We start from the raw sequence: 57,671 nt of genomic DNA, 5'->3' as shown, positions 1-57,671 counted from the left end.
CGGCCGCCCCGAGGTGACCTACCGGCGCGACGGAGACGGCAACGTGCTCGTCGAGTACGGGCCGATGATGCTCGACATCGGGTTGCGCATGCGCGTTCACGCCCTCCAAGAGGCGCTCGCCTCGCACTCGCCGCACGGTGTCCTCGACGTGACGCCGGGGATCAGGTCCTTGCAGGTCCACACGGACGTGCGGATCCTGCGCGCGACCGATGCGGCGGCGCTGCTGCGCGAGTTGGAGGCGACGATCCCGCCGACCAGCGAGCTGACAGTGCCGTCGCGGACGGTGCGGCTGCCATTGTCCTGGGACGACCCGGCCACGCGCGTCGCGATCGACCGCTACATGGCCGGGGTGCGCGACGACGCGCCCTGGACGCCTTGGAACATCGAGTTCATCCGCAGGGTCAACGGCCTGGACTCGGTCGAGGACGTGCGGCGAATCGTCTACGACGCCTCCTACCTCGTGCTGGGCCTCGGTGACGTCTACCTGGGCGCGCCGGTCGCCACGCCGCTGGACCCGCGGCACCGGCTGGTGACGACGAAATACAACCCGGCGCGCACCTGGACCGCTGAGAACTCGGTCGGGATAGGCGGGGCGTACCTGTGCGTCTACGGGATGGAAGGGCCCGGCGGTTATCAATTCGTGGGGCGGACGGTGCAGGTCTGGAACCGATTCCGCCGCGGCGGACTGTTCCGCGAGCATCCCTGGGCCCTGCGGTTCTTCGATCGGATCGAGTGGTATCCGGTCTCGGCCGAGGAGCTGCTGGAGCTGCGTGCCCAGACCGATGCCGGACGCGGCGACTTCGAGACGGTCGAAGGGACCTTCTCCATCGCCGAGTACGAGCGTTTCCTGACGCGTGAGACGGACTCGATCGCCGAGTTCCGGGCGAGACAGAGCGCGGCGTTCGAGGAGGAGAAGGAGCGTTGGCGCGCCTCGGGGGAGTTCGACCGGCACACGGAGCCGGTTGTCGCGAACACGTCGGATGAAGCGGCGGTCGTGGTGCCCGACGGTGCGGTCGTCGTGGCCGCGCCGTTCCTGTCGACGGTGTGGCAGCTGCACGTCGAGCCGGGATCTATGGTCGCGGCGGGGGAGCGGATCGCGGCGGTGGAGGCGATGAAGATGGAGTCGGTGGTGACGGCGCCGTGCTCGGGGCGGGTGCTGGGCGTGTATGCGCAGCCCGGCGATCAGGTCGCCGCGGGGCAGGCGCTGATGGCGATCGGAGTGGCGGCGTGACCTCGAATGACGCCGTCCGGCGGGTCCGCGCCGCCTTCGCCCGGATCCGGCAGGCCGACCGGCCGGAGGTCTGGATCAGTCTGCGTCCGGAACCCGAGGCCCTGGCCGAGGCCGCGAGGATCGATGATCGGATCGTCGCGGGGGAACGGCTGCCGCTGGCAGGCCTGGTGTTCGCCGTCAAGGACAACATCGACGTTCTCGGACTTCCCACGACAGCGGGCTGCGCCGCGTATTCGTACCGGCCGACCCAGGACGCCGCATGCGTCGCGCGCCTGCGTGCCGCGGGCGCGATCGTCATCGGCAAGACCAACCTCGACCAGTTCGCGACAGGCCTGGTCGGAACGCGCAGCCCCTTCGGCGCGGTCCGCAACGCCTGGGACCCGGCCCGGATCTCCGGCGGCTCGTCCTCGGGGTCGGCGGTCGCCGTGGCGCTCGGCGAGGCCGACTTCGCCCTCGGCACCGACACCGCCGGCTCCGGGCGGGTGCCCGCCGCGCTGCAGGGTGTGGTCGGGATCAAGCCCACCGTGGGTGCGGTGCCCACGTCCGGCGTAGTCCCGGCCTGCCGTTCGCTGGACTGCGTGACGGTGTTCGCCCCCGATATCACCCTGGCGCGCGCCGTCGCTGAGGTGATGGGCGACCCGGCACCGTCGTCCCGGGCGTTGCCCGCGCGTCCGCGGATCGCCGTCCCGCTCGCGGCACAGTTGTCCGGCCTGGCCGAGGGCTGGCTGGAGGCGTTCGCGGCGGCGGTGGCCCGGCTGCGCACCTGCGGTGTGGAAATCTTCGAGGTCGACATCGCTCCGCTCCTGGAAGCCGCGAACCTGCTCTACGGCGGTGCGTTTGTGGCCGAACGCTATGCGGCTGTGGGCGAGTTCATCGAGAACCATCCCGACGCGGACCTCGATGCGACGGTCGCCGCGATCATCCTGGCCGGCGCGGCCCCGAGCGCCGCGGACCTGTTCGGCGACCGCGAACGTCTGGAGCAGCTCGGCGCCGAAGGGCTTGGGGTCTTCGACACCTGCGACGCTCTGCTGACCCCGACCACGACAGGCCACCCCGAGCTTGCCGATGTGCTCGACGATCCGGTCGGCGCGAACAGTGGCCTGGGCCGGTATACGAACTACGCGAACCTGTTCGGCCTCGCCGCGGTCGCCGTCCCGGCTGGGCTCGTCGACGGACTGCCGTTCGGTGTCATGTTCACCGGCGCGCCGCGCTCCGACGCGGCCCTGGCCGAGCTCGCCGCACGTTTCGCCGCGCCGCCGGTCCAGATCGCTGTCTTCGGGGCACACCTTCGCGGCCAGCCGCTCAACCGGCAGTTGGTCTCGCTCGGCGGTGCGTTCACCGGGGATGTCCGGACGGCCCCGGCGTATCAGATGTTCGCGCTCCGGACTGTCCCGGCCAAGCCGGGCCTGGTCCACAGCGGTGCCATTCGAGGTGCGTCGGTGGTCGGTGAGCTCTGGACCCTTCCCGCCGCCGGCTTCGCCGAACTCGTCGCGAGTCTTCCGCGACCGATGGCGATCGGCTCGGTGGAGCTCGCAGACGGTCAGTTCGTGCCCGGCTTCCTGTGTGAACCGTCAGCCCTCGACGGCGCCGAGGACATCACCGCGGCCGGCAGTTGGCGGGCTCACCGGGCGGCCACGCCAGAATGACCATCATGGAGAAGACGTCACGCGCGGGCCGCCCGCGTGCGGTTCCCGACGCCGCGCCGGAGCTGCCGCCGCGCGAACAGATCCTGCTCGCTGCCGCCGGGCTGTTCGTGGGTCAGGGCTTCGGCGGCACGTCGACGCGCGCCATCGCCGACGCCGTCGGTATTCGGCAGGCGTCGCTGTACTACCACTTCGCGGGAAAGGACGACATCCTCGCCGAGTTGTTGAACCGCTCGGTGCGCCCCAGCGCCGAGCTCGCGCGGCGCCTGGAGCAGCGGGCGGGCCCCGACCCGGCGGTCTCGGCGGCGGCGCTGTACGCGCTGGCCGCGAAGGACACGGAGCTGCTCGCACGCGCGCCGCACAACATTGGCAGCTTGTATTTGATACCGGAGGTACGAGACCCGCGGTTCGACGAGTTCCGAGCCCTGCGGGAGGAGCTGCAGGAGGTTTACGGGCGGCTCGGTGGTAGGGCCGGACAGCTGGCTCCCGGTTCGAACGCGGTACCGGCCTCGGTGCTCGGGCCACTACTGATCCAGGTGGTGGAGGTGGTCATCCCGTTGCGACGGCTGGGCGGGTCCGAGCTGCCGGTCGAGCCGGCGGTGGTGGCGGAGGCGACGCTTCGGATGGCCGGCCTCGGTCCGGCGGAGATCCGGGCCGCGGCTGCGCGGGCTGCGGGGCTGCCGTGAGCCGGTGAAGACCCGGGCTCGCGACCGGGCGGCTCACCCCGGCTGCCGGCTGCTTGGCGGGGCACGTTACTGCCGACGCGGATCCCGAGCATGGCGACGTCGTCCTCTCGACAGGTACGGGCCCACCTGCAGCCCTCCCACATCCTCCAGCCCCGGAAGCAGCTGAAGGATCGCAGAGTGCTGCGGGCTCTGGAAACAGCCGGCAAGCCGCGGTCCACGGCTGCCATCATGACGAGGTGAGTGTCGATCTTCTCGCCGTGGGCGCCGAGGACAAGTCCGTCATCGCCCAAGCCCGAGGCTCCCGTTGTGCGCGGTCTCCAGCGCCTGGCGGAGAGCGCCGGTGAAGCTCGGCGGCGCGCCGCGCCCGTAGTTGATCGAATTCTTCGGATCGGCGGTGCGGTGGAGGGCGTACTGTCAGCACAGCGGCGCGGTTCGACCAGTTCGGTCCGGAGTCGGTCGCGACAAAGGAGGCTCCAGACCATGGCACCTGGTAGCGCCTTTTCGGGCATCGAGATTTCGAAGAATTTCCTCCGATATGCCATCGGGCGTCACGGTGAGACCAGCGTCCCGAGACTGCACATCGGCGATCCGGCCGCAGCGCTTTGACGGCCGACCACGGCCCCGACGAACCAGCCGTGCTGCGCCGCACCCCGCTACTGCGCATCGAGGCGCTGTACCTCGTGAGCCAGACCGGCCTCGGCCTGGTCGTGTGCACCACGGCGGGGACGCAGAGCCGCACGCCCGGCTTCCACGCCGTCCTGCCGGGCGAGCTGGTCATCCTCACGCCCGTCACGACCGAGCTGGAGTGCACCCTGCGGGGCGACCGCCTGCTCACCTACCAGGCCGAGTCCATCGACGAGCTGACCCAGACCGGCTGGTACGCCACCTTCACCGGTCCGGCGCGGATCGTCACCGGGCCGCTGCCGCGGCGGCACCGGACGGGCTTGTCCCACTTCGAGGCCGGTCTGGGTACCCGGATGCTGCGGCTGCGACTGCGGGATATCGAGGGCTACCGCCTCCAGCGCCGGAACGCCGTCCCATAATCTCAACGGCCGCATCGCGACACGCTGGCAGAAGCGGCGCCCATCGTAGTCGTTGCCGTACAGTAGAAGGGGCGAATGCGACATTTCGCGGCGCCACTGAACCTGAAGACGGGCTCCACCCCGATGACCGACTCTGAAAGGCCCCCTGTCGACAAGCTGCTGCCGAGTGCGGTCTATACCGCCGTGAAGCCGGGGACCGCTCTGGTGCGGCTGGAGACAACCGAAGCCCGCACCGGCATCCTGGACGGAGCCTGGTGGCCTCGGTCGCGGCGCATCGCCGTTGAACTGCCTGCCCTGATCAGGGCTCTGACCCGGCACATCGGCCCGATCACCCGCATCGGGCTGGATGCGCAGGCATGGGAGGAGCTTCCGACCCGGCTGGTCGTCGAGGACCGGGTGGTGCACATCGACTCGTACCCGGTCGGCGACGACACGGTGCTGATCACCCGAGGCGAGCGCGACTACTTCTCACTGCTGGTGGTGCCGCCACGCGCGACCCCGGAGGCGGCGCGCGCCGCCATGGCCCAGTCCGTCCGGACGGACAATGTGGCGGGAGCCGAACAGATCCTCATCGACACCGGAGCCGGCCGGGACACCCGGGCCTGATTCGATGGCTTGACGGCCGGGCCGCGAGCAGGCCCGGTGGTACTGTCTGTAGCGACACCGTCGTCCAGTTACGGTGCAGCCCACCGGCACAGCGCAGCCACCTGCTCCGCGTCTTGGTCCCCGGTCAGGGTCGTGGTCGCCCGTTCACAACGCGATCGCCTCGAATGCTTTTGCCGCGAGCAACGGTGATGCCGCCGTGTTCGCCCTTCAGCCGATCGACGAAGTGAGGGCTCCGCCATGACCAGTTTTGGCTTTCTAAGTACCTATCCGCCTACTCAGTGCGGCCTGGCCACCTTCAGCGCGGCCTTGCTGCGCCACCTGACCGGTCAGGACTCCGGCGACCGGGCCGGGGTGGTCCGGGTCGTCGACGCCGTGCAGCCGGCCGTCTATCCGGACGTCGTCGCCCAGTTGGTCAACGGCTCGCCGACCGGTCCGGCCCTGGCCGCGGCGGTGCTGAACCGTTGCGACGTCGCCGTCGTGCACCACGAGTACGGCATCTACGGCGGTCGGGACGGCGAGGACGTGCTGCGTGTCCTGGACGAGACGAGCGTGCCGGCGATAGTCGTGCTGCACACCGTCCTGGCCGGCCCCAGCGCGCACCAACGCCAGGTGCTGGAACGGCTCGCCGACGCCGCCGCCGCGGTCGTGGTGATGTCGCAGACCGCCGCCGATCGGCTGCGCGAGGGCTATCTGGTCGACGCCGCCAAGATCTCGGTCATCCCGCACGGTGCGCTCACCGGCCGGCGCATGTCGCCGCCGGCGTCCGTGAACCCGTTCGCACCGGTGGCGCGGGTCGCCGCACCGCGGCGCCCGACCGTCCTCACCTGGGGTCTGCTCGGGCCGGGCAAGGGGATCGAGCGGGCGATCGAGGCCTTCGCCGGGCTCGGCGCCCTGGATCCGGCGCCTCGCTACGTGATCGCCGGCCGCACGCATCCCAAAGTCCTGGCACGTGAGGGCGAGGCCTACCGGGACTCCCTGCGCGCCCGAGCCGAGGAACTCGGCATCTCGGCCGACGTGGAGTTCGATCCCGAACACCGCAATCCCGATGCCCTGATGGATCTGGTGCGCGGCGCCGACGTGGTGCTCCTGCCCTACGACTCCACCGAGCAGGTGACATCCGGTGTGCTCATCGAGGCGGTCGCCGCCGGCCGGCCGATCGTCGCGACCGGCTTCCCGCACGCCGTGGAACTGCTCGCCGACGGCACCGGCCTGATCGTGCCGCACCAGGACATCCCGGCCATGACCGAGGCACTGCGGGCGGTCCTGACTCAGCCGGCCCTGGCCGAGTCGATGACCCGCGCCTGCGGCCGGATCGCCCCCGGCCTGGCCTGGTCCTCCGTCGCGAACTCCTACCGCGCTCTGGCCCAGTCATTGCTGGATGCCCCGGTCACGGCCGCGGCGTGAAGCCCGAGGTCTCCTTCGCCCACCTGCACCGGCTCAGCGACGACACCGGTCTGTTCGAGCACGCCCGCGGCGCCGTGCCGCGCCGGGAGCACGGATACTGCCTCGACGACGTCGCCCGCGGCCTGCTCGTCATCTGCCGCGAACCCGAGCCGGACGCCGGCCTGACCGCCCTGGCCGAGACCTACCTGGCCTTCATCGCCCACGCCCAGGACCCTGATGGGGCGTTCCACAACAGGCTTGGCCTGGACCGGCTCTGGCACGACGAACCCGGTGTGGGCGACTGGTGGGGACGCGCGTTGTGGGGTCTGGGCACCGCCGCGGTCCGTGGTCCGGCGCCGTGGATCCAAAGCGCGGCTCTGGCATTGTTCGACAGCAGCGCCACGCTGCGCTCGCCCTGGTCGCGCAGCAACACGTTCGCGGCGCTGGGCGCCGCGGAGATCCTGGCCGCCGATCCGGGGCACGACGCCGCGCGAGACCTGCTCGCCGACGCCGCCAAACTCATCGGAGCCCCGCGAGCGGACGCCGCGTGGCCGTGGCCCGAGCCGTGGCTCAGCTACGCGAACGCCGCCCCGGCCGAGGTCCTCATCGCCGCCGGCCATCTCCTGGACGACGAGCGCCTGCTCGCCGACGGCCTGCTGCTGCTGGGCTGGCTGCTGGACGAGCAGACCCGGGACGGACACCTGTCCCTGACTCCGGCCGGCGGCCACGGCCGGGGCTGGACGGGCCCCGGCTTCGACCAGCAGCCGATCGAGGCCGCGGCGCTCGCCGATGCCTGCGCCCGCGCTCTGGCCGTCACCGGCGCCGACCGCTGGGAGGCCGGCCTGGCCTGCGCGATGGCTTGGTTTCTGGGGATGAACGACTCAGGCGTCCCCCTCGCCGATCAGCGCACCGGCGGCTGCTGCGACGGCCTGGAGCGCGACGGGCGCAACGAGAACCAGGGCGCGGAATCGACGCTCGCGCTGATCTCCGCTCTTCAACACGGCCGTACATAACCGAAGGGGCATCTTGCACAACCTCGAGCTCGGCGTCATCGCGCATTCCCGCAAGGAGAACGAGCACCGACTGCCCATCCACCCCGCGCACTTCGAGCGCATCGACGCCGACCTGCGTGCGCACATCCACCTGGAGGAGGGCTACGGCGAACACTTCGGAGTCCCCGACAGCCACCTGGCCCCGTTGGTCGCCGGGATCCTGCCGCGGGCGGACCTCGTGGCCGCCTGCGACGTCATCCTGCTGGCCAAGCCGATGTTCGAAGACGTCTCAGAACTGCGCGAAGGCCAGACACTGTGGGGCTGGCCGCACTGCGTCCAGGACACGAAGCTGACCCAGACGGCCATCGACCGGCGGCTGACGCTGATCGCGTTCGAGGCGATGAACCACTGGACCGGCGACGGCTCGTTCAACCTGCATGTGTTCCACAAGAACAACGAGATGGCGGGGTACTCCTCGGTGCTGCACGCGATGCAGCTGCAAGGCTCCACCGGGGACTACGGCCGCCGAATGAACGCGGTGGTGATCGGCTTCGGCGCGACCGCGCGCGGCGCGGTGACGGCACTGAACGCCCTCGGTGTCCACGACGTCGACGTCCTCACCGGCCGCGGCGTCACCGCCGTCGCCTCGCCGATCCACTCCGCCCGGATCGTCCGGTTCGACCACGACGAGGCCGACGACACCAGCGACCCCCGCCGCAGTCACGCCCACACCGACGCCGGCCGTCAACCGCTCGCCGAGTTCCTGGCCGGCCACGACATCATCGTGAACTGCGTTCTGCAGGACACCAGCGCGCCGCTGACCTTTCTGATCGATGAAGACCTCACGATGCTGGCTCCCGGCACCCTGATCATCGACGTGTCCTGCGACGAAGGCATGGGCTTCAGCTGGGCGCGCCCGACGACGTTCACCGACCCGGTGTTCACCGTCGGCGACGGCGTGCACTACTACGGCGTCGACCACAGCCCCTCGTACCTGTGGAACTCCGCCACATGGGAGAACAGCGAAGCCCTGATTCCCTTCCTGCGCACGGTTCTCGACGGCCCCACCGCGTGGGACGCCGATCAGACCATTCAACGTGCGATCGAAATCTGGGACGGCGTGATCCAGAACCCGGCGATTCTGGCGTTCCAGCATCGATCGGCGGAGTATCCCCATCTGATCCAACGCGGGGGAGAGCAGGAAGACTCATGACGGAGGTCGCCGATGCGCTGCCCCTGCGGGTCGTCACGACCCGGCAGCCACCTGTGAGCGTTGCGGCACGTCCGTCGCCTTGGCGGGCGTGGCGTGGGTGAGGTACTGCGGAACGGGTGCCGCGTCGGTGCCGGTGTCGCGGACCAGGCCGTAGCGGACGATGCCGTGTCCGTCGGGGGCGGCGTCGATGTCCTTGGTGACCTGCGTCCAGGTGTACGGGGTCACGCTGAGGTTGTAGTCGGCGTAGCCCTCGTTCTCGTGCAGGGTGACGGTGCCGTCGAGGTAGAAGAACTCGTTGTTCCACATCTGCTGTGCCCCGGTGGGCAGGGTGATGTAGCCGGCCTTCGGGTTGCCCATCCAGGTGACGTCCGTCGGCTGGCCGGGGCCGTTGTCGTCCATGCGGCGGCCGCCGCCGGAGGCGACGTGGAAGAGCTTGCCCTGCAGGCCCGTCCAGGCCGGCATCACCATCGGGCCGACGCGGTTGAACCAGGCGATCTCGTAGCGGACGCAGAAGTAGCCGGTGCCGGTGATGGTGACGTTCTGGCCCGACCAGAACATCAGGTATTTGCCGCCGAGCGATCCCTTGAAGGGCTGGGAGTAGTTGCCGGTGGCGGTGATCGGGACGGTTTCCGGGCGCTGCGGCAGTGGCCCGGGCTTGGCGAGGCGGTCCGGTGCCGCGTCGACGGTGTCGACGGTCTGCCCGTAGACCGGTGATGCTGCGGACTGCGGTGGAGAGCCCGGCGTCGACTGAGCCGGCGCCGGCAAGCTGGTCGAGAACGGTGACGTCGCCGAGGCACGCAGCCGGGCCGACGTTCGCGACGTCGCCGGCACCGTCGGCGCTGTCGGTACCGTCGTCGACGGGACGGCCGAGGACGCGGGCGGCACGGCGGCCGACGTGGCAGCCACGGCACCGGCCGTGGATCCGCCGGCGGCCTGGCCGACGACGGTCGGCGACGAGGGCGACCCGTTCCCGGCCATCGCGATGGCGGCGCTCACGCCCAGGACTGCCACCGCCGCCGAGGCAATTGCCAGTTTGCCCGTCGGCACCAGGGCCCGGCCGGCGCCGGAGTTCGGCCTGCGTCGAGGCGGCATCAGCGGGGTGGAGCCGTGGCCGGACAGGCTGGCGTCGGAGTCCGGCCTGTGCCGAGGCGGCCTCAGCGAGGTGTCGCCGTGGCCGGCTGCGCCTCGACCCGGTGCGGCAAGCCAGGCATGGCCGGCGAGATACATACCGGTGAGCGGCAGCGGCACCAACGCGATACCCGCCAGCAAGCCCTCGGCCGGCACCAGCCCCCGCTGGAATCCCGAGCACGCGGCGCACTCCCGGATGTGCCGGGCCAGGCGCTTGCGCCACAGTGGGGACGGACGCCCGTCCCAGTCGCGGATCGCCGTGTCCAGGTCCTGGCAGCGCGGCGTGGCCCACACCGCCCGGACCACTGCGCGGGCGGTCTCCAACTGAGCCTTCATCCGCTGGACCCGAACGGCCGCGTACGCGGGTGTCTCCTCCAGCGCGGTGGCCAGCTCGGTGCGGGTGACCTGGCCCGCCGCCTCCAACCACCACAGGGCCAGCAGGTCGCGGTCCGACTCGTCCAGCCAGCGCGTCGCCTCGGCGGTCTCCCGGCGCTGCTCGGACAGACCCAGCCGCAGGATCGTCAGGTCGACGAAGTCCGCGCCGGGATCGGTGACGTCCCGCAACTCCTCCAGGCCGCCGCCACCGGCCGGTCGCCTGCGGTTCCGGCTGTCGCGGACCTCGCGGATGGCGATCGACACCAGCCACGACCGGAACGCCGCCGGGTCGCGCAGGCCCGGGATGCCGTTGACCACCTTCAGCATCGTCTCCTGGACCACGTCGTCCACGTCCGCGTGGCCCTGCAGGGCGCGGCCGGCGATGTTGTAGACCAGGGGCAGGGATGCGGCGATCAGCGCGTCGAGTGCCTGCTGATCACCGTGCTGCGCCGCGTGGATCAGCCGCGGGTCGAGGAAGTCCGGCATGGGGTCTCCGCCTTCGAAGGAATGAATGAGCGTCCGTACGGCTATGGAGACCCGGCACCATCGCCGCGGATATCACTTCCTCAGCAGTTCGGTGAGCTTACCCTTCAGAGTCCAGACCCTGTCTCAACGCCCGGAGAAAACTCCGTCCGAAGTGCAGGTCCGGCTCCATCACGGATCCCTCGGCCCATTCGTTCCACGACTTGATGAACAGCATTCGCGGCCCAGGCATCGCCAGCTCCCGATACGCCGCCTCCCGTACCGCGTCCTGGAAGATCTCCGGGTCGGGCCGGTGCAGCAGTACCCCGCGCCGGCCCGAGCGCGGTGTGTTGTCGAAGCCGGGGACGACGCACGGGTGCCGTCGGATCGGGGCGGTGCAGCCGTTCAGCAGCCAGTCGGCGTAGGTCTTGTCGTAGCGGAAGGCCCGGGGCTTCTCGCGCAGCGGTTTGCCGCCGAACGCCGCCTCCAGCGGGTGGCCGGCGAGCGGTGGCGCGGGGTTGAACACCGCCGCGTCCAGATGCTGGTCGACGTCGCGTACCCACGCGCCGTCGGCGTCGCCGACCAGGTACAGCCCGGGCAGGCCGGCGTCGGCGGCCAGCCCTCGTCACAGCGTGGCCATCCGGGCCAGGTCGGGGATGTCGTCGGGGCGGAACAGGTAGAACACCGGCCGGCCGTCCACGGTCAGTTACCGCTCGTCCGTGAAGTGCGGAAGCAGGTATTTGAAGTGCTCGATGTCGTCGGCTTCCCCGGGGTAGTGCTGCTGTTGCAGCACCTCGTCGCCGCGGCCGTGCCAGACTCCGGTCCAGGACTGGTTCGCCCAGGCCAGACAGTATCGATGCGGCAGGCCCGGGTCTTTCAGCAGGTCCGTCTCCGGACGTTCCAGGAGGCGCGCGCCGCCGAACCAGTAGTGCCAGTAACACAGTGTGCTGACACCGTATTCGGCGGCGAGTTCCCATTGAGCCCGGCGGCTCTCGAGCCCCCGGAGGTCGTAGAACCCCAGGTCGGCCGGGAGGCACGGCTGAAGGTGGCCGTCGAACAGCGGACGCGCCGACGCCGCGTGCGTCCACTCGGTGAAGCCGCGTCCCCACCAGCGGTCGTTCTCCGGGATCGGGTGGAACTGGGGGAGGAAGAAGGCCACGACTTCCAGGGCGGCGCCGTCATCCATGCGCCTGTACCCCGTGTTCGCCGAGCGCGGCCTCCACCACGACCGTCTCCATCTCCCGAGCGAACGCCTCGATCTGCCGGATCGCGAAAGACCGCGTGTCGGTCCAGATCTCCAGATGGACCGCGGGCGGGGTTCCGCCGGGGCGCCGCCTTTCCGACACCATGGGTTCGGAGTCGACTTGGATGAACAGGGCACCGTCGAAGACCGGGACCTTACGGCCCCAGTACCACCTGCTCAGCGGCAGGACCCGGGCGACGTCCCGCGGTTCGGGCACGGAATCGTCGCCTTCCCCCGCGCCGGTCTTCTCGCGACGATCGTTGAGGAGGAAGCGCAGCATCCCGAGCAGCTCGGCCACCGTCGTGCCGTCCTCCATCGGCACGGTCACGACGAGGTTCATGGTCCGGCCGCTTTGTTCGGTCCGGCGCCAGATACCCAGCTGGCCCCACGTCAGCTCGCCCACCCCGGCCCCGGGTCCCTCGAAGGCCACCGGGATCTCATGCACAGTGACAGCCAACCCCGGTCTCCCCTCCAGGCGGCTAGCGGATTCCGTTCTCACATAAGGGCTCCGGTATGCGAGTGTGCAAGCTGCGCAACGAGGCACCGCCGTGGCCTTTGCGCCCGGCAGCAAAGCGGTGAAACTTTCACGGCAACCTTTCGCGCGGCCCGCGCCACTTGACCGACGGAAGGTATCCGATCGCTTGAAGGGGCGCCTGTGAAGGCCACGCATCCGACCACGCAGCACCACAAGCAGCGCAAGAGGTGGCTGCCGATATCCGCCACCGCGGCACTGCTCGTGGTCGCAGGATTGATAGCCGTACTGGCGGTGGGCATGGGCTCACCGTCGCCGCATAATGCGGACTCGGGCACCGCCGCTGCTGGACCGACGGCGGCCACCCCATCTTCGCCGCAAGCAACAACCTCGGTAGTCGTGCAGCAGACGCCTGTGTACCAGGCCTCCGGGGACAGCATGCCAGGGAACAAGACACCCGGGGGCACGGCCACGACATCGCGAACGTCCGCCACCCCGGCCCACAGCAGTTCTCAGAGCGCATCGGCGTCGTCCTTGGCAGGACGGATCCAACCAGGCGTCGCCTACAAAGGCGTCGCGACCGAGTACAGCGCCGCGGACGGTAACGGCGCCTGCCTGTTCGGACCCTCCGGCGACATGATGATCGCCGCGATGAACGAACTCGACTACCAGAACTCCGAAGCCTGCGGAGCCCACATCCTCGTCCGCGCGGCCAACGGCGCCACGGTCACCGTCCTGATCACCAACGAGTGCCCCTATCCGTGCGCCCCCGGGCAGCTCGACCTCAGCCAGCAGGCGTTCGCCAAGATCGCCGACCCCAAGGCCGGCCGGATCCCGATCACCTGGGAGCTGGTCAGCCCCGCCTCCAGCGGCACCATCTCCGTCCGGTACAAGGTGGGCTCAAGCCAGTACTGGTGCGGCATCCAGGTCATCGGCGAGCGCAACCCGGTTGCCCGCCTGGAGGTCAGCACCGGCAGTGGATGGCAGCAGCTGTCGCGCAGCAGCTACAACTACTTCCTGTCCCCGAACGGCACCGGATGCGGCAAGGCGATCCGGATCACCGACATCTACGGGCAGCAGGTGACGACAGCCGCCTTCGCCGTCGAACCGGACGTGATCCAACCCGCTCAGGTCCAGTTCGCGCAGCATTGAGCGAAATCAGCCCTCGACGACACTGACCTCGGGCTGGAACGCCCGGTCGAAGCCGACCTCGCGCGGCGGCCCGACGAGCCGCGCGGCCAGCCGGGCGCGGATGTCGCGGCTGGAGGCGCCGACCCACAGCTCGACCTCGCCCGGCTCGACGATCCGCCGCCCGGCCCGGCCGGTGTAGGAGGTCGTGTCGGCCGGCAGGTCGAGGATCACCGTGCGCGTTGTCCCGGGTTCCAGATCGACCCGGGGCGCGGCGATCAACTGCTGTACCGGCCGGGCCACCTCGGCCTGCGGGTCGTGCAGGTAGACCTGGACCACTTCGCTGGTGGCCGACGCGCCGTCGTTGCGCAGGGTCACCGCGAGCCGCAGCGTGCCGTCCGTCGGCCAGGTCCGGCCCTCGGGAAGAACGGGGTCCGTCCACACCGCCGGGTTGTAGGACAGACCGTGGCCGAACGGGTACAGCGGCGTCGGATCGACCGTGCTCACGTCGCTGCGCAGGCCGAGGGTGGCCGACAGGTACGTCGAGGGCTGGTTCGCGCCCTCGGCCGGGAAGCCCACCGGGAGCCGCCCCGCCGGGTCCACCCGCCCCGACAGCACGTCCGCCAGCGCGTTCGCACCTTCCTCGCCCGGCAGGAAGCCACAGACCACGGCCGCGAGCCGGTCGGCGTACCGGGACAGCTCGTACGGACGCCCCACCAGCAACACCAGGACGACAGGTGTCCCCGTGGCCAGCAGCGCCTCCAGCAGCTCGCCCTGCCGGCCGGGCAGACGCAGGTCGGAGGCGTCGCAGCCCTCACCGGAGGTTCCGTTGCCGAACAAGCCCGAGACGTCGCCGAGCACCGCGACACAGACCTCTGCTTCGCGTGCCGCCGCCACCGCTTCGGCGATCCGCTGATCGCCCAACAACTGCAACGCTTCGTCATCCAGCGCGTCGGCGGGAGTCGCGCCCTCGGCGGACGCGCGCTCGGTCCGCAGCCGCACGGAGCTCTCGGTGTCGGGTACGGGGCAGCCCTGCGCGTAGGTGATCCGGTAGCCGGCCGGATCGGCTTGCAGCGCCTCGAGAACCGTCCGCGCCTCGACGCCGAGCGCGACGTCCGGGTGGTGCACACCGATGTGCCGGGGGAACGAGTAGCACCCGAACGCGGCGTCCGCGACGTGCGCGCGCGGGCCGACGACCGCCAGGCGCTTGCCCGGAGTCAGCGGCAGCGCGCTGTTCTCGTTGCGCAGCAGGACTATCGCGCGCTGTGCCAAGCGCTTGGCCAGCGCCCGGGACTCCTCGTCGTCCAGGCGCGGATCCGTCTCGGAAAGGATCGGGGGCTCGGCGGACCAATCGGCATCGAGCAGTCCCAGCTCGCACTTCTGGACCAACACCCGCTCCAGCGCCCGGTCCACCAGCGCCATGTCCACCTCGCCCGCTTCCAGCGCCGCGATCAGCGGTGCCCCGAAGCAGTCCAGGGTCGGCAGTTCGACATCGATGCCGGCGGCCAGGGCCTGCGCGGCGGCCTGTCCCTTGGAGCCCGCGGTGCGGTGCAGACGGTGCAGGAAGACCACTGCGAAGTAGTCCGACACCACCGTCCCGGTGAAGCCGTATGTCCCGCGCAGCAGATCGGTCAGCAACGTCGGATCGCCCGCCACCGGCACGCCGTCGTTGTCGGAGTAGGAGTTCATCACCGAACGGGCCCCGGCCCGCAACGCCATCTCGAACGGCGGCAGGATCACGTCCGCCATCTCCCGCGGGCCGATCGACACCGGCGCGAGGTTCCGCCCCGCGCGCGAGGCGCTGTACCCGGCGAAGTGCTTCAGCGTCGCGACGATGCCGGTGGACTCAAGACCCTGAACATAGGCCGCGCCGAGCGTGCCGACGAGGTACGGGTCCTCCGCGATGAGCTCCTCGACCCGGCCCCAGCGCAGATCCCGGGCGACGTCCAGAACCGGGGCCAGACCCTGGTGCACGCCGAGCCGCCGCATGGTCAGGCCGATCCGCTCGCCGACCTGGCGGATGAGTTCCGGGTCGAAGCTCGCCCCCCAGCACAGCGGCGAGGGAAAGATCGTCGCCTGCCAGGCCCCCAGCCCGGTCAGGCACTCCTCGTGCACCAGCGCCGGGATCCCCAGGCCGGCCCCGGCGAGGTCGCGCTGGGTGTTGGCTATCGCGCGCGCCCCGGCCACCGGATCCACCGGCACCGTGCCGAAGGGCCGGGTGAGCTGGCCGACCCCGTCGCGCAGGACGTCGGACCAGTCGGCGGCGGGCGACTCCGACGAGTGCTGGAACGGCGCGACCTGCCCCGAGGCGTCGGCACCGACCCAGACCCCGTACAACTGCGCGACCTTCTGCCGTGTCGACATGCGCGGTATGAGGTCCTTGACCCGATCGGCGGTCGGGGCGGTCGAGTCGCGCCAGAGGTCGGCGACAGCGATGTTTTCCATAGCCATGTGCGGCTTTCCTTACTCGGGGAGTACCGGTGCTGCGAAGGGGGGACAGATCACGCCCGGGCGGCCGAATTGCGGACGACCAACTCCGTGGCCAGCGTGAGATGGGTGCGCTCGACGGACTCTCCGCGGATCAGCCGGATCAGCATCTCCACGGCGCGCTCGCCCATCGTGCGGATGGGCTGGTTGATCGTCGTCAGCTGCGGGGTGCACAGCGCCGACTCGGGGATGTTGTCGAAACCGACGACCGACAAGTCCGTCGGCACCCGCAAGCCGAGGCCCACAGCCACCTCGATCGTGGCGATGGCCGAGACGTCGTTCGCGGCGAACACCGCGGTCGGGCGCCGCGGACCGGTCAGCAACTCGCGCGCGGCCAGCGCCGAGAGGTCCGCGTCGTACCCGCCGACGCGCACCAGCGACTCCTCGACCGGCACGCCGGCCGCCGCCAGCGCGTCGCGATAGCCCTGCTCGCGCAGCTTCGCCGACTCCAGGTCCGGCCGGCCGGCCAGCATCGCGATCTGCCGGTGCCCCAGGCTCAGCAGGTACTCGGTCGCCAGGCGCGCCCCGTGCCGGCTGTCGGCGTCGACCGTCGGGAAGCCCGAGGATCCGGTGTGCGGATCGACCGCGACGACCGGCGCGCCGTAGTTCACGTCCACGACCGTCGGAGTCACCAGCACCGCGCCGTCCACCAGGGTGCCGGACAGCCGCGAGAGGTACCTGCGTTCCCAGCCCACCACGTCGCTCGTGCGGCCGCCCGCGCTGTAGACGACCAGCTCGAAGCCGCTGCCGCGGATGGCGTCCGCCGCGCCCTTGAGCAGCTCGGTGCTGAACGGCTCCAGGTCCGCGACCAGGATGCCGATCACGTTCGTGCGGTGGTTGCGCAGGCTCTGGGCGACCAGGCTCGCCTCGTAGCCGAGTTCGTCGATGACGGCCTGGACGCGCGCCATGGTGTCCGCGGCCACGCCGTAGCGCTGGTTGATGACCTTGGACACGGTGGCGACCGAGACGCCGGCGTGCTCGGCGACGTCCCTGATGGTGACTCTGGGTTGCTGCACGCCGCCACGTTAGCGGTGTAAAACGTTATCGACAACGATTGACACGACAGAAACGTGCGCGCAAACTCATCGCCATCCCCTGGGGACCCGGCGTCCCCGGTGCCCTCACAGAGCCCACTGCCTTTCCATCGCCCCGCTGGCCCCGGGATCCAGGCGCGACTATGACGACCGACAGGGAGTTCCCACAGTGACGAGGAAAACGCGCAACGCAATAGCCGTCCTGCTCGGCATGAGCGCGGCGCTGGCCGCCACCGGCTGTGCCGGCGGCGGAAGCGGCGGCAGCGGTTCGGGCGGCGGCCAGGTCAAACTGACCATCTGGCAGAACTCGACGACGGGCCCCGGCCAGCAGTTCTTCCTGACCGCCGCGAAGGACTACCACGCCGCGCACCCGAACGTCACGATCAACGTCCAGACGATCCAGAACGAGGACCTCGACGGCAAACTCCAGACCGCGCTGAACTCGAACTCCGCGCCGGACATCTTCCTGCAACGCGGCGGCGGCAAGATGCAGGCGATGGTCAATGCCGGCCAGCTCCAGGCACTGAGCCTCACCGCCGCCGACAAGACGAACATGGGCGCGGCGGCGCTCGCGGCCGAGTCACTCGACGGCACGGTCTACGCGGTGCCGATGGACACCCAGCCGGAGGGCTTCTACTACAGCAAAGACCTGTTCCAGCAGGCCGGCATCGCCTCGACGCCGACCACGATCGACGAGCTCGAAGCCGACGTGGCCAAACTCAAGGCGATCAAGGTCGCGCCGATCGCGGTCGGCGCGAAGGACGCCTGGCCGGCCGCGCACTGGTACTACAACTTCGCCCTGCGCGAGTGCAGCCAGGCCACCATGACCAGCACGGCCAAGTCGCTGAAGTTCACCGATCCGTGCTGGACCAAGGCCGGCGACGACGTGGCCGCGTTCTTGAAGACCGAGCCCTTCCAGCAGGGCTTCCTGACGACCTCGGCGCAGCAGGGTGCGGGGTCCTCGGCGGGCCTGCTCGCCAACCACAAGGCCGGCATGGAACTCATGGGCAACTGGGACCCCGGGGTGATCGCCAGCCTGACCCCGGACCAGAAGCCGCTGCCCGACCTGGGCTGGTTCCCCTTCCCCGCGGTGGCCGGCGGCCAGGGCGACCCGACCGCCATCATGGGCGGCGCCGACGGCTACTCGGTGTCCAAGAAGGCGCCGAAGGAGGCCTTCGAGTTCCTGGAGTTCCTGGCGACCAAGGACGAGCAGGAGGTCTACGCCAAGGCCTTCGACGCGATCCCGGTGAACCCGGCGGCCCAGGACGCCGTCACCGACCCGTACAACGTCTCGACCTTGCAGGCGTTCAGCAAGGCGGCATATGCGATGCAATACCTTGACACGCAGTTCGGCCAGAACGTCGGCAACGCCATGAACACCGCCGTGGTGAGCCTGATGGCCGGCCAGGGCAGCGCCGCCAACATCGTCTCGGCCACCAACAGCGCCGCCGCGAGAGGCTGAGTACGCAGACGATGAGCGAGACCCTGGGTACTGACACGGACGCCGACCGCCAGTGGCAGGGCACGGACGGAGTCGGGGAGGCCGCCGCGGCCGCCTCCCCGGCCCCGCGCCGCCGCCGCGGCCGAGGCCGGATGCGCCTGGAGATAGCGGTCCTGTCCGGACCGCCGATCATCGTGTTCGTGGCGTTCGTGATCTTTCCGGTCGTGCTCGCCGCGTACTACGGCTTCTACAAATGGCAGGGGTACGGCGCGGCCACCGACTGGGTGGGGCTGAACAACTACCGGCTGATCCTCACCGACCCGGCGTTCCAGCAGGTCCTGTGGCACAGCTTCCTGATCCTGGTGCTCTCGCTGGTCATCCAGGGCCCGCTGGCCATCTTCCTGGCGATCCTGCTCAACCAGCGGATCCGCGGCCGGTCGATCATCCGGATCCTGATCTTCGTGCCCTACGTGATCTCCGAGGTCATCGTCGGCACCGGCTGGTCCCTGATGCTGCAGAGCAGCGGCGCCGCCAACGACCTGCTCAAGCACATCGGCCTGGGTTCCCTGCAGCACGACTGGATCGCCGACCCGAAGCTGGCGCTGTGGACGCTGATGGCGATCATCTCCTGGAAGTACATCGGCTTCGCGGTGATCCTGATGCTCGCCGGGCTGCAGTCGATCCCGGAGGAGCTCTTCGAGGCCGCCCAGATCGACGGCGCGTCCTACTGGCAGGTCCAGCGCCGCATCACGCTGCCGCTGCTGGGACCGACGATCCGCATCTGGGCGTTCTTGTCGATCATCGGCTCGCTGCAGCTGTTCGACCTGGTCTACATCATCTGGGGCCAGTACGTCTCGGGCACCGCCGGCACCTCGACCATGGCGATCTACATGGTCGCCCAGGGCCGATCGGCGGGCAACTACGGCTACGGCAGCGCCGTGGCGGTCGTGATGTTCCTGATCTCGCTTGTTGTCGCGCTCATCTACCAGCGCTTCGTCCTGCGCCGTGACCTCCGGGGCGCCATCACCGAAGGAGCCAGCTGATGAGCGTGAGGACCGCCGACTCCTGGTCCCCTTCCGCGGCCAGGCCGAAGAAGTCCGGCAACCGCCGCGTCGACCGTGAGAAGCCGGCGAAGTGGGGGAGTCCCTTCACCTACTTCGCCGCGCTGCTGTTCATCGCGGTCTGCGTCGCCCCGGTGCTCTACATCGTGGTCGGCGGATTCCGCACCAACTCGCAGATCACCACGAGCCCGGCCGGCCTGCCGCACCCCTGGGTCTTCAGCAACTACGCCAACGTGCTGAAGTCGAACACGTTCTGGGGCGAGTTCGCGAACTCCACCGTTGTCGCGCTGGCCAGTACCGCCGGCATCGTGATCCTCGGCCTGATGGTGAGCTTCGTGATCGCGCGGTACGACTTCAAGCTCAAAGGCGCGATGTACTCGTTGTTCGCGGCCGGCCTGATGTTCCCGCTGGTCATCGCGATCACCCCGCTGTACATCGTGATCAAGGACCTGGGCCTGGTCGACAACCTGGCCGGGGTGATCGTCCCGGAGATCGCCTTCGGCCTGCCGACGACCGTGATCATCCTGGTGCCGTTCCTGCGGGCCATCCCCAAGGAGATCGAGGAGGCCGCCACGATCGACGGGGCGAGCCGGCTCGGCTTCTTCTTCCGCATGGTGATGCCGCTGTCCCTGCCCGGCGTGGTGACCGTCGGCATCCTGGCGTTCATCAACAGCTGGAACAACTATGTCCTGCCGCTGTACATCCTCAACTCGCAGGCGAACTTCACCCTGCCGCTGGGCGTCCAGGCGTTCTCCTCGCAGTACTCGCAGGACACCGCGAAGGTGCTCGCGTTCACCTCGCTGGCGATGGTGCCCGCGCTGGTCTTCTTCTCGATCTTCCAGAAGCGGATCGTCGGCGGCCTCACCGGTGCGGTGAAGGGATGACGTCGGCCGTGTACCGCGCCCACATCGAGCTCGACAAGCAGGCCGTCATCGCGCCGGTTCGGCGCCGCACGTTCGGCTCGTTCGTGGAGCACCTCGGCCGCTGCGTGTACACCGGGATCTACGAGCCGGAGCATCCGAGCGCGAACGCTGACGGCTTCCGGATGGACGTCGTCGAACTCGTCCGGGAGCTCGGCAGCACGACGATCCGCTACCCGGGCGGCAACTTCGTCTCCGGCTTCCGCTGGGAGGACTCGGTCGGTCCGCGCGAGAAACGTCCGGTGCGCCGCGACCTCGCCTGGCACTCGCTGGAGTCGAACCAGGTCGGCCTGGACGAGTTCGCCAGGTGGCTCAAGCTCACCGACTCGGAGCTGATGCTGGCGGTCAACGTCGCCACCCGGGGCATCCTGCCCGCTCTGGACCTGCTGGAGTACGCCAACCATCAGTCCGGCACCGCGCTGTCGGATCTGCGCGTCGCCAACGGCACGCCGGATCCGCACAACGTGCGCATGTGGTGTCTCGGCAACGAGATGGACGGGCCGTGGCAGACCGGTTTCATGACGGCGGAGGACTACGGCAAGACCGCCGCCCGGACCGCCGCCGCGATGAAGATGGCTGACAAGGACCTGGAACTCGTCGTCTGCGGCTCCTCGGGATCGGGCATGCCGACGTTCGGGGACTGGGAACGCACGGTCCTGGAGTACAGCTACGACCACGTCGACTACGTCTCCTGCCACGCGTACTACCAGGAGCTCGACGGCGACCTCGGCTCCTTCCTCGCTTCGGCGGTCGACATGGACTTCTTCATCGACGCCGTCATCGCGACCGCGGACCATGTCGGCCACAAGAAGCGTTCCCCGAAGAAGATCAATATCTCCTTCGACGAGTGGAACGTCTGGTACCTCAAGGAGCACCAGGAGTCCGAGGAGGTGAACCACGAATGGCGCCATGCCCCCCGGCAGCTTGAGGACGTCTACACCGTGGCCGACGCGGTCGTGGTCGGCAACCTGTTGATGACGCTGCTCAAACGCAGCGACCGCGTCACCTCGGCGTCGCTGGCGCAGTTGGTCAACGTGATCGCGCCGATCATGACCGAGCCGGGCGGCCCGGCGTGGCGGCAGACGACGTTCCATCCGTTCTCGATCACCAGCCGCCTCGCCGCCGGCGAGGTCGTCCGGCCGGTGATCGAGGCGCCGACGTATGGCACGGCGCGCCACGGTGAGGCCTCTGTCATCGACGCCGTGGCGACAGTGGACGAGGACCGGGCCGCGGTCTTCCTCGTCAACCGCGACACGGCGCGGACCGCGCAGGTCACGGTCGACGTGCGCAGCCTCGGCCCCGTGGGGGTCGTCGAGGCGCTCACGCTCGCCGATCCCGACGTGTACGCGAAGAACACGCTCGCCGAGCAGCAGCGGGTGGTCCCGCATCCGAATCCGGGCGCGACCGTCTCAGATGGCGTGCTCACCGTCGAGCTCCCGCCGGTTTCGTGGACGGCGATCGCGCTCGGTCAGACCTCAGGGCACTGAGCGGCCCGGCCGTGAAACTTCCGGAACGCGAATCGATTCGACCCAGCTCCGGGGCGTGGAGTCGGGACAGGTATTGACGCTTCATCAGATACCGGGGCCAACTAGCTGTTACCGCTAACATTCGCCCACGGACTAAGAGGTCCCATGCTGCGATACCGCTCTGTGAAGTCCCGCGTGTTAGGCCTGCTCGTGGCCGTCGCGGCCGCGGTCGGGGTGAGCCTGCCGGCCGCGCCTCACGCCGCCGCAGCCTCCTTGACCCAAATCACGAACTTCGGCACCAACCCGAGCAACCTGGCGATGTACCTGTACGTCCCGGACAACGTCAAACCCGATCCGCCGATCCTGCTGGCTCTGCACGGATGTCAGGGCTCTGGTCCCTACCTGTACTCCAGCACCGATTTCGGCAAGCTGGCCGACCAGTACGGCTTCGTCGTCATCTACCCCTCGACCAACCCCGGCGGCAGCTGCTGGGACGTCTCCTCCGACCAGGCGCTGACGCGCAACGGCGGCAGCGACCCGGTCGGGCTGATGTCGATGATCACGTATACCGAGCAGCACTACGGCGGGAACCCGAACGCCGTGTACGTCACCGGCGAATCGTCGGGCGGGATGATGACCAACGTCATGCTCGCCGACTACCCGGACGTGTTCAAGGCGGGCGCGGCCTTCATGGGCGTGCCCTACCACTGCTTCTACACCGGCACCGTGCGCGGCTGGAACGGGCCCTGCGCCGGCGGCCAGGTCTCCATGACCCCGCAGCAGTGGGGCGATCTGGTGCGCAACGCGGACTCCGGGTACAGCGGTCCGCGGCCGAGGATGCAGCTGTGGCACGGCACCGCCGACACCACCCTGAACTACAACAACCTCGGCGAAGAGATCAAGCAGTGGACGAACGTGCTCGGGGTGAGTCAGACCCCGTCGTCGAGTGACACCCCGGTCGCCAACTGGAACCGGACCCGTTACACCAACAGCTCGGGCACCACAGAGGTCGAGGCGTACAGCATCGTCGGCGCCGGCCACCAGCTGCCGATCCAGGGCACCCAGATGGCCGCCTACGCCATCCACTTCATGGGCTTGGACGGCAGCTCCACCGGGGGCAACACGGTCACCGTCACCAATCCCGGCAACCAGAGCGCCGCCTCCGGCGCCCCGATCAGCGCCCTGCAGATCCACGCCACCGATTCCGCGGCCGGGCAGACTCTGACCTACAGCGCGACCGGCCTTCCGCCGGGCCTGTCGATCTCCTCCGGCGGCCTGATCTCCGGGACCCCGGCCAGTGGCGGCACCTTCACCACCGTCGCGAGCGCCACCGACACCACTGGCGCATCCGGTAGCGCCAGCTTCACCTGGACGGTCAGCGGAACCACCACCGGCACCAGTGGTGGGCTGCACGCCGTCGCCGCGGGCAAGTGCCTGGACGACCCGAACTCCACCACCACGCTCGGCACCCAGCAGCAGATCTACAGCTGCAACGGCCAGGCCAACCAGACCTGGACGCACAACGCTTCCAACGAGCTGACGGTCACCGTCGGCGGCACCACGCTGTGCCTGGACGCCAACGGCAAGGGCACCGCCAACGGCACCAAGGCGATCCTGTGGTCCTGCAACGGCCAGAGCAACCAACAGTGGACCATCAACTCCAACGGCACCGTCACCGGCGTCCAGTCGGGCCTGTGCCTGGACGTGACCGGAGCCTCCACCGCCGACGGCGCGCTGGTCGAGCTCTGGTCGTGCAACGGCGGCGGCAACCAGCAATGGACGCTCGGATAGCACCGGTAGCACCGTTTTTGGCTCGAACACCGTTTTTGGCTCGAACCCTTAGTGGAAGGAGCACCAGCATGTTTTTCCTAGCAAGACGTACCAGACGTACCAGTCGACGAAAGATCGTGTCGCTCGCCGCGAGCCTGAGCGTGGTGGGCACGTGTGTGGCGGCGGCCGTGATCCCGTCGGGCACGGCGTACGCGGCGGACAGCGCGACGATCAACGGAGCGACGACCTACCAGACCATGGCCGGGTTCGGCGCCTCCGAGGCGTTCGGCGAGGCGGGCACGGTCATGAACGCCTCGTCGTCGGTCCAGCAGCAGGCGCTGGCGGACCTGTACAGCCCGACCACCGGAGCCGGGCTGACCATCCTGCGCAACGAGATCGGCGCGGACCAGGGCAACACGATCGAGCCGAACAACCCCGGCGGCCCGAATGCGGCGCCGTCCTACCTGCCGATGTCGCAGACGAACCAGGACCAGGGCCAGCTGTGGTTCGCCCAGCAGATCAAGGCCCGCTACGGCGTCACGAACGTCTACGCCGACGCCTGGAGCGCGCCCGGCTACATGAAGACCAACAACTCCGCGGACAACGGCGGCCAGGTCTGCGGTTCGGCGGGAGCCTCCTGTTCCAGCGGTGACTGGCGCCAGGCGTACGCGAACTATCTGGTGCAGTACGCCAAGGACTACGCCGCGGCAGGAGTGCCGCTGACGTATGTCGGTCCCTCCAACGAGCCGGACTTCAGCGCCAACTACGACAGCATGACGATGAGTCCGGCGCAGATGGCCAGCGTGCTGGACGTGCTCGGGCCGACGGTGAAGAACTCCGGCCTGTCCACCCAGGTCTCCTGCTGTGCCGCAACCGGCTGGCCGAAGGCCGGCCAGTACGCCGCCGCGATCGAGGCGGACCCGACCGCGCTGGCCGACACCGCGGTGGCCACCGGCCACGGCTACAGCGGCGCGCCGACCTCGCCGCTGCCGGGGTGGAACAAGCAGGCCTGGGAGACCGAGTGGTCGACCTTCGAGGGCTTCAGCACCGCCTGGGACGACGGCTCCGACGCCTCCGGCATGACCTGGGCCCAGAACATCCAGCAGGGACTGACCGGCGCGAACCTCAGCGCGTACCTCTACTGGTGGGGCAGCACGACCCCCTCGGAGAACGGTGACAACGAAGGCCTGCTGGAGATCAACGGCAGCTCGGTGATCCCCACCGGCCGGCTATGGGCCTTCGCCAACTTCAGCCGCTACATCCACCCCGGCGCCGTCCGCGTCGGAGCGAGCAGTTCGACCAGCGCGGTGCAGCTGAGCGCGTTCAAGAACCCTGACGGCTCCCTGGCGATCGTGGCCCTCAACACCGGCAGCGGCGCCGACCCGATCACCTACTCGCTGGCGAACACCGGCGTGGCGAACGGCGCCACCGTGACCCCGTACCTGACGAACAACTCGAACACCGTCGCGGCCCAGGGCACGTCGACGGTCGCCGGCGGCGCCTTCAGCGCGACCGTGCCGGGCCGCTCGCTGGTGACGTACGTGATCCCCGGCGGGACAGTGAGCGGCAACACCGTCACCGTGGCCAACCCGGGCTCCCAGACCGGCACCGTCGGCACGGCGGTCACCGGCCCGCAGATCCAGGGCACCGACTCCGCCGCCGGCCAGACGCTGACCTATTCGGCCGCCGGACTTCCCACCGGGCTGTCGATCTCCTCCTCCGGCCTGATCAGCGGGACGCCGAGCGCGGCGGGCACCTACCCGGTGACGGTCACCGCGACCGATAGCACCGGCGCGACCGGCTCGGCCGCGTTCACCTGGACCGTGACCGGAGGTGGTTCGACAGGCGGCACCTGCCATGTCGACTACACCAGAACCAACGAATGGCCCGGAGGGTTCACCGCCAACGTCACCGTCAGCAACACCGGAACGACGGCGATCAACGGCTGGACCGTGGCCTGGGCCTTCCCGGGCGATCAGAAGATCACCAACGCCTGGAGCGCCACCACCACGCAGAACGGGGCGAACGTCAGCGCCGCGAACGTGTCCTACAACAGCTCGATCGCTCCGGGAGCGAACACGTCCTTCGGGTTCCAGGGGACGTTCACCGCGAACGACAGCTCTCCGACCAGCTTCACCGTCAACGGAGCCGCGTGCTCGTGAGGCAGTGAGGCCGACCGGCTTCCCGGGTGCTTGAGGGGGCGCTCGGGAAGCCGTTGTCCTTGCCTTGGAAGTAAGGCGCTTGATACGCCAACACAACAAGGAGGCACCATGACCTTGATCGGCTCGTCGCGGCGGCTGGTCGCGCTGGGCGCCACCGCCGTGCTGGCGGCGTCGCTCATGGCGGCGGCGCCCGCGAACTCCGCGGCGGGTGCCGCGAAGAGCAGCGGGGCACCACCGATCTACCTCGATACGCACTATTCGTTCGCCGAACGTGCCGCGGACCTGGTCTCGCGGATGACGCTGCCGGAGAAGGTGGCACAGCTGCACACCAACAGCGCGCCGGCCAGCCCGCGCCTGGGCGTGCAGTCGTACACGTACTGGAGCGAGGGCCAGCACGGCATCAACCTGCTGGGAGCGGACTCGAACAACGGCGGCGCGACCGGCGGGCCGCACGCCACCGGCTTCCCGACCAATCTGGCCTCGACGATGACCTGGGATCCGGCGCTGGTCTATCAGCCTCCGGCACCGCCGTGATCACCTACAGCGACGGCACCACCCAGCCGTTCAGCCTCGCCTACAGCGACTGGTGGACCAACTCGGCGGCGTCCGGCGGCGGCGTCCTGGTCACCCTGCCGTATCTGAACCAACCCAGCGGAGCGCAACACAACCAGGTAAGCCTTTACGCGGACACGGTCTCGCTGATCCCCGGCAAGACCATCAAGTATCTGACCCTGCCGAACGTCGGCACGGCCCTGATCAACCAGACCGCGATGCACGTCTTCGCGATCGCGGTCGGCTGACCGGCGCGGAACCCTGACAGGGGCCGGGCGCGGTGCGATGCCGCGCCCGGCACCTTCATCTGGCGAGAGGGTGTCCGGTGGATCAGCACCGAATCGGTTCGACTCCTCAGCCGAACAAGCGCCGCTGTATCTCCCGCCGATAGTCCTCAAGCGTCTTGTCCAAGTGCACGCCGGCAGCGGCGGACGCGGCCTCCGGGTCCCCGTCGCGGATCGCCTCGTAGATCGCGGCGTGCTCGGTGATCGCCTCGGCGGCGTGGCTGCCGATCGCGCCGTGCAGGCCGATGGTGCTGGACTGGCGTTGCAGACGGCGGGCCTCGCGGACCGCGGTGAGCAGGAAGGGGTTGTGCGAGGCGGTGGCGATGCCGAGGTGGAAATCGTCGTCCCCGCGATCGAACAGCGCGGCCTGCCCGGTCAGGTGGCCCTGTTCGCACAGCGCCGCCGCCGACTCGATGGCGCGCAGTTCGGCCGGCGTCGCCCGGGTCGCGGCCAGGCTGCTGGCTGCCGTCTCCTGGACCCGTCGGAACTCGAAGAGCATGTAGACGTGGTCCAGGTCCGCCGGCAGGAAGAAGCCGCCCCATCGGGAGGAGCCCAGCAGGCCCTCGTCGTCGGCGACGTACAGGCCGCGGCCCTTCTGCGCGCGGACCCGGCCGAGGGCCGAGAGGATCTTGAGCGCCTCGCGGACCACGGTGCGGCTCGCGCCCAGCCGGGTGGCCAGCTCGTTCTCGGTCGGCATCCGGTCGCCCGGCCGCAGCTGCGACTCGGCGATCAGCTGCAGGATCCGCTCGGCGATCAGTTCATAGCCTGGACGGTAGGTGTCGGTGCGTGCTTCGTCCTGTTTCGCTGTGGACGCACCGTCTCCGGCCAGGACGGGTGTGCCGTCCACGGTGTCTCTCCTTCGTCGTGGTGCCAAGGAGCATACATGTGGGGGTCATCTGGAGCCAGATAGATCATACTCATCGGTGTGATGCGTGCGGCCATGTCGGGATGAATGCGGGCATTTTCGGAGTCAGGACGGCCGGCGCATCCAAAGATCTTGGACCGGCCTCTTGACGCGCGGGCCAATGCGCAGCTGTTATGTGTGCCACAAGCTAACCCGGCAGGTGTGTTACCGGTAACTGCTCGGCAACACCGGCGCGACGGCCCACAGTGCGTCGTTGCCACCCGATGAGTAAGACACATATTCCCCGTCCGGTCCGCCCAGCGAAGCTCGGCGGTGCCCCAGCGCAGTGGAGTCGTTCATGAACGTGAAATGTCACGCCGGGCTGCTGGCGATCGCAGCCCTGCTCGCCCTCGGCGCCGCCGGCTGCGGCACCAGCAGTGGCAAGGCCGGCACGGCCGGTACCGGCGGCAGCTTCAAGCCCGCCAAGCAGACCGGCGGAACCCTGACGGTGTGGGTCGACTCCACCCGGCTGGCCGCCGCGCAGCTGTACCAGAAAGACCATCCCGAAGTGAAGATGGACATCGTCACCTACGACGGGGACGCCAACGGGTCCAACTACCTGCAGACCAAGGTCAGCCTGTTCAACCGGACCGGTTCGGGGTGGCCCGACGTCGTCTTCAGCGCGGAGAACAACGAAGCCCCCTGGGCGGTGCCCGCCGGGTTCGCAGCCCCGCTGAACAAGGGGCTGATACCGCAGGCCACGCTGGACGGCTGGGCCACCAACGCCAACGCGCCGTGCACCGTGGACGGCACCCTCTACTGCCTGCGCAACGACCTGTCACAGACCGTCCTTTGGTACAACGACAAGCTCATGAAGCAGTGGGGCTACCAGGTCCCCACCACCTGGGAGCAGTACCAGGCGCTCGGCCAGAAGGTCGCCACCGAACACCCGGGCTACCTGGTCGGCGCCGCGGGTGACACCTTCACGCCCGAGATCTACATGTGGGCGAGCAAGTGCGGTGCCAACCAGATCACCGGAGCCAAGGCCGTCACGGTCGACACGACCAGCGCGGACTGCGCCAAGATGGCGTCCCTGCTGGACACCCTCATCCAGAACAAGACCATGTCGACCTCCAGCGTCTTCAGCTCCGACTTCGACAAGAACGAGGCCGACAAGATCCTGATGATGCCCGGCCCGTCGTGGTACGGCGGCGCGCTGTTCCAGGGCACCTTCAAGACCCCGGCCGGCCAGCTCGGCGTGGCGCCGATGCCGCAGTGGGCCGGCGACTCCAGCCCCTCGGTGGGCAACGTCGGCGGCGGCACCTGGCTGGTCTCGGCGCACAGCAAGAACCTCAAGGCCGCGACCGACTTCCTGACCTGGGTCACCACCTCCGACGACTACCAGGGCAAGCTCGCCCCCGGCTACCCGGCGTACACGGCGGCGGCCAAGACCTGGCTGGCGGCGCAGGCCGCCTCCGGCTACTACGCCGACGACATCACCGCGCCGCTGACGGCCGCCGCCGGCCAGGTGTGGACCGGCTGGGGCTACGGCCAGTTCAGCCAGGAGGCGGTCTGGGCGGCCACGGTCACCCCGGGCGTCACCGCCGGCAAGAGCATCAGCTCCCTGCTGCCGGCCTGGCACGACTCCATCGTGGACCACGCCAAGGCCGACGGATACCAGGTGGCGTCGAAGTGAGCACGCCCTCCGCGACCACCGGCCGGACCACAGCGCGGCGCGGCACCTCGCGCGCGCTGTGGCCCGGCCGGGCCGGCCACGGCTTCGTCGCCGCCTATGTGGTGCTGTTGATCGCCTTCGGCATCGTGCCCACCTGCTACGCGGTCTACTTCGCCTTCACCGACGGGAACGCCCGCTTCACGGGCCTGTCGAACTTCTCCCGGGCTGCTTCGGACTTCCGCTTCGCCCCGGCCGTCGGACACGTCGCGCTGTATCTGGTGTTCTGGCTGGCGGCCCTGGTGGTCCTGGTGGTCGGGTTGTCGTTGCTGCTGCACCGGCTGTCCGCGCGTGGCGTGAGCAAGGCTTTGAGGTTCCTGTACTACATCCCGGGCGCGCTGGCCGGCGCGGCGGGCGTGATGGTGTGGCTGTTCGTGCTCGACCCCTCGGTCAGCCCGGTGAGCTTCCTGCTCAAGGCGATGGGGTTCGACACCTTCGGCCAGGTCGTCGCCCCCGGTCATCTGCCGATCCTGTTCACCCTGATCGCGTTCTGGACCGGCGCCGGCGGGTGGATCGTGGTGATGCACGGGGCGCTGAACAACATCCCGCACGAGGTCATCGAGGCCGCGCGCCTGGACGGCGCGGGCGCCTGGCAGACCGCGCGGCGGATCCAGATCCCCATGCTGCGCAAGTGGATCGTCTACATGGTGATCCTCGCCTTCGCCGGCGGTACCCAGCTGTTCGTCGAACCGCAACTGCTCGCGCAGGCCAGCGTCGGCGTCGCGGGCCGCGACTACTCGCTGAACCAGCTTTCCTACGACTTCGCCTTCCAGAACAACGACGTGAACACCGCCGCGGCCATTTCCGTCGAGCTCCTGCTCGTCGGCCTGGTCGTGGCCGCGCTGTTCGTCGCCAGATCGGGGTTCTTCGATGCCGACTGAGGGACATCCGGCCGTATCGTCTTTCCGCACCCGGACGGCTGTGCTGCCGGCCGCGGAGTCGAGACGATTGCGCGGTGCGGCCCCGCGCAGGTCGCGCAATCCATTGCCGGCCCTGGTGCTCGGGCTGTTCGTGGTCTTCTTCGTCCTGCCGGTGCTCTGGCTGGTGCTCGCCGCGACCAAGACCGACGACCAGCTCGTGCACGGCAACCCGCTGTCGTTCGGGTCCTGGCACGCGCTGCGGGCCAACTGGGACGCGCTGACCTCCTACCAGGGCGACGCGATGTTCCAGTGGCTGCGCAACTCCGCGGTCTACTCGTTCCTGGCGCTCGTGATCACCCTGGTCGTGGCGATCCCCGCCGGCTACGCGCTGGCGATGACCGAGTTCCGGGGACGGCGCATGCTGCTGATCGCCACGCTCGTGGTGATGCTCATGCCGAACGCGACGCTGGTCGTGCCGCTGTTCCTGGAAGTCAACGCGGTGCACCTGATCGGGTCGATGTGGTCGATCATCCTGCCGTACGCGTTCTACCCGTTCGGCGTGTATCTGGCCTACATCTACTTCAGCACCGCGCTTCCCAGGGAGCTGCTGGAGGCCGCGCGGCTGGACGGCTGCAGCGAGTTCGGCGTCTTCCGCCGGGTCGCCCTGCCGCTGGCCGCCCCGATCGTGGCGCTGGTCGGGTTCTTCAGCTTCGTGGCCAACTGGACCAACTACTTCCTGCCCTACGTCATGCTGCCGCAGAGCAACCAGCTGCCGGTCCAGGTGGGGCTGGGCACGCTGCTCGACGACGTGCCGCAGTTCAACCCGACCGTCGGGGATCTGGCCGTGCAGCGCCCGGAACTCGCTTTGGCGACGTTGCTGGCGATCACCCCGGTCCTGCTCGTCTTCCTGTTTTCCCAGCGCTTCCTGGTGACCGGCATGCTCGCCGGCGCCACCAAAAGCTGAACGCTCCACCGAAACGGAGAAAGCCCATATGCATCCCGTCATCACGGCCTCGGTGCCGCTGCTCGAACCGCCCGGGTGGGCGCTCGCACAGCGTGAGCTGTTCGACCTGCTGGACCGGTCGTGGCGGCGGTTCGCCGAGGACTTCACCGGGCCCGGCGGCGAGCTCAAGTACAACGGGACGCTGTCCACCCGCGACGGCGGCGACGACTTCTACGAGGTCTTCTTCAACTGGCCGCAGCTGTATCTGCTCGGCGGTGCCGACGACCTGCTGGCCGCCTCGGAGCGGCACTGGGAGGGCGTTACCCGTCAGCTGACCGACCTCGGCATGCTGCGCGACGAGTACGAGCGCGGGTACGACTGGTTCCACCAGGGCGAGAGCCTGTTGCTGTTCTACTTCCTGTGCATGGCCGCTCCTGAGCGCTGGCGCGAGCGCGCAGTCCGTTTCGCAGAGCTCTACATCGATCCCGCGCGCGGCAACTACGACGCCGAGCACCACATCATCACCCGTCCCCACAACGGCAGCGATCCGCAGCGGGAAGGCTTGTCCGACAGCGACAGCTACCCGTGGCTGCCCAAGGAAGCCGACATGTACGGCTTCCCCCTGAACTGGATCCTGCCCGCGGGCGCCGAGCCCCCGCCGTTGGACGAGCCCCCGTCGTTGGACAAGGATCCGCGGCTGGGCGAACAGATGCGGCTGCGCATGGGCGTCGGCGACACCGCGGTGAACCTGGCGGCCACGGGACTGGCCCTCAACGCTCTGATCCTCACCGGCGAGGAGCGCTATCGGGACTGGATCACGGAGTACGTCGGCGCGTGGCGGGAACGGACCGTCGCCAACGGCGGCTTCATCCCCGACAACGTCGCCCCGGACGGAACCGTCGGCGGCCTGCTGGAGGGGCGCTGGTACGGCGGCCACTACGGCTGGAACTGGCCGCACGGCTGGCACAGCGTCGGACCCGCCGCCGCGGTCGCCGCCCTGGCCGCCGCCACGGTCACCGGCGACGACTCCTACCTGGACCTGGTGGCCTCCACGCTCGACGGGGTCATCGCGCAGGGCAAGACGATGGCGTTCAAGGACGCCGACTCCAGCTTGCAGTCCAAGTGGACGATCCAGCTGCTCGACGACGTCGCCACCGACACCTTGCACGTCCCGTACCGGTACGGCGACGACGGCTGGTTCGACTACAACCCGATGCCGCTGGTCGTGCCGGCCGCGCTGTGGCACCACACCGCCTCTGCCGCCGACCGCGAGCGCATCGAACGGCTGCGGGACGCCGCGGGCATCGACTGGAGCGTGATCCGCCCCTTCCGCAGCAAGGAGGAATCCGGACACGAAGAGTCATGGTTCGCCTTCCTGGCCGGCGACGATCCGGGCTACCCCGAGCGCATCCTGGCCACCGCGCAGGCCCAGGTCCGTCACCGCCTGACCCGGATGGAGCGCTACCGGGACCTGGACGTGCCCGAGGCCGACATCCACCTGTGGCAGCAGTCGAACCCGGTGGCCACCGAGGCCCTCGTCCAGCTCACCTGGGGCGGACCGCAGGTCCTGTACAACGGCGGCCTCCAGCAGGCGCGCGTGCGCTACTACGACGCCGACGCCCGCCGCCCCGGACTGCCGCCCTCGGTTGCGGCACTGGTGTCGAGCATCGATCCGCGGGCGACGGTCGTGGAGCTGGTGAACCTCGACCCGGAACACGCGCGCACGGTGATCGTGCAGGCGGGAGCCTTCGCAGAGCACACCATCACCACCGTCGGCTACACGGCCTGCGAAGACCCCTCATGGATCGGCGACCTGTACGACTACGGGCATCGGCAACCGGCCGAGACCGCCGAGTCGATCGATGCCGGCGGCTCCTGGCTCACCGTCGAGCTGCCCCGATCCACGCGCGTACGTCTGACTCTGAGCCTGGAGCTGCGCACTCGGCAGCCGTCATATCGCACGCCCTTCGACGGCGAGCAGGCCGGTGGTCCGGAATGACCGAACGCGATCAGGACCCTGCGGTACTGGATTCCCACATCCATTTCGGCCGGTACGCGGACGACCCGTTCGTCGTCGGCGTGCGCCGCAACGTGCAGGACGAGCCGTCGGGTTTTCTGGCCGACCGCGGCCTGCGGGAAGGGATACGTCTGCTCGGCGCCGCCGGATTGCCGTTCGACGCGTGCGTGCGGGAGCACCAGCTGCCCGAACTGATCGATCTCGTCGCGGCGTGTCCGGACACCACGATCGTCCTGGACCACCTCGGCAAGCCGACGTCGGCCACCCGGCACCGGCCCTGGCGGCAGGCGCTGGCCCGGCTGGCCGGGCACGGCAACGTCGTGGCCAAGCTCTCCGGGCTGGCCACCGAACTCCCCGTGAGCACGCTGCGGACCAAGGTGATCTCGCTGCTGCGCGGCGCACTGGAGGTGTTCGGGCCCGAGCGCTGCCTGTACGGCAGTGACTGGCCGGTGATGACCCAGGTCACCTCCTATGAGGACTGGCTGGGCCTGGTCCGCGAGGCGCTCACCGGGTATCCCGCGGCGACTGCCGAGGCGGTTCTGCGCACCAACGCAGAACGCGTCTACCAGGTCCACGCCGCCTCTTCGCCCGACACCCGCCCGAGAGCAAAGGCCTGAGATGCAGCGCATAGCCCAAGTCGCCCGCCTGGTACCGGAGCGGCGCGAGGAGTACCTCGCACTGCACCGCGAAGTCTGGCCGGGAGTCGAAGCCGCACTGCGAGCGGCGCACATCCGCAACTACAGCATCTTCCTCCACGGGGACATGCTCTTCGCCTACTACGAGTACCACGGCGAGGATTTCGCCGCCGACCTCGAGACCATCAAGGCGGACCCCGAGACGCAGCGGTGGTGGACCTTCACCGACCCCTGCCAGATCCCCAGGCCGGAGTCCGCTGACGGCAGCCGCTGGGCTGATCTGCCGGAGATCTGGCACCTCGGCGACGACCTGACTTCGACTTCGCCTTCGGAAGGATGCTGACACGATGACGGCCCCGCTGGCCGTGCGGTACACGGCGGCCCGCACGCTCACCACCGGTCCCGCCGAATCGGCGCCCCCGGAGCCCGGCTTCGTCGAGCTGGCCCCGGCCTACGTCGGGATCTGCGGCACCGACCTGCACATCTTCCACGGCGACATGGACGCGCGGGTCAAGACGCCCGCCGTGCTCGGACACGAGATGTCCGGCCGGGTGGTGCGCGTCGGGCCCGGCGTCGAGGGCTTCGCACCGGGCGACCCGGTCACCGTGATGCCGCTGCGCTGGGACGGAACCTGCCCGGCCTGTCTGCGCGGCTACAGCCATGTCTGCCAGAACCTTGATTTCATCGGCATCGACTCGCCCGGGGCGATGCAGCAGCGCTGGGCCGTGCCGGCCTCGACGCTCGTCCGGCTGCCGGAGACGCTGCCGCTGGACCGGGCGGCGCTGGTGGAGCCGACGGCCGTGGCCGTGCACGACGTCGGCCGCGCCGGGGTGCGCGACGGCGATCGGGTGGTGGTGGTCGGCGGGGGACCGGTGGGGGTCCTGATCGCCCTGGTCGCCCGGGCCGCGGGCGGCGAGGTCCGGGTGGTGGAACCGAACGCCCATCGGCGGCGGCTGGCCGAGCAGCTGGGTCTGAGCACGTGGGATCCCGGCGCCGACGACGTACCCGAGTGCGTGCGCGAATGGACAGGCGAGGCCGGTGCGGACATTGCGTTCGAAGTCTCCGGCGCCGAGGCCGGCGTGCAGACAGCGGTGGACGTGCTGGCCGTGCGGGGCCGGTTGTGCTTGGTGGCCATCCATTCGCAGCCCCGGCCGGTGAACCTGCACCGCTTCTTCTGGCGTGAGCTGACACTGATCGGCGCTCGCTTGTACGACCGGGAGGACTTCGAGACCGCTGTGAAGCTGGTCGCCGAGGGCACGATCCCAGCCGAACAGCTGATCAGCAAGGTCGTGCCGCTCGCCGACGCGCTGGGGGCGTTCCAGTCGCTGGAGGCAGGGGGCGACGTGAAGGTGCTGGTGGACTGCACCGAATCCGCATCGGAGGGTGCGGCATGAGCTCGAACCGATTCGACCTGACCGGATGTCTGGCCGTGGTCACCGGCGCCCGCCGCGGCATCGGCCGGGTCATGGCCCGCGCGCTGGCCGAGGCCGGTGCGGACATCATCGGCGTGAGCGCGAACCTGGAGGCCTCCGGCAGCGACGTGGAGAAGGACGTGACCGCCGCCGGGCGCGCCTTCGAAGCGATCCAGGCCGATTTCTCCGACGCCGCCGCCGTCACGGCACTGGGGGCAGACCTGGCCGGGCGCGAACGGCCGGTCGACATCCTGGTCAACAACGCCGGCACCATCCGCCGCGCCCCCGCCGCCCAGCACTCCGACGCCGACTGGGACCTGGTCCTGCAGGTCAACCTGTCGGCGCAGTTCGCGCTCGCCCGCGCCGTGGGGGAGACGATGGTCGAGCGCGGCCGGGGCAAAATCGTCTTCACCGCCTCGCTGCTCAGCTTCCAGGGCGGCATCACCGTGCCCGGATACACCGCCGCCAAGCACGGCATCGCCGGCCTGACCAAGGCGCTGGCGAACGAGTGGGCCCCGCACGGCGTCAACGTCAACGCCATCGCCCCCGGCTACATCGCCACGGACAACACCCAGGCACTGCGGGACGACCCGGAGCGCAGCGCGGCGATCCTGGCCCGCATCCCGGCCGCCCGCTGGGGGACCGCCGACGACCTCGCCGGCGCGACCGTCTTCCTCGCCTCGGACGCCGCCGCGTACCTGCACGGCACGATCCTGCCGGTCGACGGCGGATGGCTGGGCCGATGAAGCGGCGCCGGCCGCCGGCCGGCCGGGATGCGGGCCGGGATCGTCCGGCGGCCGGCCGAGGTCCCCGGGCCTGATCAGCTACAGCGAAGGGTCGTAGAACGGCCGGTCGTAGACCTCGAACGAGCGGATCGAGGCCCAGCAGCCGGCGTCGAGGGCGGTCACCGTGATGCGCAGGTAGCGCGTGGCCGCACCGAAGTCGACGGTCTGGACCTGGGAGGTGCTGCTCGTCGAAGTCTGGTCGGAAAGGGTCGTCCAGGCCGATCCGTCGGTGGAGCCGTCGATCCGGTAGCCGTAGCGGTGGCCGTCGAACTCCCAGGCGACGCGCGCCCCGGTGACCGTGTGGACGCCGCCGAGGTCGACGGTCAGCCAGTGGCCGGTCGCGCCGTCGCTCGCGCACCAGCGGGTGGAGGTGTCGCCGTCCACGGCGTTGGAGGTGAGGTTGCCGTGTGCTGTTTCCACGCTGTCGGCATTGGTGGTGTGGCCGCGGGCGATGTCGGCGGGGACGACCGGCCGGTCCAGGACGAGCGCGACGATGGTGTCGTCCGGGTAGCGGGTGCGGTCGATGCCGCTGAGCGTGGCCTGGTTCCCGCTGGTGACGCTGAGCGGGAGCGAGGCGTGCGAGACGACGTCGTAGGCGCGCACGGCGTGGGCGTCGCCCAATGCCGGCGTTGTGAAGGAGTTTCCGGAGTAGCCGGGCAGCAGGTGCACGTAGACGGTCGACCCGCTGAAGGTGAAGCCGTACTGGCCGTCGACCGGGTCCCAGGGTCCGCCACGGGTGTTGTAGACCGCCTCGCCGTTGGCCTTCATGAACGTCCCGAGCTGCGCCATGAGGGCGGCCTGGTTCGCCGGGACGGTGCCGTGGCGGTCCGGACCCACGTTGATCAGCACGCACATGTCCCGGATGAAGCTGTTGACCAGCAGGGACATCGCGTTGGCGTAGCTCATCACGTAGCCGTCGGAGTTGTAGCCCCAGGTACTGCCGACGCTGAACGTCTTCTGAACCAGGTGGCCGGATCGCAGGCGGCCGGTGGGCACGCCGCCGCCCTCGTCGACGTCGTAGTCGCCGATCCAGCCCGATCGGGGTGTGGAGGTCGCCGTCGGCTGGTTCTGGCGGACCAGGCCGGTCAGCCCCAGCGGCAGTCCCGTGCCCGTTTCGGTGGCGCCGTACGCGGCGTCCACCTGCCAGCCGTTGCCGGAGTCCCGGTAGCGACCCGGCTCCCAGAAGAACGACGCGTCGGCGTCAGTGCCCTGCTCGGCCAGCCAGCCGCCGTCCCACCAGAAGTCGTCGAGCGCCCCGTACTGGGTGACCAGCTCCTTGACGCACTGGTAGACCTCTTCCTTCATCAGCCGGGCGTTCTCGTGGTGCGCCGGGTCTGTGGTGTAGCCCCAGGGGTTGGCGGCGCAGTTCGTGCCGGTGACGTCGTAGTAGCCGGGGTAGCGCCAGTTGATGGGGGAGTAGTACAGGCCGACCCGAAGCCCTGCGGCGCGTACCGCCGCGACGTAGTCCCTGATGAAATCGTGCTTCAGCGGAGCCTGCCCTGCGTTCCAGCTCAAGGGGTAGCTGCTGGGCCACAATGCGAAACCGTCGTGGTGCCGCGCGGTCAGCACGGTGTAGCCGGCACCGAGTTGCTTGGCCAGTGCGGCCCAGTCGGAGGGGCGGTAGGCGTCGGCGGTGAACTGCTGCGACGAGGTCTGCGTCACGAAGTTCTGATACGCGGCGGGTGTGATCGCGGCCGAGTGCATGTACCACTCGCCGTGCGCGGGGCCGGCGTAGACGCCCCAGTGGATGAACATGCCCAGGCGGGTGTCGCGCATCCATTGGATCGTCGAGTCCGGCTGCTGCCACATGCCCTGGTCCAGTTTCGGTATCCGCAGCGGGACCAGCGGATTCGGCTGCGCGGCGGCGGCTTTGGCGGGGGCGGCTTGGGCAGCGGCGGCCGGGCTCTCGCCGCCGGAGGCGACGCTCGCGGCGGTCAAGGCCGCCGCCGTGCCGGTGAGCACGGCGCGCCGGGTCACAGGGTTCGTCATCGGGAGGTCTCCGAAACAGTCGGGAAAGCGTCCACGTGTCCGGTCACGCACATGTTTCACCCGGAGCCGACCGCGGTCAAGGCCAGACATCAGATCAATGAAAGAGTTAAGAGCCCTTAGTCGAATAGATGAAGGCTGAAACAGTTCATTCATCAGAGGTGTTGGCTCCGGGTGCTTGCTCTCCAGCCGAGGGGCTAGTAGCCTCCGTCGCGCAGCCAGGGCGAAACTTTCTCTTCATAGTAGCGAAAGCATTAAGGCTCTCAAGGCCCGCGCTGTCCCCGGATCCACTCACCCAGGAGGTCTCGTGCGGCTTGCTGTCTTGTCCAGAACCCGAAGGCGGTCCGGTGCGGCCGTCGTCGGTCTCGCCGGCCTGCTGTTCGCCGGCGTCTCCGCGGCGGCGGTCCCGGCGAACGCCGCGACGAACCGCTTTGTTGCCGCGTCGCAGCGCGCTGAAAGCACTCCCGCGCCGACGAACGCCGCGACCAGGTTCGTCGCCGCCATGCAGCCCGGCTACAACATCGGCAACACCCTCGACGCCATCCCGACCGAGACTTCCTGGGGCAACCCGCTGATCAACCAGCAGTACCTCCAGAAGATCAAGTCCCTCGGTTACAAGAGCATCCGGCTGCCGGTGACCTGGAGCGGGCACGAGGGCGCCGCCCCCGACTACACCATCGACCCGACCTGGATGGCCCGGGTCAAGCAGGTGTGCGGTTCACCCCCGCGGACATCGAACAGATGGTGCGCGACTATGTCGGCCGCCTCACCGCGCTGCCGCTGGCTGCTCTTCCCGGCACGGCCGACCTCGGAGGCCTTCCGCCGACCGCCATCGCCGTGTCCGAATACGACGACCTGCGGCCCTCCGGCGACCTGCTCGCGACGCAGCTCGAAGAGTCCGGCGTGCGCGTACGCAGGTATCTCGCCGCGGGGATGCTCCACGGGCACCTCAACCGTGCGCCCAGCCTCACGGAGGTCGACCGCACGCTGGACTTCTTCGCCGCGGAGCTCGTCGGCCGACGCGGTTTCAGCCAGGCGCGGATCGATGACCTGAAGGAGCGCCTTCCGGGATTGCCGGAACTGGTGGCCGACTGGAAGCCCCAGTAGATCCAATAGCCGCAGGCCGGTCGATCGGTTAGTCGGTGCCGGGAATCGCCGCGTTGGCCTGCGTCGACCGGCTCGCTGATCCGGCGCGCGCCGCCCCGTCCGGCCGCGAGCGTGCCAGCAGCGCGTCGAGTGCCAGTGGTCCGGCGCCGACGAGGGCGATCGCCAGGAAGGACCACGAGAACAGCGCGGCCGGCTCGCCGCCGTTGGCCATGGGCAGCAGGGCGTGCTTCTGGTGTACGGAGAAGTAGGCGTAGGCCATGGTTCCCGACAGGACGACGGCCGACAGGCGCGTCCCGAGTCCGATCATCACCAGCAGCCCGAAGACCAGTTGCAGTGCGGCTGCGACGCCGCCGGGCCAGGTGGTGGGGGACACGGTGTGCCCGGTGGGTTTGACCGGGAAGCCGGTCAGGGTGGAGGCCCCGTGGCAGGCCATGAGGAATCCGATGATGATCCGGTAGAGCGATATACCGATGGGCGGCAGTGACCGGGGGTCAGGCATGCGGCTTACCACTTCCGTCTGGATCCGCCACACAGCGGGCGGACAACTGGTTTTGTCCCCGCATGGCGCTTCTGGGCTGATGCGGGGACATGGAGTGCCGGCGGTGGGAAACGTATCGGTTCGAGGCTTTGGCGGGAAACAGCAAGCAGCGCACGGCGTGTGCGGCCTTCTCGCCGAACCAGGACTGCGGGGCAGGTCAGGGTTCGCTCGGCACGGCGAGTGCAGCGCGGCGGATGATGAAAGTTTCACCAGGACGGGCCGCCGAGCTCGGCGCGCGGCCGGTCCGGGCCGCAGCTGATGATGCGACGGCCCGGACCGGCGAAGGCGATCGGCGGGTCAGAAGACGGTCGCCGAGTCCAAGGCGATGACGTCGTTCGCACTGGCGCCGTTCTTGCTGCCGGTGACCGTGATGGTGATGGTGTGGCTTCCGGAGGCCAGTCCCGATACGGCGAACAGGCTCGTTCCCGGAATCCGGGTGCTGCTGTAGTCGTCCACGCTGCGCGCGCTGCCGCCGTCCACAGAGTAGGTGGCGATGCCCTGGTCCACGTCCTTGACGCCGTAGACGACCGCACCGGTCCCGCTGAAGCTGAGCGTCGCGGTGGAGCCGGCGGTGCTGTTCCAGTGAGCGGTGCCGGTGTACAGGTCGCCGACGCCGGTGGCGGTGCCCCAGTTGCTGCCGTAGGTGAAGCGGTCGGTGCCGGTCGTGGTCCCGTCGTCGATGGTGCCGGCGGCCGGGCTGACTGTCGCGTCGTCGAGGGCGACGATGTCGCTGGCGCTGGCGGAGTTCTTCGTCCCGGTAGCGCTGATCGTGACCGTGTGAGTGCCCGCGCTTAGACCGGTGCTGGACCACAGCGGTGCCTGGGGCGTTCGGGTACTGGCGTAGTCGTCGGCGTAGGTGACCGGTCCGCCGTCCACGGAGAAGCCCGCGATGCCCTGATCGTGGTCCTTGACGCCCCAGATGGTGACGGCGCTGCCGGTGAAGGTGTAGGTGGCGGTGCCGCCGTTGGTGTTGCTCCACGTGAGGTGTGCCATGGTGTCTGTCCTTCGTCAGTGACGGAACACGGTGGTGCACAGGATGAAGTGGGGCCTCGTCAGGCCGTGAGGGGCCGGACCGGTGGCGGCAACACAGGGCTGCCTCGAACACAGAGCCGCCTCGACGTCGAACCGGTTCGTCAGAACGTAGGGTGCTGCTTCGCGACTGTCAACGGCACCGGTCCGCCAGGCTGTCAGCCGGCTGACTTCGGGTGCTGGTTACATGGTTGACACTCTGCAGCGGACGCGCTTACCCTCGCTTCCATTCATCGGTCGAACCGGTTCGAATATCGCCCCCTCGCCCTTCGCTCTCGTCCATCGGAGAATCGCGTGAACATCGGTGAGATCGCTCGGCGTGCGGGAGTCTCCCGCAGCACGGTGTCGTACGCGCTGTCCGGGAAGCGTTCGATCTCGCCCGAGACCCGGGCGCGGATCCAGGCGGTGATCGACGAGCTCGACTATCAGCCCAGCGCCACCGCGCGGGCGCTGTCCTCCGGCCAGACCCACACCCTGGGCCTGGTGTTCCCACCGGCCAGCAGCCACTACACCGACATGCAGTTGGACTTCATCGGCTCCCTGGTCGAGGCCGCGGCCGGGTTCGGCTACGACGTGCTGATGGCCGCGTCCATCGGCGACGGGGACAAAGGGCTTCGCCGGCTGGTCGCCGAGCGGCGGGTGGACGGCGCGGTCCTGATGGAGATCCGGCTGGAGGACGCGCGGGTCGACTACCTGTCCGAGTCCGGGTTCCCGTTCGTCACGATCGGCCGCACCGGCAAGCCCGACCACACCCGGTGGGTGGACATGGACTACACCGCCCTGGTCGGTTCGTGCGTGCAGCACCTGGCGCATCTCGGCCACCGGCGGATCGCCTTCGTCAACCGCTCCGAGCGGCTGTTCCGGGCCGGATACGAGTCCGCGCATCGCAGCCTGACAGGGTTCGAGGACGCCTGCGAGGAACAGGGCGTCATCGGAGCGGCCTACCTGTGCGGGGACGACGCGGCCTCGGGGGAGGACACGATCGGCCGGGTCCTGGCCGTCGATCCGGACACCACCGCACTGGTGACGGTGAACGAGGCCGCGCTCGGCGGCCTGTACCGGGGCCTGGCCGTGCACGGCCGCAAGGTCCCGCTGGACTTCTCCGTCGCGGGCATCGCGCTGAGCCGCTGGGCCACAGCGGTGACGCCGCAGCTGACCGCGGCCGACGTCTCGGCGGCGGACATGGGCCGGGTCGCGGTGGAACTGCTGCTCGAACTGCTCGCCACCCCCGACGCGCCGCCTCGGCACGTCCTGCTCGCACCACCGGTCTCCCTGCGCGCGAGCACCGGACCCGCACCTGCGTCAGACAGCTGATACAGCGCGTTCTCCGGTGCTCGCGCCACCTGGATATCCCATCCTCCGCACGGCAATGCGGAGTCCATCAGCCGCCTGATGGCGGCGGATCGAAAGGGAACGACTATGAAAGCACAGTCCATAACCCGGCGCGTCGCCGCGGTCGGGCTCGCCTTGGCGGTCACCGGCACAGCCGCCGCCTGCTCGGCGTCGAAGAGTTCCACAGGCGCTGACAGTTCGGCGGGCGCCGCCGGTTCCGGCGGGTCCGGGGCCGGCGGCGGAACCTTCACCGTCTGGGACCCCTACCCGCAGTTCGACAGCGGTTCGGCCTGGTCGCAGCTGCTGACCAAGTGCGGCAGCCAGGCCGGGGTGAGCGTCAAGCGCACCGGCTTCGACACCACCGACCTGACCACCAAGGTGCTGCTGGCCGCGCAGCAGGGCAACTCCCCGGACGTGCTGATCGTCGACAACCCCGTGGTCTCCACGCTGGCCGACGCCGGAGTGGTCACCGACACCGGGACGACGCATCTGGACACCACGGGGATCGCGCCGAACCTGCTGGCGGCCGGGCAGCTGGCCGGGAAGACCTACGGCGTGCCGATCGGCGCGAACACCCTGGCGTTGTACTACAACAAGTCGGTGCTGGCGGCGGCCGGTGTGGACATCGCCTCGGTGAAGGACTGGTCCTCGCTGACCGCCGCGCTGGCGAAGGTCACCGCGGCCGGCAAGAAGGGCATCACGTTCTCGGCGATCGGCACCGAGGAGGGGAGTTTCCAGTTCCTGCCGTGGTTCTGGGGGTCCGGTGCCGACCTGAAGAAGCTCGACTCATCGCAGGGGGTGGCGGCGCTGTCGCTGTGGACGGACTGGCTGAAGAAGGGCTACGCGCCGAACTCGGTCATCAACAACACCCAGACGACCAGCTGGCAGGAGTTCGCCACCGGGCAGTACGCGTTCAGCGAGAACGGCACCTGGCAGCTGGCCAACGCCAAGAAGGCAGGGTTCGACTACGGGATCATCCCGATCCCGGCGATGAACGACGGCACCGCGGCCGCGCCGACGGGCGGTGAGTTCGTCACGATCCCGGTGCAGGACAAGACCGGCCGGTACGCCACCTCGCAGAAGCTGGTGGCCTGCCTGACCAGCGCCGACAACGCGCAGGCCACCGACACCACGCTGTCCTACGTCGCGGCGACCCCGGCCGTGCAGGCCAAGCAGGTCGCCGCCGATCCCGACCTGGCGCCGTGGGTGGCCGCGGTCGCCGCGGCCAAGGGCCGCACCAGCGACGACCTGGGGACGAAGTACCCGAAGATCTCGCAGCCGATGTGGACCGCGGTGCAGGCCGCGCTGTCCGGTTCGGCCTCGCCGCAGTCCGCGATGACGACCGCGCAGAACGCCGCCGCCGCGGCGACCAAGTGAGCATGACAGCGCCCGGTCCCCGTCCACGCTCCACGCAGTGGGCGGGGTGGGCGTTCCTCGCTCCGGTCACCATCTACCTGCTGGCGTTCTACGCCTACCCGATGTACCGCAACATCGAGCTCAGCCTGCACCACTACACGGTGCGCTCGTTCGTCCACGGCGGCGCGCCGTTCACCGGCTTCGACAACTATCGCAAGATCCTGAGCGACCCGGCCTTCAGCCCGGCGCTGGTCCACACGCTGGTGTTCACCGGCGTGTCGATCCTGTTCCAGTTCTGGATCGGCATGGGACTGGCGGTGTTCTTCACCCGGCACTTCCGGTTGTCCGCGACGCTGCGCGCGCTGTTCCTGGTGCCGTGGCTGCTGCCGCTGATCGTGTCGGCCTCGACGTGGTCGTGGATGCTCAACAGCGATTCCGGGATCGTCAACCACGTGCTGCACGCGCTGGGGATCGCCCCGATCGACTGGCTGACGTCCCCGAAGTGGTCGCTGGCCTCGGTGATCATCGCCAACGTCTGGATCGGCATCCCGTTCAACCTCGTCATGCTCTACAGCGGGATGCAGGCGATCTCGCCGGAGCTGTACGAAGCCGCGGAGCTGGACGGCGCGAGTGCGTGGCAGCGCTTCTGGAAGGTCACGTTCCCGCTGCTGCGTCCGGTCGCGGCGATCACGCTGCTGCTGGGGCTGGTCTACACGCTGAAGGTCTTCGACATCATCTGGATCATGACGAAGGGCGGTCCGGCCGGCTCCTCGGCGACCTTCGCGACGTGGTCCTACCAGCTGGGATTCGGCAACCTGCTGCCGGAGTTCGGGCCCGGGGCGGCCGTGGGCAACCTGCTGGTCGTGATGGCACTGGCCTTCGGCCTGATCTACATCCGCGCTCAGCGCAGGCAGCGGGAGGCGTGATGCCCACTTTTCGACGTCCCCGCACCACGTGGTGGAAGACGGCTGTGGGCCTGGTGCTGACGGCGCTGATGCTGTTCCCCGTCTACTGGATGGTGAACGAGTCCCTGACCCGCGACCAGGACATGCGCAAGACCCCGCCCAACTGGTTCCCGGTCCACGGAACCCTTGACGGGTACCGCGCCGTGCTGAACCAGCAGATGCCGTATCTGGGCACGAGCCTGTTCATCGGGCTCGGGACGGTGGCGGTGACCGTGGCGGTCGCGGCGCCGGCCGGATACTCGCTGGCCAAACTGCGGCCGCGCGGCGGCGGCGCGCTCAGCTTCGCGCTGCTGATCGCGCAGATGATCCCCGGGATCATCATGGCGATGGGCTTCTACGCCATCTACCTGAACCTGGGGATGCTCGGCAGTGTGCCGGGGCTGACCGTGGCCGACTCCACCATCGCGGTCCCGTTCGGCACGCTGGTGTTCGCCGCCTTCATGTCCGGGATCCCGGGGGAGCTGCTCCAGGCCGCCAAGACCGACGGAGCCGGACAGCTGCGCACGTTCTGGTCCATCGTCATGCCGGTCAGCCGCAACGCCGTTGTCACCGTGTCGCTGTTCGCCTTCCTGTGGGCCTGGTCGGACTTCGTGTTCGCCAACACCCTCGACAGCTCCGGCGGGGCCCAGCCGATCACCCTGGGCATCTACCACTACATCGGCAACAACAACCAGCAGTGGAACGCGATCATGGCCACCGCGGTCGTCGCCTCGGTCCCGGCCACCGTTCTGCTCGTCGTCGCCCAGCGCTACGTCGCCGCCGGTGTGACCGCCGGTGCGGTCAAGGACTAGCCAGGACTGGCCAGGACCAGCCCGCACCAGCCCGCACCAGCCCGGATCTCCCGCCGACGCAGAGCCGCCCGCGTCCTGTTCACAGAAAAGACCACTATGACCATCGCCGGTGCCCTTCCGACCTTCGACGTCCGCGACATCCCCTTCAGCCACCACGGATCCTGGTTCGGCATCTCGCCGGTGGTCGCCGAGGCGACCTACGCCGACGACCTGCACCTCGTGTCCCATCAGAACGGACTGCACCCGGTCCTGCGCTTCACGCCGACCGATCCTTCCGGTGTCCGGGTCGAGGCGACCGTGGCCGCCACACCGGCCAGGCTCGCCTGGACGTGGCAGGACTCCGGGTTCGAGCTCGCCTACGAGAGCGACGACACGGTGCGGGTCAGAGGCGGGGGCACCGGCCTGGGCCTGCGCCTGACCGCCGCCGATCCGAAGCTCACCCCGTTCAGCGGACCCTACTTCTACCGCGATCCGGTCGACGGGTCCTACATCTTCACCCTGTACCAGACCGGCCGCCGTTATCGGATCACGGTGCTGCGAGGGGAACCCGCCGAGGTGTTCGGAGTCCAAGCCCTGGGAACAGCCGAGCGGGGTCTCCAGCTGCCCGCCGACCGGGCCTGGGAGATCACCGTCGAGGAGTTCGACAGTGCTCGGCCGCGCTACCGAGGCGGTGCCGCGTTCGAGGGTGTGGTGGAGACCGCCGCGACGGGGTTCGCAGAGTTCGTGGACGCGATCGCCCCTTGGCGTACCGCCGACACGCCGGCCGCGGACCTGGCCGCCTACGTCCTGTGGTCGGCGACCGTCCGCCCGGCCGGGTTCCTGAGCCGGCCCGGTGTGCTCATGTCCAAGCACTGGATGGACAAGGTCTGGAGCTGGGATCACTGCTTCAACGCCATCGCGCTGGCGGCCGGCGCGCCGGACCTGGCGTGGAGCCAGTTCCAGATCCCGTTCGACCACCAGGACGACAGCGGTGCCCTTCCGGACTCGGTGACGCACTCCGAGGTCCTCTACAACTACGTCAAGCCGCCGATCCACGGCTGGGCCCTGGGACATCTGCGCGGGAAGCTGCCCCGCCCACTGAGCGGAGCCGAGCTCAAGGACGTCTACGGCAAGCTGTCCGCGTGGACGCGCTTCTGGCTGTCCGCACGCCGTGTCCCCGGCCAGGCCCTGCCGCACTACCAGCACGGCAACGACAGCGGCTGGGACAACGCGACCACCTTCGACGCCGACCGGGTCGTGCAGACCTCGGATCTGGCCGCGTTCCTCACCCTGCAGCTCGACCGGCTCGCCGGACTCGCCGAGGAACTGGCCCTGCCCGACGAGGCCGAGACCTGGCGGCGCCATCGCGAGGAAGTCAGGGCCGCGATGCTGAAGGAGCTGTGGCGCGACGGCCGGTTCGTCGCGCGCGGCGCGGCCACGGGAAAGACCACGGCCAGTACGAGCCTGCTGGACCTGATGGCGATCGTCCTCGGCGACGCGCTGCCCGAGGACGTCCGGGACACGCTGGCCCACGCCATCGAGGCCCACCTCACGCCACACGGGCCGGCCACCGAGCAGCCCTCGTCGGAACACTACGAAGCCGACGGCTACTGGCGCGGCCCGATCTGGGCGCCGTCGACCGTCCTGATCGAGGACGGTCTGCGGCGGGCCGGCTTCGTCGAGCTCGCCGACGAGGTGAGCAGCCGGTTCCGCGCGCTGTGCGAGAAGTCGGGCTTCGCAGAGAATTTCGACGCGCTGTCCGGCAGCGGCCTGCGCGATCGTGCCTACACCTGGACGGCCAGCGCCTACCTGATCCTGGCCGCGGCGTATGAGTCGCGCGGCGGGAGCGGTCTATTGGTCTGAAACTTTCGACACCTGTACGCCGATGGCAAAGTAAAGCCAGAGGTCTGAGCGGTCTTCTCCATTAAGAGTATGAAGCATCGATTGACCCTTGCATGTCAGGATCATACTATTCCGTCGAACTCATCCAGCGAATCGGTTCGATGGAGTGTGAGAGATGAACAAGCGCAGAGCCGGCTTCGGGCCGGCCGCACTGGCGGTGCTGGTGGTGGCCCTCATCACTGCCCTGGTGGCTTACGGGAGTCTGAGTACCGCCGCGGCGTCCCCGGCTGCCGTGGCTGTCGGGGCGGCTGGAACGTCCGCCGGCTGCGGCAAGGCCCCGACGCTGGCCAGCGGGACGCACACGATCCAAAGCAGCGGCCAGACACGCAGCTACATCCTGCGATTGCCCGCGGGCTACGACGACACCCTCTCCTACCGCCTGGTCTTCGGGTTCCACTGGCTCGGCGGGACGATGAACGACGTCGACTCCGGCGGGACCGACGGCTACAACTGGTCCTACTACGGCCTGCGCAAGCTGGCCGACGCCGACGGGAACGGCACCATCTTCGTCGCGCCCCAGGGCAACAACAACGGCTGGGCCAACCCCGGCGGCCAGGACGTGGCGTTCGTCGACGACATGCTCAACCAGTTCGAATCAGGACTCTGTATCGACACCGGACAGATCTTCTCCTCCGGCTTCAGCTACGGGGCCGCGATGACCTACGAGTTGGCGTGTTCGCGGCCGACGGTCTTCCGCGCGGTCGCCGTCTACTCCGGGGCGAACCTCAGCGGATGCGACGGCGGCACGCAGCCGGTCGCCTACATCGGCCTGCACGGCATCCGGGACAACGTCCTGCCCATCGCCGACGGCCGTTCGCTGCGCGACACCTTCGTCCGGAACGACCAGTGCACGCCCCAGAATCCGCCCGAACCGGCATACGGCAGCCTGACGCACATCGTCACCGCCTACACCGGATGCAAGCCGGGATACCCGGTCGTGTGGGCCGCGTTCGACGGAGCCGGCCACGATCCCGGACCCATCGACGGCAGTACCGGTGACGGCTGGCACACCTGGACCTCGGGGGTGGTGTGGAACTTCTTCACCCAATTCCAGTCCAGCCCGCCGCCGACCTCGCCATCCAGCACGCCCAGCACGACCCCGAGCACCACGCCCAGCACCACGCCCAGCACGACTCCGTCGAGCAACCCGCCGCCCACCGGCGCGTGCAGCGCCACCTACTCGACGACCAACTCCTGGCCAGGAGGCTTCCAGGGACAGGTCACGGTGACCGCCGGAAGCGCGGCGGTCAACGGCTGGACCGTCACATGGACGCTCGTCAACGGCCAGACCATCTCCCAAGTGTGGAGCGGCACGTTGACCACCAGCGGTTCGTCCGCGTCGGTCACCAACGCCGCCTACAACGGCTCGCTGCAACCGTCCGCCTCGACGTCGTTCGGCTTCCTGGCCAACGGCTCGCCATCGGCTCCGGCACTGAGGTGCACCAGTCCCTGACCCTGCTAAGCTGCCTATCCGCAAAGCGGTTGAACATTCATCTAAATCCTTCATCTAAATCCTTCATCGGAGAGGCTCCCTCGCGAAGATGGTCTTCGACGATGCCTCGGCGGAATTCCACGACTTCTTCGAGCGCCACTACGCGGAGCTGAGCCGTCTGGCCTTCCTGCTGACCGGCGAGTCGGACGGGGCGGACGATCTCGCCGCGGACGCCATGCTCGCGCTGTGGCACCGGTGGGACCGGCTGCGTGCGGCCGACCACCCCGTCGCCTACGCCCGCGGCGTGGTGGCGAACATGGCGCGCAACCGCACCCGCCGGGCGATCCGCGAGCGCGGCCGGATCAGGCTGCTGTGGGCCGGTCGGACGGAGCGCACCGAGGAGCCGGACCTGGCCGGCGGCGTGGACGTCCGCGCGGCGCTGGCCAGGCTGCCCTTCCGCAAGCGTTCCTGTGTGGTGCTGCGGCATGCCTTCGACCTGTCGGAGAAGGAGACCGCGCAGGCTCTGGGAATATCGGTCGGTACGGTGAAGAGCCAGACCTCCAAGGGTCTGGCCGAGCTGAGACGGCTGCTCGGAGCGCAGGCGAGCGGGGATTTCGGGCACGGGGACATGGGCAACGCGGATCCGGCGGAAGGGGGATTCAGTGGACGACACCCGCAAGCATCTGCGCCGGGCCGCTGAGGCCCACGAGCCGGACCGCGAGGCGATGCTGGCCCGGATCGACCAGGGCATGGCCCAGGATTCCGACGCTCGCCGGGCCCGGCGGTACCGCAGGCGCAGGCAGGCCTCGTGGGCCAAGGTCTCGCTCGCGGCGCTGGCCGCCGTCGGCGTGCTGGGCCTCGGCGGCCTGGCCGTCGCGGCCGGGGTCCGGCAGCAGGCGCCTGAGCGTCCGGCGCCGGTGGTCGTGGCGCCGACCGGTCAGGCCGCAACCCCGCAGCCCCGCGTCTCCTCCGCGAGGCCGCCGGTCTCCTCCGGCCCGTCCACGCCGCACCGCTCGGCCGCGCCGACCGGCGACGGCGTGATCTCCGCGCGGGCTGACATCAACGCGCACAGCACCGTCTACTGGAGCCAGAACGACCTGACCATCGATGTCGCACAACCGCTGACCGCGATGACCGTGGAACTGCGGATCGCGCAGACCGGCGGTGTGCAGAGCACAGGGGACTGGCTGACCGCGCCGCCGGACGATTTCACGATCACCGTGACGCCGTCCGACGGCTACCTGGTCTACCGCTGGGTCCTCAAGCCCGGCCGGACGATCCCGGCGGCCCGGCAGCTCTTCGCCGCGCAGTTCAACCACCAGACCGGCAAGCGCGACGCGGGCAAGGACACGTTCCTCGTCCAGGCCACGGCGTCCGGCCGGACCAGCGAGGTCCACGGGGAGTTCCCGGCGGGCGGTTGAGCCTTCCGCCGCCGGCCGGGCCGGTTCTACGGTGTCATCACCGCCGGTGCGCCGCGCCGGCCCGTCGCCGGCGGACGACCAGGACGCCGCCGGCGCCGACGACGACCAGGCTCCCGATCGTGCCGTAGGTGACGACGCTGCCCGCGCCGGTGAAGGCCAGCACGCCGCCGGTGACCGCATGAGCCTGCGCGCCGTCGGCGGCAGCCGTGGTCGACCCGACGGAGGTCGGCACCACGGCAGCACCGCTGTGCTGCGAGCTCCCCGCGCTGGAGGTGGCGGATGCCTGCGGGCTCTGATGCGTGGAGTGTGCGGCCGGAGCCCCGGCCGGCTTCAGCTGGAGCGTCGTGATCGAATACGGCGGCAGGGTCTGGGCGGCCGCGGTGCCGGCCGTCGCGGTCGTCAGAGCGGTGCCGCCCTTGGTGTACGAGACTGTCGTGACCGCTCCGGACGCGGGCGTGAACCCGGCGTACGACAGCGACACGGTCGCCGGGTTCGCCGCGTTCTTGTTGATCAGCATGACGTTCAGGCCGCCGCCGGCGGTGCGCACCGCGTGGACGGCGACCGACGCGTCGCGCGAAGACGCCTTCACCATGGTGTCGCCGGGCGCGGCCAGCGCGGTGAGCGAGCGGATGCCCCAATACGTCGGGAACGGCGTCTCCGAGGCCGGTTCGCACGCGCCTCCCGAGCACGTCCCGCTGGAGAGCACCCCCTCGTCCTCGTAGTCGGTCTGGCCGTCGACGGTCTTGACGGTGCCCGGGCCGTTGTGCAGGTCCCACCAGTCGACGTTGAAGACACCGTGCTCGAACCAGGTCATGTAGGTGTCCGGCGCGTACAGTGCCGCCGCCTGGCTGGTCTTGGCCGGCGAGTTGTCGCCGTCGGTCTCCGTGACGGCGATCTGGACGGACGATGCGCGCGGGCCGGCGTAGGCGGCGATCAACGAGCGCAGCGTGTCGGTGACGGCCGCGATCCGGTCGGGGGTTCTCAGCAAGTCCGCGGACGTGGTGCCGCCCGGATACCAGTGGACGATGACGAAGTCGATCGAGCTTCCGGCGATGGAGAGCACCGTGTGGTTCCAGTCGGCGGTGTCCCCGGCCGCCTTGCTCCCGTCCGGCCAGCCGCCCGGCGTGGTCAGAACCGCTCCGATCTTCACTGCGGGATCCACAGCCTTCATCGCCTTGGCGTAGGCGACCAGGTTCGTCGCATACGCCGCCGGGCTCTTGTCGGCATGCGAGTCGGTCTCCCAGCCGCTCCCGTAGTGGCCGTTGCCGTAGACCTCGTTGCCGATCTCCCAGTACTTCACGCCGTAGTGCTTGTCGACGTTCGCGTACTCGACCCAGTCGGCGGCCTCCTGGGCCGAACCCGTGCCGTAGTTCGCGATCAGGATGGGCTGCGCCCCGACGGCCTTCGCGGTGGCCATGAAGTGGTCGAAGTCGGTGTTGGGCGCCACCCAGCTGCCGGGTCCGCTCAGGGTGTTGGTCTTCCAGTGGTAGCCGTCGCCGACCGATCCTCCGGGATAGCGCAGCTGCCGGATACCGGCGGCCTTCATCAGCGATGTCGCCGCGGGAGCGGTCATGTTCGGGTCGTAGACGGCGGTGTTGAGGCCGATCCCGGTCGCGGGCACCGTGCCCAGGGACGTGCCGGCGTCCACCGTGACCGTGGCGGTCGGCGCGGCGCCGGCGGTGGCAGGTGTCGGCACTGTGGTCGCGAAGCCCGCGGCGGTCAGGAACGCGACCGTCCCGGACATCGCACGGCGGGATCGGGGCGGCGGGAGGGTGGGTGACACGGAGGGTTCCCCTTCGAGGTGGATGGACGCACGTTCGACCCCTTAGTGGCCCGGCCGGCGCCGGAGGTTGCCGTCCCGATGCGGAAATCTCGGCGAACCATGGGATGTCCTGGCTGCGGGCGTGATCGGCGGATCCCGGCATGCCGTGAAACTTTCGCCCGCGACCGGACGGACACCGGCATGTCCGAGGACTGCGTATCCCCTTGTTCTCCCAGCTCATCGGCAGGAGGCGGGGCTGCGTGCCGAGGGCGCCGGGTCCGCGGGTCCTTGAGGACCCCGGGTGTTCGTGGCAGCTTCACGCAACGGTGCGGTACGCCGACACCGGGCCGATTGATCCCATCTCCACCCAGGGTCCGCAAGGAGTGTGTCCATGAGCCTCTTCGACCGTCGCGCGGCGCTCGCCGCCGTCGTCGCGACCGGCCTGGCCGTCGCGGGTGTGGCCGTCGCGACGACCACCGCCCGCGCTTCCGCCGGCTGCCAGGTCGACTACACGGTGTCGAGCCAGTGGCAGGGCGGGTTCAGCACGAACGTCAGCGTCACCGACCAAGGGGACGCGGTCACGTCCTGGCGGCTGACGTGGTCCTTCGGCGCCGGGCAGACCGTCACCCAGCTGTGGAACGGGAACGTCACCCAGAGCGGCGCGCAGGTGAGCGTCACGAACGCCGCCTACAACGGAGTCATCGCCTCCGGCGGGAGTGTGAGCCTGGGGTTCAACGGGACCTGGACCGGCAGCAACCCGGCCCCCACCGACTTCGCGCTCAACGGCGTGTCCTGCGAAGGCTCGCAGCCGCCGCCCACGACGCCGTCGACGACCTCGACGACGCCCTCGACACCGCCGAGCACCACTCCGTCCACCAGCCCGTCCACCACGCCGCCCACCACCCCGTCGACGACTCCCAGCAGCCCCGGCGGCGGCTCGCTCCCGAGCAGCTTCCGATGGAGCTCCAGCGGCGTCCTGATCAGCCCGAAGTCCGACTCGCGCCACACCATCATCGCGGCGAAGGACCCCTCGGTCGTGTTCTACAACAGCAAGTGGTACGTCGTGCTGTCCACCGTGGACTCGAACGGCGACTACGGCATGGCCCAGACCAGCTTCAGCGACTGGTCGCAGGCCGACGCCGCGCCGTGGACCTATCTGGACACCACGCCGATCGGCGGCGGCTACAAGACCGCTCCGATGGTGTTCTACTTCGCGCCGCAGAAGCTGTGGTACGTGACGTACCAGGAGGGCTCGAACATCGGGTACTCCACGAACCCCGACATCAGCAACCCGTCAGGGTGGAGCGCGCCGCACAACTTCTACAGCAACGGCGTGCCGTCGATCATCCAGCAGAACCTGTCCGGCGGCTACTGGGTCGACAGCTGGGTGATCTGCGACTCGGCGAACTGCTACCTGTTCTCCGTCGACGACAACGGTCACGTCTACCGCTCCACGAGCTCCCTGTCGCAGTTCCCGAACGGGTTCGGTGACGGCAGCAACACCGTCATCGCCGCGTCCGCGCCGAACAAGTACGACATGTTCGAGGCCGACAACGTCTACAAGGTCGACGGATCGAACACCTACCTGATGGTGGTCGAGGCCATCGGCTCCGACGGCCACCGGCTGTTCCACTCCTGGACCTCCACCAGCCTCACCGGCAGCTGGACCCCGCTGGCGGCCACGCAGTCGAACCCCTTCCTGGCTGCCTCCAACGCCACGTTCAGCGGCACGCCCTGGACCCAGGACCTCAGCAGCGGCGAGGCGATCCGCAGCGGCTACGACCAGACGGTCACCATCAGCCCCTGCCACCTGCAGTACCTGTACCAGGGCAAGGACCCGTCCGCGAACCAGAGCTACAACCTGCTGCCGTGGCGCATCGGATTGGCCACCCAGACCGACTCCACCTGCTGAACCCCGGATCATCGCGCGGCACGCCGACCGGCGTAACCCGTGTTTCACTTCCGCATACCACGGACATGGTGGAGAGATGCGAGCCGCCACGTATTCCGAGTACTCCGCAGACAACTCGCGCCTGACCGTCGGCGAGGTCTTCGACCCCAAGGTCGGCCCCGGGCAGGTGCTGATCGAGGTGCGGGCCGCCGGGGTCAACCCGGTCGACTGGAAGGTCATGGCCGGCGGGCTCGACGGGATGATGGACACCGTCTTCCCCGCCATCCCGGGATGGGACGTCGCCGGGGTGGTGCGCGGTGCCGGGCCCGACACGCCGGAGTTCACCGCCGGCGACGAGGTCATGGCCTACGCCCGCAAGGACGCCGTCCAGGCCGGGACGTTCGCGCAGCTGGTGAGCGTCTCGGCGCGCGACGTGGCGCGCAAGCCCGCGGCGCTGGACTGGTCCCAGGCCGGCGGGCTGCCGCTGGCCGGGCTGACCGCGCTGCGGTCGTTGGACGCGCTGCGAATCGGTTCGAGGGACGTGCTTCTGGTGCACGCGGCCGCCGGCGGTGTGGGCAGCATGGCGGTGCAGATCGGCCGGGCCCGGGGTGCCCGCGTCATCGGCACCGCCTCCGAGCGCAACCACGACTACCTGCGCTCGCTCGGCGCGGAGCCGGTCGCCTATGGCGAGGGCCTGGTGGAGCGGGTGCGCGCGCTGGCGCCGGATGGTGTCACCACGGTGCTGGACTGCGTCGGAGGACAGCTGGAGACGACGCTCGCCGTCCTGGCCGAGGGCGGCCGGCACGTGTCGATCGCCGATCCGTCCGTCACCGGGCACGGCGGGCGCTGGATCTGGGTACGGCCCGACGGCGCGGGGCTGGCCGAACTGGGCTACCTGGCCGACCGGGGCCTGCTGAAGGTCGAGGTCGCCCAGGCCTTCCCGCTGAGCGAGGTGGCGGCGGCGTTCGACCTCAGCCGGACCGGCGGGGTGCGCGGCAAGCTCGTGATCGTGCCCTGACGGCTCGGCGTCGTCACAGGCTTAATATCACGGGTGCTCCAGTTTCACCGATGCGCTCGATGGCAGGTCGGCGCTGGACCGGCCGACACTGAACTCGTACTCTCCGCTCTCGACGCGGAGCGCGCCGAACTCCTGCGACCAGTGCGCCAGCCGCTCGGCCGGCACCTCGAAGACGACGGTGCGCGACTCGCCCGGCGCGAGGTCGATCCGCTCGAATCCCTGTAGGCGGCGCAGGGGAGTGGGCACCGACGCCTCCAGGGCATGCGAGTAGAGCTGCACTACTTCCTGCCCCGCGGTCGGACCACCGTTGGTGACCTGCGTCGCAGCCGATATCGTGAGGCCCCCCGGCTGATCGTCCCGGACCGTCAGTACGAGCTCGCCGTACTCGAAGGTCGTGTACGACAAGCCGTGGCCGAACGCGTACAGGTGCTCCTGCTTCGAGTACTGATATGTCCAGCCGGAGCCGATGACGTCGTAGTCGTCCGGCGCGGGCAGATCGGCGTCGGAGGCGTACCACGTCTGCGGAAGCCGTCCGGCCGGGTTGTACGCACCGGTCAGCACATCCGCGACGGCGTTGCCGAGTTCCTGCCCGCCGTGCGCGGTCCACACGATCGAAGGTACGTTCTGTGCCGCCCAGCCGATCGAGTACGGGTAGCTCGACACCAGCACCAGGATGGTGTTCGGGTTCGCCTGGAGCACCGCGCGCAGCAGCGTCTCCTGGTCGGAGGGGAGCGCGAGCCCGTCGCGGTCGATCGTCTCGCGTCCGTTGATGTGCGGGTCGTTCCCCAGCACCACGACGGCGTGCCGGGCCCCGGCCGCCGCGGCGACGGCCTGGCGGATGCCGGAGGTGAGGGTCTCGACCAGGAACGGCGTCGCCTCCCGCACTGTGTCCGCGTCGGCGAGCAGGCGGTCGCCGTGCCCGACGCGCAGATAGCGGCCGCTGGCGTTCGAACGCACGACGGTCTGCCCGTCCTCGGTCTCGTGGAACTCCCACAGTTCCTTGACCACCCAGCCGTCGGGTGTCGCGGCGTCGGCCAGCGCTTCGGTGTCCGCCTCGCCCGCGAGCGTCAGATACTTCCCGTTCTCCACCGCCTGCAAAGTGCGGACCGGCACCGGGCACTGGACGCTGGTGCCCCAGTCCTGGTGGCAGAAGGGCCCGAACACCGCCTCGCCGGCGCGCAGGGAAATGACGTCGGCGCCGTCCACCGCGGTCACGGCCGTGTCGCCGAAAGCCGTGCGCAGGCCTTCGGCGACGCTGACGGCGTAGGGGAACTCGCCGCTGTACCAGTCGCCCAGAACTCTGCTTCCCAGATGCCCGATCACCGCGACGGCCAGGCCGGCGTCGGCCTGGCCGGGCTCGCGCAAGCCGGGCTCGGGCGACTCCAGCGGAAGAGCGCCGTTCTCGTTCCTCAGCAAGACGATCGCCGCGCGGGCGGCTTCCAAGGCGAGCGCGTTGTGCGGCGGGCTGCTGATGACGTCGGCCCGGATACCCGCGTAGGGATCGGCGTTGGTGTCGAACTCGCCGGTGGCGGCGCGCATCGCGAGCAGGCGCCCGACGGCGGCGTCGATGTCCGCTTCGGTGATCAGGCCGCGCTCCAGCGCCGCTGTGAAGCGCTCGATCGTCAGCCGGGGGTCCGGGCCGTTGTCGGTGTAGCTGTCCACGCCGAGACGTACCCCGTGCCGCAGCCCAGCTCGACCGCGTCCAGCCCGGCCACTCCGTCGCCGAACACGGCCACCTCCGCCTCGGGCGACTGCCACAACCCCCAGGCGGGCTCGAGTCTGCTCCAGTGTTCGCGAGCCAGCGGACCATGCCAGCCGGCCGCCGACTCGTCCCAGTGCCGCCGGTTGCGTTCCACATGATCGCGGGATGAGGTCATGGTCGCTATCCGACTCGGCGCGCGCACGCTCGGGCAAGGGGTTTTAGGCGTCGGCCTTCGATGGCCGACCCCTGCCAATAGTGAGAATCAGCCCGCTGTCCGGGGCGGCGCAGTGCTCTCCCGCACAGTGAGCGTGGTCGCCATCTCCACCCCTATCTGCGCTGGCTCCTCGCCGCGTCCCAGGCTCAGCGCCAGCTCGGCGGCGGCCGCGGCCATTTCGGCCAGCGGCCGGCGCACGGTGGTCAGCGGCGGCTCGACCCACGCCCCGACCGGCAGGTCGTCGAACCCGACCACGCTCAGGTCCTCCGGGATGCGCAGGCCGGCTTCGCGCGCGGCGCGGTAGACGCCGAGGGCCTGCAGGTCGTTCGAGGCGAAGATGGCCGTGGGCCGGTCGGCGCGCGCCAGCAGGCCGACCGCGGCGGCGTAGCCGTCCTCGCGCGTGAGCGGGGCGTCGACGACCAGCTCCGATTCCACAGGAAGGCCGGCGGCGTGCATCGCGGAGTGGAAACCGGCCAGGCGCGCCCGGCATGGCAGCTCGTCCGGCTCGCTGATGACGGCGATGCGCCGGTGGCCCAGGCCGATCAGGTGCCGGGTCGCGGTCTGGCCGCCCCGCCAGTCCGTGGCGCCGACGAAGGGCACGTCGTCCGGCAGCTCGGTGGCCGGATCCAGGACCAGGAACGGGATGCCGCGGGTCTTGAGCAGATCGCGCTCGGCCTCGGACAGCCGGGCCACCGCGAGCACGGCCCGGGGCCGGCGCTCGACGAGGTCGTCCACGGCGGTGGCGGTGGCCCCGCTCGGCCCGGACTCGGAGATCACGACGCCGAAGCGATGCTTGCGCGCGACCTGCTCGACGCCCCGGATGACCTCCACGGCCCGCATGCCGGCCAGCTCGTGGAACACCAGCTCCAGGATGTCGTTGCCCTTGACCGGCGGTTTGCGGTAGCCGTGGCGCTCGATCAGCTCCTCGATGCGGGCCCGGGTCTGGTCGGAGACCCCGGACCGGCCGTTGAGGACCTTGGACACGGTGGGCACCGAGACGCCGGCCATCTCCGCGATGTGCGCGGTGGTCACGGGCCCCCGGTCGCGCTGTCCTTCAGGCTCCGTCACTCGCGCCTCCTCGTCCGCCACGCCTTATTCATACACCAAGGCCGGGCCATCCAGGCAATGTTTCGCCGGTGCGGGCAGAAAGTTGCCCGCACCGGCCGCGAATGTTGCTTGACGGTGAAGGTGACGGCCAGTCAGAATTCGGTCAACCCGCCCTTGTGCTGTGACTGG

Annotated in this window: 47 protein-coding genes and 3 pseudogenes (1 of these 50 running past the window's edge); 37 read left to right on the top strand and 13 right to left on the bottom strand. The window is 69.5% G+C overall.

What is annotated here, in order from left to right; genetic code table 11:
• From uca to ABIA35_RS32515, 8 genes are all read left to right on the top strand, one after another.
• Positions 1 to 1,231: the end of an urea carboxylase gene (uca, locus tag ABIA35_RS32550; protein ID WP_370360488.1), read on the top strand. It extends 2,429 nt beyond the left edge of the window; only the last 1,231 of its 3,660 coding nucleotides appear in the window; the start codon falls outside the window, past its left edge; it ends in the stop codon at positions 1,229 to 1,231.
• Positions 1,228 to 2,877 carry an allophanate hydrolase gene (locus ABIA35_RS32545; RefSeq protein ID WP_370360487.1) on the top strand — a complete coding sequence of 550 codons (1,650 nt, stop codon included), beginning with the start codon at positions 1,228 to 1,230 and terminating at the stop codon, positions 2,875 to 2,877. The genes uca and ABIA35_RS32545 overlap by 4 nt, the downstream gene beginning before the upstream one ends.
• 5 nt (positions 2,878 to 2,882) lie before the next feature.
• A complete protein-coding gene (locus ABIA35_RS32540; protein WP_370360486.1) occupies positions 2,883 to 3,560 on the top strand; it encodes a TetR/AcrR family transcriptional regulator in 678 nt (225 codons plus the stop codon).
• Between the two features lie 635 nt (positions 3,561 to 4,195).
• Complete coding sequence (locus ABIA35_RS32535) at positions 4,196 to 4,603, top strand: hypothetical protein (protein WP_370360484.1); 408 nt, start codon at positions 4,196 to 4,198, stop codon at positions 4,601 to 4,603.
• 123 nt (positions 4,604 to 4,726) lie between these two features.
• The gene (locus tag ABIA35_RS32530; protein WP_370360540.1) at positions 4,727 to 5,209 is read left to right on the top strand and encodes a DUF5994 family protein; all 483 of its coding nucleotides are present in this window, start codon (positions 4,727 to 4,729) and stop codon (positions 5,207 to 5,209) included.
• Between the two features lie 237 nt (positions 5,210 to 5,446).
• Positions 5,447 to 6,613 carry a glycosyltransferase gene (locus tag ABIA35_RS32525; protein WP_370360483.1) on the top strand — a complete coding sequence of 389 codons (1,167 nt, stop codon included), beginning with the start codon at positions 5,447 to 5,449 and terminating at the stop codon, positions 6,611 to 6,613.
• Entirely contained in the window at positions 6,610 to 7,605 is a 996-nt protein-coding gene (locus tag ABIA35_RS32520; RefSeq protein ID WP_370360482.1) for a glycosyltransferase, read from the top strand. Before ABIA35_RS32525 ends, ABIA35_RS32520 begins: the two co-directional genes overlap by 4 nt.
• 13 nt (positions 7,606 to 7,618) lie before the next feature.
• Positions 7,619 to 8,797: a N(5)-(carboxyethyl)ornithine synthase gene (locus ABIA35_RS32515; protein WP_370360481.1), complete on the top strand. Its 1,179-nt coding sequence runs from the start codon at positions 7,619 to 7,621 to the stop codon at positions 8,795 to 8,797.
• A 33-nt stretch (positions 8,798 to 8,830) separates the two neighbouring features.
• Here ABIA35_RS32515 and ABIA35_RS32510 read toward each other — a convergent pair whose 3' ends face one another.
• The 3 genes and pseudogenes from ABIA35_RS32510 to ABIA35_RS32500 form a co-directional block, all read right to left on the bottom strand.
• A complete protein-coding gene (locus ABIA35_RS32510) occupies positions 8,831 to 10,786 on the bottom strand; it encodes a sigma-70 family RNA polymerase sigma factor (protein ID WP_370360480.1) in 1,956 nt (651 codons plus the stop codon).
• A 97-nt stretch (positions 10,787 to 10,883) separates the two neighbouring features.
• Positions 10,884 to 11,948, bottom strand: a pseudogene (locus tag ABIA35_RS32505) (glycoside hydrolase family 99-like domain-containing protein).
• Positions 11,941 to 12,462 carry a hypothetical protein gene (locus tag ABIA35_RS32500; protein ID WP_370360479.1) on the bottom strand — a complete coding sequence of 174 codons (522 nt, stop codon included), beginning with the start codon at positions 12,460 to 12,462 and terminating at the stop codon, positions 11,941 to 11,943. Before ABIA35_RS32500 ends, ABIA35_RS32505 begins: the two are co-directional and overlap by 8 nt.
• Before the next feature lie 549 nt (positions 12,463 to 13,011).
• Between ABIA35_RS32500 and ABIA35_RS32495 the strand changes: the two genes are divergently transcribed.
• On the top strand, positions 13,012 to 13,629 hold the full coding sequence (locus ABIA35_RS32495; RefSeq protein ID WP_370360478.1) for an expansin EXLX1 family cellulose-binding protein: 618 nt from the start codon (positions 13,012 to 13,014) through the stop codon (positions 13,627 to 13,629).
• A 6-nt stretch (positions 13,630 to 13,635) separates the two neighbouring features.
• On the opposite strand, the gene ABIA35_RS32490 is transcribed toward ABIA35_RS32495, so the two are convergent.
• A complete protein-coding gene (locus ABIA35_RS32490) occupies positions 13,636 to 16,056 on the bottom strand; it encodes a beta-glucosidase (protein WP_370360477.1) in 2,421 nt (806 codons plus the stop codon).
• 50 nt (positions 16,057 to 16,106) lie between these two features.
• The gene (locus ABIA35_RS32485; protein WP_370360476.1) at positions 16,107 to 17,108 is read right to left on the bottom strand and encodes a LacI family DNA-binding transcriptional regulator; all 1,002 of its coding nucleotides are present in this window, start codon (positions 17,106 to 17,108) and stop codon (positions 16,107 to 16,109) included.
• Positions 17,109 to 17,295: 187 nt separating this feature from the next.
• Between ABIA35_RS32485 and ABIA35_RS32480 the strand changes: the two genes are divergently transcribed.
• The 8 genes and pseudogenes from ABIA35_RS32480 to ABIA35_RS32445 all read left to right on the top strand — a co-directional run bounded on the left by ABIA35_RS32480 (position 17,296) and on the right by ABIA35_RS32445 (position 26,746).
• Entirely contained in the window at positions 17,296 to 18,588 is a 1,293-nt protein-coding gene (locus ABIA35_RS32480; protein WP_370360475.1) for an extracellular solute-binding protein, read from the top strand.
• An 11-nt stretch (positions 18,589 to 18,599) separates the two neighbouring features.
• A complete protein-coding gene (locus tag ABIA35_RS32475) occupies positions 18,600 to 19,610 on the top strand; it encodes a carbohydrate ABC transporter permease (protein WP_370360474.1) in 1,011 nt (336 codons plus the stop codon).
• Positions 19,610 to 20,512: a carbohydrate ABC transporter permease gene (locus tag ABIA35_RS32470; RefSeq protein WP_370360472.1), complete on the top strand. Its 903-nt coding sequence runs from the start codon at positions 19,610 to 19,612 to the stop codon at positions 20,510 to 20,512. Before ABIA35_RS32475 ends, ABIA35_RS32470 begins: the two co-directional genes overlap by 1 nt.
• Positions 20,509 to 22,035, top strand: a complete 1,527-nt coding sequence (locus ABIA35_RS32465; protein WP_370360471.1) for an alpha-N-arabinofuranosidase — start codon at positions 20,509 to 20,511, stop codon at positions 22,033 to 22,035. The genes ABIA35_RS32470 and ABIA35_RS32465 overlap by 4 nt, the downstream gene beginning before the upstream one ends.
• 144 nt (positions 22,036 to 22,179) lie before the next feature.
• Complete coding sequence (locus ABIA35_RS32460) at positions 22,180 to 23,805, top strand: PHB depolymerase family esterase (protein WP_370360470.1); 1,626 nt, start codon at positions 22,180 to 22,182, stop codon at positions 23,803 to 23,805.
• Between the two features lie 116 nt (positions 23,806 to 23,921).
• Positions 23,922 to 25,946 (top strand): cellulose binding domain-containing protein, encoded by a 2,025-nt coding sequence (locus ABIA35_RS32455; RefSeq protein ID WP_370360469.1) that lies wholly within the window; start codon positions 23,922 to 23,924, stop codon positions 25,944 to 25,946.
• 108 nt (positions 25,947 to 26,054) lie between these two features.
• A pseudogene (locus ABIA35_RS32450) lies at positions 26,055 to 26,462 on the top strand (beta-glucosidase); the annotation flags it as partial.
• Between the two features lie 14 nt (positions 26,463 to 26,476).
• Positions 26,477 to 26,746: a hypothetical protein gene (locus ABIA35_RS32445; RefSeq protein ID WP_370360468.1), complete on the top strand. Its 270-nt coding sequence runs from the start codon at positions 26,477 to 26,479 to the stop codon at positions 26,744 to 26,746.
• A 106-nt stretch (positions 26,747 to 26,852) separates the two neighbouring features.
• On the opposite strand, the gene ABIA35_RS32440 is transcribed toward ABIA35_RS32445, so the two are convergent.
• On the bottom strand, positions 26,853 to 27,536 hold the full coding sequence (locus ABIA35_RS32440) for a FadR/GntR family transcriptional regulator (protein ID WP_370360539.1): 684 nt from the start codon (positions 27,534 to 27,536) through the stop codon (positions 26,853 to 26,855).
• Positions 27,537 to 27,984: 448 nt separating this feature from the next.
• On the opposite strand from ABIA35_RS32440, the gene ABIA35_RS32435 reads away from it, so the two are divergent.
• From ABIA35_RS32435 to ABIA35_RS32400, 8 genes are read left to right on the top strand one after another with little or no spacing between them, the layout of a single operon-like run.
• A complete protein-coding gene (locus tag ABIA35_RS32435) occupies positions 27,985 to 29,322 on the top strand; it encodes an ABC transporter substrate-binding protein (RefSeq protein WP_370360467.1) in 1,338 nt (445 codons plus the stop codon).
• Positions 29,319 to 30,239: a carbohydrate ABC transporter permease gene (locus ABIA35_RS32430; protein WP_370360466.1), complete on the top strand. Its 921-nt coding sequence runs from the start codon at positions 29,319 to 29,321 to the stop codon at positions 30,237 to 30,239. The genes ABIA35_RS32435 and ABIA35_RS32430 overlap by 4 nt, the downstream gene beginning before the upstream one ends.
• Entirely contained in the window at positions 30,229 to 31,182 is a 954-nt protein-coding gene (locus ABIA35_RS32425; RefSeq protein WP_370360464.1) for a carbohydrate ABC transporter permease, read from the top strand. The genes ABIA35_RS32430 and ABIA35_RS32425 overlap by 11 nt, the downstream gene beginning before the upstream one ends.
• A 28-nt stretch (positions 31,183 to 31,210) precedes the next feature.
• The gene (locus tag ABIA35_RS32420; RefSeq protein WP_370360462.1) at positions 31,211 to 33,160 is read left to right on the top strand and encodes a hypothetical protein; all 1,950 of its coding nucleotides are present in this window, start codon (positions 31,211 to 31,213) and stop codon (positions 33,158 to 33,160) included.
• Entirely contained in the window at positions 33,157 to 33,795 is a 639-nt protein-coding gene (locus ABIA35_RS32415) for an amidohydrolase (protein WP_370360461.1), read from the top strand. The genes ABIA35_RS32420 and ABIA35_RS32415 overlap by 4 nt, the downstream gene beginning before the upstream one ends.
• Position 33,796: 1 nt before the next feature.
• Entirely contained in the window at positions 33,797 to 34,156 is a 360-nt protein-coding gene (locus tag ABIA35_RS32410; protein ID WP_370360459.1) for an L-rhamnose mutarotase, read from the top strand.
• 4 nt (positions 34,157 to 34,160) lie between these two features.
• A complete protein-coding gene (locus tag ABIA35_RS32405) occupies positions 34,161 to 35,207 on the top strand; it encodes a zinc-binding dehydrogenase (protein ID WP_370360458.1) in 1,047 nt (348 codons plus the stop codon).
• On the top strand, positions 35,204 to 35,971 hold the full coding sequence (locus ABIA35_RS32400; RefSeq protein ID WP_370360457.1) for an SDR family oxidoreductase: 768 nt from the start codon (positions 35,204 to 35,206) through the stop codon (positions 35,969 to 35,971). Before ABIA35_RS32405 ends, ABIA35_RS32400 begins: the two co-directional genes overlap by 4 nt.
• A 78-nt stretch (positions 35,972 to 36,049) precedes the next feature.
• Here the strand turns inward: ABIA35_RS32400 and ABIA35_RS32395 are convergent, their stop codons facing one another.
• Entirely contained in the window at positions 36,050 to 37,999 is a 1,950-nt protein-coding gene (locus tag ABIA35_RS32395) for an alpha-L-fucosidase (protein WP_370360456.1), read from the bottom strand.
• Positions 38,000 to 38,498: 499 nt separating this feature from the next.
• On the opposite strand from ABIA35_RS32395, the pseudogene ABIA35_RS32390 reads away from it, so the two are divergent.
• A pseudogene (locus ABIA35_RS32390) lies at positions 38,499 to 38,648 on the top strand (cellulase family glycosylhydrolase); the annotation flags it as partial.
• Between the two features lie 59 nt (positions 38,649 to 38,707).
• Positions 38,708 to 39,103: an alpha/beta hydrolase fold domain-containing protein gene (locus tag ABIA35_RS32385; RefSeq protein WP_370360455.1), complete on the top strand. Its 396-nt coding sequence runs from the start codon at positions 38,708 to 38,710 to the stop codon at positions 39,101 to 39,103.
• 28 nt (positions 39,104 to 39,131) lie between these two features.
• Here the strand turns inward: ABIA35_RS32385 and ABIA35_RS32380 are convergent, their stop codons facing one another.
• Both ABIA35_RS32380 and ABIA35_RS32375 read right to left on the bottom strand, forming a co-directional pair.
• A complete protein-coding gene (locus ABIA35_RS32380; RefSeq protein ID WP_370360454.1) occupies positions 39,132 to 39,602 on the bottom strand; it encodes a DoxX family protein in 471 nt (156 codons plus the stop codon).
• Between the two features lie 336 nt (positions 39,603 to 39,938).
• Positions 39,939 to 40,634, bottom strand: a complete 696-nt coding sequence (locus ABIA35_RS32375) for a hypothetical protein (RefSeq protein WP_370360453.1) — start codon at positions 40,632 to 40,634, stop codon at positions 39,939 to 39,941.
• A 330-nt stretch (positions 40,635 to 40,964) separates the two neighbouring features.
• Between ABIA35_RS32375 and ABIA35_RS32370 the strand changes: the two genes are divergently transcribed.
• From ABIA35_RS32370 to ABIA35_RS32335, 8 genes are all read left to right on the top strand, one after another.
• Entirely contained in the window at positions 40,965 to 41,984 is a 1,020-nt protein-coding gene (locus ABIA35_RS32370) for a LacI family DNA-binding transcriptional regulator (RefSeq protein ID WP_370360452.1), read from the top strand.
• Positions 41,985 to 42,089: 105 nt separating this feature from the next.
• Positions 42,090 to 43,379, top strand: coding sequence for an extracellular solute-binding protein (locus tag ABIA35_RS32365; RefSeq protein WP_370360451.1), 1,290 nt, complete (start codon positions 42,090 to 42,092; stop codon positions 43,377 to 43,379).
• A 2-nt stretch (positions 43,380 to 43,381) separates the two neighbouring features.
• Positions 43,382 to 44,284 (top strand): carbohydrate ABC transporter permease, encoded by a 903-nt coding sequence (locus ABIA35_RS32360; protein WP_370360450.1) that lies wholly within the window; start codon positions 43,382 to 43,384, stop codon positions 44,282 to 44,284.
• Positions 44,284 to 45,114, top strand: coding sequence for a carbohydrate ABC transporter permease (locus ABIA35_RS32355; protein WP_370360449.1), 831 nt, complete (start codon positions 44,284 to 44,286; stop codon positions 45,112 to 45,114). Before ABIA35_RS32360 ends, ABIA35_RS32355 begins: the two co-directional genes overlap by 1 nt.
• A gap of 96 nt (positions 45,115 to 45,210) precedes the next feature.
• Positions 45,211 to 46,956 carry an amylo-alpha-1,6-glucosidase gene (locus tag ABIA35_RS32350; protein WP_370360447.1) on the top strand — a complete coding sequence of 582 codons (1,746 nt, stop codon included), beginning with the start codon at positions 45,211 to 45,213 and terminating at the stop codon, positions 46,954 to 46,956.
• Between the two features lie 154 nt (positions 46,957 to 47,110).
• Positions 47,111 to 48,448, top strand: coding sequence for a cellulose binding domain-containing protein (locus ABIA35_RS32345; RefSeq protein ID WP_370360446.1), 1,338 nt, complete (start codon positions 47,111 to 47,113; stop codon positions 48,446 to 48,448).
• Positions 48,449 to 48,536: 88 nt separating this feature from the next.
• Positions 48,537 to 49,127, top strand: a complete 591-nt coding sequence (locus tag ABIA35_RS32340; protein WP_370360445.1) for a SigE family RNA polymerase sigma factor — start codon at positions 48,537 to 48,539, stop codon at positions 49,125 to 49,127.
• A complete protein-coding gene (locus ABIA35_RS32335; protein WP_370360444.1) occupies positions 49,090 to 49,848 on the top strand; it encodes a hypothetical protein in 759 nt (252 codons plus the stop codon). The genes ABIA35_RS32340 and ABIA35_RS32335 overlap by 38 nt, the downstream gene beginning before the upstream one ends.
• Positions 49,849 to 49,885: 37 nt before the next feature.
• Here the strand turns inward: ABIA35_RS32335 and ABIA35_RS32330 are convergent, their stop codons facing one another.
• Complete coding sequence (locus ABIA35_RS32330) at positions 49,886 to 51,631, bottom strand: cellulose-binding protein (RefSeq protein WP_370360443.1); 1,746 nt, start codon at positions 51,629 to 51,631, stop codon at positions 49,886 to 49,888.
• A 370-nt stretch (positions 51,632 to 52,001) separates the two neighbouring features.
• On the opposite strand from ABIA35_RS32330, the gene ABIA35_RS32325 reads away from it, so the two are divergent.
• Positions 52,002 to 53,522 carry a non-reducing end alpha-L-arabinofuranosidase family hydrolase gene (locus ABIA35_RS32325; RefSeq protein WP_370360442.1) on the top strand — a complete coding sequence of 507 codons (1,521 nt, stop codon included), beginning with the start codon at positions 52,002 to 52,004 and terminating at the stop codon, positions 53,520 to 53,522.
• Positions 53,523 to 53,598: 76 nt separating this feature from the next.
• A complete protein-coding gene (locus tag ABIA35_RS32320) occupies positions 53,599 to 54,519 on the top strand; it encodes an NADP-dependent oxidoreductase (protein WP_370360441.1) in 921 nt (306 codons plus the stop codon).
• Positions 54,520 to 54,546: 27 nt separating this feature from the next.
• On the opposite strand, the gene ABIA35_RS32315 is transcribed toward ABIA35_RS32320, so the two are convergent.
• The 3 genes from ABIA35_RS32315 to ABIA35_RS32305 form a co-directional block, all read right to left on the bottom strand.
• Positions 54,547 to 56,181: a glycoside hydrolase family 3 C-terminal domain-containing protein gene (locus tag ABIA35_RS32315; protein ID WP_370360440.1), complete on the bottom strand. Its 1,635-nt coding sequence runs from the start codon at positions 56,179 to 56,181 to the stop codon at positions 54,547 to 54,549.
• Complete coding sequence (locus tag ABIA35_RS32310) at positions 56,142 to 56,396, bottom strand: hypothetical protein (RefSeq protein WP_370360439.1); 255 nt, start codon at positions 56,394 to 56,396, stop codon at positions 56,142 to 56,144. The genes ABIA35_RS32315 and ABIA35_RS32310 overlap by 40 nt, the downstream gene beginning before the upstream one ends.
• Before the next feature lie 87 nt (positions 56,397 to 56,483).
• Positions 56,484 to 57,503 carry a LacI family DNA-binding transcriptional regulator gene (locus ABIA35_RS32305; RefSeq protein ID WP_370360438.1) on the bottom strand — a complete coding sequence of 340 codons (1,020 nt, stop codon included), beginning with the start codon at positions 57,501 to 57,503 and terminating at the stop codon, positions 56,484 to 56,486.
• Positions 57,504 to 57,671 lie beyond the last annotated feature (168 nt).

The sequence above is a fragment of the Catenulispora sp. MAP12-49 genome (genome assembly GCF_041262705.1).
In the GTDB taxonomy this organism is placed as follows: Bacteria; Actinomycetota; Actinomycetes; order Streptomycetales; family Catenulisporaceae; genus Catenulispora.
Note: the sequence above shows the minus strand (reverse complement) of the source record. Positions and strands in the feature narration are given on the sequence as shown.

Excerpts from the sequence above, each read along its gene's own strand:
- ABIA35_RS32395 (WP_370360456.1), bottom strand. The coding sequence starts at position 37,999 with ATGACGAACCCTGTGACCCGGCGCGCCGTGCTCACCGGCACGGCGGCG.
- ABIA35_RS32325 (WP_370360442.1), top strand. The coding sequence starts at position 52,002 with ATGAGCCTCTTCGACCGTCGCGCGGCGCTCGCCGCCGTCGTCGCGACC.
- ABIA35_RS32340 (WP_370360445.1), top strand. The coding sequence starts at position 48,537 with ATGGTCTTCGACGATGCCTCGGCGGAATTCCACGACTTCTTCGAGCGC.
- ABIA35_RS32525 (WP_370360483.1), top strand. The coding sequence starts at position 5,447 with ATGACCAGTTTTGGCTTTCTAAGTACCTATCCGCCTACTCAGTGCGGC.
- ABIA35_RS32530 (WP_370360540.1), top strand. The coding sequence starts at position 4,727 with ATGACCGACTCTGAAAGGCCCCCTGTCGACAAGCTGCTGCCGAGTGCG.
- ABIA35_RS32460 (WP_370360470.1), top strand. The coding sequence starts at position 22,180 with ATGCTGCGATACCGCTCTGTGAAGTCCCGCGTGTTAGGCCTGCTCGTG.
- ABIA35_RS32435 (WP_370360467.1), top strand. The coding sequence starts at position 27,985 with ATGAACGTGAAATGTCACGCCGGGCTGCTGGCGATCGCAGCCCTGCTC.
- ABIA35_RS32465 (WP_370360471.1), top strand. The coding sequence starts at position 20,509 with ATGACGTCGGCCGTGTACCGCGCCCACATCGAGCTCGACAAGCAGGCC.
- ABIA35_RS32510 (WP_370360480.1), bottom strand. The coding sequence starts at position 10,786 with ATGCCGGACTTCCTCGACCCGCGGCTGATCCACGCGGCGCAGCACGGT.
- ABIA35_RS32540 (WP_370360486.1), top strand. The coding sequence starts at position 2,883 with ATGGAGAAGACGTCACGCGCGGGCCGCCCGCGTGCGGTTCCCGACGCC.
- ABIA35_RS32420 (WP_370360462.1), top strand. The coding sequence starts at position 31,211 with ATGCATCCCGTCATCACGGCCTCGGTGCCGCTGCTCGAACCGCCCGGG.
- ABIA35_RS32320 (WP_370360441.1), top strand. The coding sequence starts at position 53,599 with ATGCGAGCCGCCACGTATTCCGAGTACTCCGCAGACAACTCGCGCCTG.
- ABIA35_RS32360 (WP_370360450.1), top strand. The coding sequence starts at position 43,382 with ATGACAGCGCCCGGTCCCCGTCCACGCTCCACGCAGTGGGCGGGGTGG.
- ABIA35_RS32405 (WP_370360458.1), top strand. The coding sequence starts at position 34,161 with ATGACGGCCCCGCTGGCCGTGCGGTACACGGCGGCCCGCACGCTCACC.
- ABIA35_RS32350 (WP_370360447.1), top strand. The coding sequence starts at position 45,211 with ATGACCATCGCCGGTGCCCTTCCGACCTTCGACGTCCGCGACATCCCC.
- ABIA35_RS32310 (WP_370360439.1), bottom strand. The coding sequence starts at position 56,396 with ATGACCTCATCCCGCGATCATGTGGAACGCAACCGGCGGCACTGGGAC.
- ABIA35_RS32470 (WP_370360472.1), top strand. The coding sequence starts at position 19,610 with ATGAGCGTGAGGACCGCCGACTCCTGGTCCCCTTCCGCGGCCAGGCCG.
- ABIA35_RS32425 (WP_370360464.1), top strand. The coding sequence starts at position 30,229 with ATGCCGACTGAGGGACATCCGGCCGTATCGTCTTTCCGCACCCGGACG.
- ABIA35_RS32415 (WP_370360461.1), top strand. The coding sequence starts at position 33,157 with ATGACCGAACGCGATCAGGACCCTGCGGTACTGGATTCCCACATCCAT.
- ABIA35_RS32380 (WP_370360454.1), bottom strand. The coding sequence starts at position 39,602 with ATGCCTGACCCCCGGTCACTGCCGCCCATCGGTATATCGCTCTACCGG.
- ABIA35_RS32345 (WP_370360446.1), top strand. The coding sequence starts at position 47,111 with ATGAACAAGCGCAGAGCCGGCTTCGGGCCGGCCGCACTGGCGGTGCTG.
- ABIA35_RS32400 (WP_370360457.1), top strand. The coding sequence starts at position 35,204 with ATGAGCTCGAACCGATTCGACCTGACCGGATGTCTGGCCGTGGTCACC.
- ABIA35_RS32410 (WP_370360459.1), top strand. The coding sequence starts at position 33,797 with ATGCAGCGCATAGCCCAAGTCGCCCGCCTGGTACCGGAGCGGCGCGAG.
- ABIA35_RS32355 (WP_370360449.1), top strand. The coding sequence starts at position 44,284 with ATGCCCACTTTTCGACGTCCCCGCACCACGTGGTGGAAGACGGCTGTG.
- ABIA35_RS32490 (WP_370360477.1), bottom strand. The coding sequence starts at position 16,056 with ATGGCTATGGAAAACATCGCTGTCGCCGACCTCTGGCGCGACTCGACC.
- ABIA35_RS32365 (WP_370360451.1), top strand. The coding sequence starts at position 42,090 with ATGAAAGCACAGTCCATAACCCGGCGCGTCGCCGCGGTCGGGCTCGCC.
- ABIA35_RS32375 (WP_370360453.1), bottom strand. The coding sequence starts at position 40,634 with ATGGCACACCTCACGTGGAGCAACACCAACGGCGGCACCGCCACCTAC.
- ABIA35_RS32475 (WP_370360474.1), top strand. The coding sequence starts at position 18,600 with ATGAGCGAGACCCTGGGTACTGACACGGACGCCGACCGCCAGTGGCAG.